We start from the raw sequence: 45,668 nt of genomic DNA, 5'->3' as shown, positions 1-45,668 counted from the left end.
GATTCCCTTCACCCGCTCCATCCCGATGGCTGACGCGCCCTTCGAATGACAGGCATCAGCAAGCTTCAACGATCGCCCAGTTGACCCGAATCAAGGCAGCGGGCAGGCATTGGTATATGGTTGACCTGTGGCCTGCTCAAGGGTTTTATGCTCGGACCTGTTAACGGTACCTTGAGCCCTGAGCAGGGACCGGCCGGTGGCGAAGCAACGATTCTTCACTGACCGGCCAAATGCAAGCCTTATGTGGAAACAGCCATGTCTGCTCGCCAGCTTATCGCAGCGTTTCTGAGCATTCTGCTACTGGCAGGCGGCCCATCCGTGGGTGCCTTTGCCGGGCAGAATAATCATGGCGGTGCTGTGGCAGTGGACGCCACCGGTTGCGGTGACCTGGCCCACACGGGCACGGATTCCGACAGGGCCGCAGCGGATTGCAACGAGCCGAAGCAGTCGCACTGCCGCGCCGGCGTTACTCATTGCTCCTTTGCCCCGGTCTACGGCCTGGTGTCCGGGCCGCTTCTGCCCCCGGCTGATCTCTCTGGCCAGGCCACTGTCCCCCAGGCCCGGAAGGCCTACCAGAACCCCGTCCCGGAAGTGCTGACACCCCCACCCGATCTCCTTTCCTGAACCTTTGCTGTGTCAACGCTGAGGCATTGAGCCTCACAGTCAGATTGTTCACCAGGTCAGCAACCCTGTCTCAACAGTTATCGATCTTGGGTTGCCTGCCTGAAAGGAGATCCCGATGAAAAACATGAAACTCACACTCGCAGGCGCTGCGGTGATTCTCGCCGCGGCAATCGGCAGTGTCGCCGTTTATGCCCACCAGTCCGAACACGGTGGCATGGGCATGATGGGCGACCATAGGGGCAAGATGGAAGGTATGGAGGAGATGATGAAGATGATGTCTTCCATGTCCGGGGAGGAGCATGCCGCGATGCATGAAGCCTGTCTGAAAATGATGGATGGCGGCGAACAAACCGGCCATTCCGACCACCATGACGGTTCAGCCGCTCAGTAAGCCGGGCCACCGGCACCTGTTGTCCGACGGTGCCGGCTGTTACTCTTTTTTTGAAGGAAATGTCCATGAAAACTCAAGTTACCCTGGGCCTGATGGCCCTTGTTATCGGCACCACCGCGATCGGCTTCAAACTGCAGGCGGCGGAGTCCGCCGGTGAGCGGGCCGCCTCCGCTCAGGCGGAGCGCGTCATCACCGTTCACAAGAGTGCCAGCTGTTCGTGCTGCGCAGGCTGGATCGAGCACCTTGAGGAAAACGGCTTCGATGTAAAGGTGGAGGACACCGACAACATCAACAAGGTCAAGATCGAGCATCAGGTACCCCGGGAGCTGTCTTCCTGCCACACCGCCATTATTGACGGTGCGGTGATAGAGGGTCATGTACCGGCGACTGACATTGTTGCGTATGTGGACTCACAGTCCCGCCCCTTCGGCGAGCGGACCATCGGTATCGCGGTTCCCGGTATGCCTCATGGTGTTCCCGGCATGGAGACCGGTCGCCATGATGACTATGACGTGATGGCCTTCGCCGCCGGCGGACGCGCGGAAAGCGTCAAACGTTACGAGTACTGATGATGCCGGACCTGGCAACCTGGGGCATCATGGCCGCCTTTATGGGCGGCCTGGTGTCCTTCTTTTCCCCGTGTACGCTGCCCCTGGTCCCTGGTTACCTGTCTGTGGTAACCGGCGGGGCGGTCAACGACAGCGTCAATCGCCTGAAGGCGTTCTGGCTGAGCCTTTGCTTTGTGCTGGGATTCAGCCTGGTGTTCGTGGCCCTCGGGGCGAGTGCGAGTCTGGTGGGCCAGTGGCTGATGGGTTACCGGCAGGAGGCCAACCTGGTTGCCGGCGTGCTCATTGTGCTGATGGGGTTGTTCATGCTGGGCTGGTGGAGTATGCCGGCCCTGCAACGGGACTGGCGCCTGGGGCAGGCCCTGGAAGGGGGACGCCCGACGGCGTCGTTCCTGCTGGGCGTGGCGTTTGCCATCGGCTGGACACCCTGTATCGGCCCGATCCTGGGGGCCATTCTGGCGCTCAGCTCCACTCACGCCAATGCGGAAGCGGGCATGTTGTATCTGGCGGTCTATTCGCTGGGGCTGGCGGTGCCATTTCTGGTCACCGCCCTGTCGATTGAGCATTTTCGTAAGCGTGTGCGCTGGCTGAGCCGCTGGAGCCGGCATCTGCGGATGCTTGCCGGTGTGGTGCTGGTTATCATGGGCGTGATGGTAGTCACCGGCCAGATGACGCGCTTTGCGTCCTGGATGCTGTCAGCATTCCCCGTGCTTGGGCAGCTGGGGTAAGGTATACCTCGGCCCTGGTGTTCCCGGTCGGGATGGTTCCGCCACCGGGCGATCACAATGGGCAAGGGAGCAAGCGATGATCCAGTACGTTACCGAGTCCACCGTCACCTGTCCGCTGTGTGGCCATCAGCAGATTGAAGACATGCCCACCGACGCGTGCCAGTATTTTTACGAGTGCAAGGGCTGTAAGACGCTGCTGAAGCCCAAACCCGGGGATTGTTGCATCTTCTGCTCGTACGGTTCCGTGCCCTGTCCACCCGTGCAGTCGGACGGGCAATGCTGTAGCTGATGGCGGAGCGTCTGCTGCGGTGGCCTTTCACAGCAGTGGCACAGTGACCCCGCCAACCAGCCATACCAGCGCGATCACTACCAGAACCCGCAATACCTTATCCGTCAACGAGGGCCCGCCGTGATCATGGTCATGGTGGTCATGTGACTGTTGCTTCTGGCCCTGACGCCAGAACCAGAGCAGCACCGCTGTGGTGGCCAGAAAGAGAATGTTCAGTATGGTCTGGTAGTTCCACTTGAAAAACTCCCGCTCACCCATCGAGGTCTGGCCGCTGAAGTCCGGCAACAGGCCCAGCAGGGCCAGGCTGTAGTGCATCACCAGTGACACACTCACGATGCCGACCAGCATCAGTGCGAGGATGTAGAGCGCCATCTTCCAGCCATAATAGGAGGCGTTGATTCTGAGCACCGGCAGCACCACCAGATCAGAAAAGATAAAGGCCATGACGCCCGCGAAACTCACGCCCTGGGCAAACAGGACAGCGGCCAGCGGGATATTGCCCATGGAGCCGATGAAGGTGAAGAAGGCAGCGAGCGGTCCCACCAGGGTCTGCGACAGCACGGCGAGGAAACCGGGGTTGGCGGCGTTCTCGCCCCCGGCGCCGATGAACAGGGCTTCAAAGAAACTCTGGGGCACCATGGCGGATATGATGCCGGCCACGGTGAAGCCGATCAGTACGTCTTTCCAGACCATCTGCCACTCCATCACATAGGTCTGTCCGATCTGCTGCCACCCCGCCTTGCTGGTGACTTTTTCCTTCCAGCTTTTGGCGTGGCCGTCATGGTCCCCGTCGCCATCATCCATTTTCCGGCGTGCCTGCGCTTCCAGCCGACGTGGCCGGGTAATGCGTACCAGCAGCCAGGTCACCAGAATCAGCAGGATGCCACCCACATACTCACCGACCACAAACTGCCAGCCCAGGAAAACGGCGATTACCATGCCCAGTTCGATGACCAGGTTCGTCGAGGCCAGCATGAACGCCAGGGAAGGCGCCAGGCCGGCGCCTTTGTTGAAAATTGCCCGGGTAGTGGCGAGGGCCGAGAAACTGCAGGAGCTGGAGATAAAACCGAAAAAGGTGCCCAGGGCGATACTGCGAGGCCCATCCTCGCCCATGGCCTGCTGCATTTTCCGCCGGGTAACCAGAACCTGGATCAGGCTGCTGATGATGTAACCCAGGATGAACGCCCAGAGGGCCATCCAGAAAAAACCCAGGCTTGTTGTTGCGGCTTCGTTCCACAGGGTCAGAAAATTACTCAATTCGTTGCTCCTGTCCGGTCGGGATTTCAAACAGAATCAACTACCACCTTAGCGTACTAGTGTGCCGTTGACAGACTGACGCCGCGACCAGCCTGTCAGAACAAGCCCGCCGACGATCATCGGTAGCGTAAGCAGCTGCCCCATGGTCATCCAGTCAAAGGCGACGAAGCCCAACTGCGGGTCCGGCAGGCGAACAAATTCAACGGCAAAACGGAAAGCCCCGTAGAGTACCAGGAACAGTCCGGATGCGGCCCCCGTCTGCCGGGGTTGACTGGTGAACCACCACAGCACGACAAATAACACCACGCCCTCCAGTGCGAACTGATACAGCGCTGACGGGTGCCGGGGTTCCGGCCCCATATGCGGAAAGGCCATGGCCCAGGGCAGGTCGCTGATCCGCCCCGGCAGTTCGTGGTTGATAAAATTGCCCAGGCGTCCTGCCCCTAGGCCGATGGGAACCAGCGGGGCAATAAAGTCCGTGAGCCGGAGAAATGGCAGGCCCTGTTTGCGGGCAAACACCAGGGCCGCAACCAGTACGCCGGCCAGTCCCCCATGGAAGCTCATGCCGCCGTCCCAGATTCTGAAAGCCCAGAGCGGATCGGCCGCCAGCTTGTCCAGCCCATAGAAAACCACGTAGCCGAGTCGTCCACCGAGTATGACGCCTACGGCCCCGTAAAAAACCAGCGTTTCGATGGCGTCGGCGCCCAACCCGACCCGATGCGCCCGAACACGGCCCAGCCACCAGGCGGCAAGAAAACCAACAAGGTACATCAGGCCGTACCAGTGAATCTGCAGCGGGCCCAGCGAGATGGCTACCGGGTCGATTTGTGGGTACTCAAGCATTCAGGGTTACCGCCTTAAGTCTCGAAATGATCAGCAATGCACCGCTTTCCGGGGTGACGGTTCCATCCGGACCAGCAGGGTGGTTCATCCAGTCCCCTGAGCGGCGGCCAGGAAGGGCACCCCCCTGTTCATCACTGGCCCTGGTCGTCCTTCTGCCGGCCATGCTGGTGTCCACCATGGCCGTGTTTGCCGTGCATGAAAACATGCATTAGCGGACAGGCCAGCAGAATCAGCCAGGGCAGCGCTTCGACCATGTGAACCCTGTGTTCGCCCCACAGAAGCACCAGCGCGATGGCGCCAAGGACAGACAGGGTAATCCAGTATCGCCGGTTAAAGGCCATGGCTACTTTCCTCCCAGGTTGGCTCAGGCTGCGCTCTTTCTGCTGTCTTTCTCGTACCGTCGCCTTAACAGCATGGAGTTGCCGATCACCGACAGCGAGCTGGCGGTCATGGCCACCACACCGATCATCGGGTGCAACAGGCCGGCAGCGGCGATGGGAATGGCAGCGGCGTTGTAGCCACTGGCCCAGAGCAGGTTCTCGACGATTTTCCGGAAGGTGGCACGGGACAGCAGCATGGCGTCCACCACGCCGGAGAGTTCGCCCCGCACCAGGGTGACGTCCGCCGCCTCGATGGCGACGTCGGCACCGGCGCCGATGGCAATGCCCACGTTGGCCTGCTTCAGTGCCGGCGCGTCGTTAATGCCGTCACCCACCATGGCCACGTGGTTGCCATACTTCTCCTGCAGCTCGCGGATGGCATCCACCTTGCCCTCCGGCAGTACCCCGGCCCGGACCTCGTCGATGCCCACTTCCCGGGCTACAGCGTTGGCGGCGCGTTCGTTGTCGCCGGTAATCATCACCACACGGAGCCCCTGCTCATGCATGGCCCGGATCGCGGCCACGGACTCTTCCTTGAGTGTGTCGGCAACGGCCACGATGCCACAGGCCTGGCCGTCGCGAGCGACGATCACGGCGGTTCTTCCTCTGCTCTCCAGGTTCTGAAGGTCCTCGTCCAGGGCGTCGAGCCCCTGTACGCCGTTCTCTTCAAGCAGCCGCCGGTTGCCGATCAGCACCGTTTGTCCCGCTACCGTACCGGACACGCCCCGGGCCCCCGTGGACTGGAAACCGGACACTTCGCCGGGCTTCACGCCACGTTCCCGGGCGCCATCGACAATGGCCCGGGCAATGGGGTGTTCAGAGGCATTCTCCACCGCTGCGGCGAGTTCCAGCAGCTCCGTCTCCGATACCCCGGATGCGGCCACGGTTTCGGTGAGCTTCGGCTCCCCGCGGGTGATGGTGCCGGTCTTGTCCAGCACCATCACCCTGATGTCCTTGAAGGTCTGGATGGCCTCACCGGAGCGGATCAGGATGCCCCGTTCCGCACCGACGCCCGAGCCCACCATCAGGGCGGTTGGCGTGGCCAGGCCCAGGGCGCAGGGGCAGGCGATAACCAGTACGGCTATGGCGGCCAGGATCGACAGCACCGGCGTAGCCGCTGTTGGATCCACCCACGGCAGGAACGTCGCGCCCCATTCGAGAATGGGGCGGAGCGTGTCCGCGGCGAGCAGCCAGGCCACCAGGCTGCCCAGGGCAATGATGAGCACAAGGGGAACGAAGCGCCCCGTCATGCGATCGGCAAATTCCTGGATGGGCACCCGGGAGCCCTGGGCCTCGTCGATCAGCTTCACCACCTGGGCGAGGAAGGTATCGCCACCCACCCGGGTGGCCCTGACCCGCAGGCGGCCTTCCTTGTTGATGGTGGCACCGATCACGGTGTCACCGGCGCCCTTGTATACCGGAATCGACTCGCCGGTGGCGATGGATTCGTCCAGATGACTTTCGCCATCCACCACTTCACCGTCGGTGGGTACCTTGTCGCCCGGTCGGATGATCATGATGTCGCCGGGACTCAGCTCCTTCACCGGAATCTCCACCTCATCGCCATCCCGTTCCACACGGGCGGTCTTGGCCCCCAGGTTGATCAGCCGGCGGATGGCCTCGGATGCCTTGCCCTTGGCTTTCGCCTCCAGGTAGCGGCCCACCAGGTGGAAAGTCATGATGGTGGCCGCCATTTCAATAAAGGAGGTCATCGGGTAGACAAAGCCCACCAGACCAATGACATAGGGGGGCAGGCTGCCCATGGAAATCAGCACGTCCATGTTGAAGGTGCCGTTCTTCAGGGAGCGCCAGGAGGCCTTGTGGGTGGCCGCACCGCCGAACAGGAACACCACCGGGAAGGCCAGTACGGCAATGATAGCCAGGTATCCCGGCACCGGCTGCCAGAACATGTGGGGTATCATCAGCAACATGATCAGCGTGGTGGGTATGGCGGCGATCCAGAGCCTGCGCCGGGCCTGGCTGAGATAGGCTTCCTCGATGGCCGCATCATCCCCGCTGTCGTCGTCCTCTCCGGTGATGGCGGCGACGTCGTAGCCGGCGCCCTCGACAGCCTTCCTCAGGGCGGATTCTGTCGGGCCATCGCTGGCGGTCACCACTGTCACCGAATGACTGGCGACGTTGGTATGGATATCCATCACCCCCGGCTGCCGCTCAAGGGTGGCGCGAATGATGCCCGCGCAGTGGTCGGAGCCCATGCCCGGCACCGAGATCCGGTAAGTCCGGCCGCCTTGCGCCCTGGCCGAAGCCACATCGTAGCCGGCGCCTTCCACGGCTTTCCTGAGGGTATCGGTATCCGGCCCATCAGGCCCCACAGTGACGGTGACGCGGTGGGCGGCCACGTTAGTGGAGACCTCATCGGTTCCATCCAGGCGCCGGAGCGTTTTTGAGACGATACCGGCACAGTGGTCGGATCCCATGCCCGGCACAATCAGCTCTACGGTTCTTGATGCGCCCGGGTTCGGGCTGACACGGTTTTCCATTACGCATCCCCGCTTTTATTGCGGTCGTTTGGCCAGTCCGCAAAGGCAATAAAGTAGAGCAGGACCAGGTTGACCACGGGAATCAGCACCAGGATGCCCATCCAGCCCGGGTAACCTACGCGCTGGCAGATCCGCCAGACCGGCACCACGACCACAATGGCCATCACCAGCATCCACAGCCAGTGGCCTGCCCACATGGTGTTGCCGAACATGTCGTTATGCATCATGGATGTTTCCTCCGGTACGGGTCTTCGTTCTGATGGTGTTGAGCATGTGGTTCGTCATCCGTCGCGCGTCTGTTCAGGGCCGATTTTTTCAGGAAGATCTGCTCGCCAATGGCGATGATCATCATTGCAACAACCGCTACCCCGATCACAAAGGGGTCGGTGTTCAGTTTGACCCAGACGAAGCCGCCGAGAGCGAGCAGATCCAGCACGATGGCGATTGCCGGAACCCAGGCGTTGGCACTGATGTCCTTGCGCAGGTATCGCAGTACTCCCCAGTGGATGGCGATATCCATGATCAGGTAGAACACGATGCCCAGCGCGGCAATGCGGGACAGATCGAAAAAGGCGGTAAGAAGCAGGCCCAGTACGACGGTGTAGACCAGTGTGTGTTTCTGGATACTGCCCGGCATGCCGAAATGGCGATGGGGTACCAGCTTCATCTCGGAGAGCATCGCCAGCATCCGCGAGACAGCAAAGATACTGGCCAGTATCCCGCCGGCAGTGGCCATCATGGCAATTGCCACCGTGAACCACAGGCCATAGTCACCCAGCGCCGGTCGCGCCGCAGCGGCAAGGGAATAGTCCTGCGTCTCGATGATTTCACTCAGCGACAGGTTGCTCGCAACGGCAAAACCGACCAGGGTATAGATCACCACGCAGGCGGCGATGGAGATGACGATAGCCCGGCCAACGTTGCGATGTGGGGCCTTTATTTCCGAGCCACTGTTGGTGATGGTGGTAAAGCCCTTGAAGGCCAGTATCCCGAGGGCGGTTGCACCAAGGAAATTGCCAATCGTTCCGGCCTCGCCAGGGTTTGAAAAGTCAACGGCAATGTTGTCCGCGAGCCACACACCGACGAGGCCGAAGATCAGGATACCCCCGATTTTCAGAATTCCGATGACCGAAGCCACGCCCTGAATCAGGCTGTTGCTCAACAGGTTGACCACGAAGGCCGCCAGGATCAGCGCCACGCCGAGAACGGGCACCATGCGGCCGCTCTCGTCGCCGCCGAACAACTGCATGGTGTAGGAGCCGAACGTGCGGGCCAGGAAACTCTGGGCGATCACCATGGAGAAGTACATCAGCAAGGCATTGAATGCCGTCGGCAACCGGTTGCCGTAAGCCTTGTGCAGGTACATACCTATGCCACCGGCGGATGGCCAGGCATTGGAAATCCTGATGTAGGAGTAGGCGCTGAAGCTGACGATGACGGCGGCAGCCAGAAATGCCAACGGGAAAAGCGTGCCGGTCATCTGTGCCATCTGGCCGGTCAGCGCAAAGATACCGGCGCCGATCATGACGCCGGTGCCCAGCATCACGGTTCCCGGTAGCGACAGGCTGCCTTCCTGATAGCGTGTTGCTCTGTCGTCTTCGCGGCTCATGTCAGGCCCCTGCTATTTCTTCATGGGCGGGATTTTCGAGCAGCAGAAAGGCTCATGCTTCGCGTTTGCCCGGACATTGTCATCGGTAAACCGATACCACGCGAGCTTCCGTCGGGCCCACCAGCCGGTCTCGAGTCGGCCACCGCTGGTGTCAATGAGTTCCAGCAGAGCGTCTGTGGACCAATGGGAGCCATCGAAGGTGACCAGGAGCTGGTTGCCCGCTTTACGCTCGGCAAAATCCACGCATGGGTGATGATTAAGTTCGTGGACAAGGTCGTTCCACTGACTGTCGGTCAGACCCTTGACGGTCAGTTTCCGGCGGAGCAGAAACTGCACCTGGCTTGTCGGTTTGTGAGCTTTCATTGAAATTCACCTTTTAATCTGCTGGCTTGGGCGCCATCACAGCATTCCAGGCTGAATTGCGACTGAATAAAGTGCGGATTCTTCAGGTGAACTGATTCACATCAAATAATCAGGCCCTGTGGGGTGTTGCGGTCGGGCGATTCCCACAGGGGTATATGCCACTTCCGGTCACAGGGCCAGGAAAGCGTCCCTGAATCCTGGCCAGGCCATACTGAAGCCGGGCGCGCTGCTGACTCAGCGGGAGCGCCCCTGTCCGCGATCCATGTGGTCCAGCATCTGTTCCATCATCAGCTGCATCTGATCCATGCGGTTCTCCATCAGCTCCATGCGCTGGTCCATGTCCATGTCGGCGCTGCCGGCTTGTTGTTGCCGGGGCTTGCGGGACTGCTTGTTGCCCTGGCTGTCGTCCATGCCCTGGCGGTTCCCCATCATGCCCTGACCTTGCCCCATCATGCCCTGGCCCATCATGCCACCGCGCATCATGTCCATATGCCGGCGCATGTGATCCATATGCTGGTCCCTCAGCCGTTCACGGTCGTCGCCCGGGGCCGCGTTGTGCATCCGTTGCCTCAGTTCCTGCATCTGCGACATGTTTTCATGCATCTGCTGCATTTGTTCCTGGTTCATCATCCCGCCCCTGGGCATCTGCTGGGAATTCCCCTGGGCAAAGGCCAGCGCGGGGGCAGAAACGAGCATTGAGCATGCGATCAAGCGGATAAATCTGTTCATGAGAGCCTCCTTGGAGTCTGCGCCAAACTGCATCATCCTCAGTAAAGACCATGAAACTGAATCCAGGCTGAAAACCGGCATAATCCGTCAGCCGATTGCACCCTCATTGACCAGGGTCAAACGACGCCAGTCAGAACATCAATCGGGCCCCCACGACGGCGAACCATTCTTCGGTACCGCCGCCGGAGTCTCTGGACAGGTCGGCCGTGTCACCGTATTTGCGTTCGTGGACGATACCGACATAGGGTGAGAAGGCCCGGTCAATCAGGTCATAACTCAGCCGCAGGCCGGTTTCGGTGGAAGTGAGGCCTTTGCCAACACCAATCTCCCGGTCTTCCGAGAACGCCACATCTGCCTCAAACGTCGCCGAAACGATCCAGTAGTTGGTGAGTAGCAGTTCGTATTCCGCCTCAAAGTCAGCCGAGGCGTCACCTTTGTCACTGACGTACAGGTTGGTGTCCACCTCAAACCAGTAAGGTGCCAGGCCGGTGAGTCCCACCACGCCATAGACCCGGTCCGGTCCTTCCGGTGTGTCCACACGGATACCCGCTTTGGCATCCCAGAAGTCGGAGATTGGCGTCTGTGCCACGAACTGGTTTTCCAGGGTTTCCCAGGCATTGTGGGCTTCTTCCCACTCGCCTTCGAACAGCCAGCGGAACTTCAGCTCATCAGTACCATAGAAGGCATCGCCTTCAACGACCGCCAGTTCGTCATCCGAGTCACTGTAGCGGTACTCCAGCTTTTCAGCAGACACACCCCAGAAGGTTTTTGCGGTCTGGGTTTTCTTGGCGGGATCCTCCTGGGCATGGGCCGGAGCGGCCAGCACTGTGGCACCCAGCGCCACCCCCCAAAGGGATACAGTCAACCGGTTCATGATTCGCCTCCCCGATCTTTATTAATGCTGTCTTCGGCCCTGGTATCGTCCGGACCACCCTCAACCACGATCTTGCGGAACATGCCCGCGGCCGCGTGGTAGGAAAGGTGGCAGTGGAAGGCCCACTCACCGGGGGCATCCACTTCGGTTTCCATATACACGGTGGTGGCCGGGGCCACGCTGATCACGTGCTTGAGGGGATTCCACTTGCCCTCGCCCACGTCGAGAATCGACCACATGCCGTGCAGGTGCATGGGGTGGGTCATCATGGTCTCGTTCACAAACTTGAAGCGCACCCGCTCGCCATACTGCAACACGATGGGGTCCGCATCTTCATACTTGACGCCGTTAATGCTCCATTCGTAGCGTTCCATATTGCCGGTCAGGCGAAGTTCTATCTCGCGGGTGGGCTCACGGTCCTCGTAGAGAGGCTTCTGTGCTTTCAGGTCTGAATAGGAGAGAAACTTGCCGCCGTTGCTGGCGGCCGGGACAAGCCCGCTGCCTCTCGCATAGAAGGGGTCTTCGGGCAGTGAGCTGCTTTCACTGTGATCCATGGAACCATGGCCCATGGCGCTGTGGTCCATGCTGCCCGTGTCGTCCTCACCCATGTTGCCCTCCATGTCACCCTGATCCATACCACCATGATCCATATGCCCGGCCATATCCGCCATGGTCAGCCGGGGTGCATCACGCAGTTGGGGAACTTCCGCCGTCATGCCCTCCTCCGGGGCCAGGGTACCCCGGGCAAAGCCGGATCGGCCCATGGACTCGGCGAAAATGGTGTAGGCTTTCTCGTCCCTGACGTGGACGATCACATCGTAGGTTTCGGCCACGCCGATGCGGAATTCATCCACGTTCACCGGCTGTACGTTGTTGCCGTCGGCCTGTACCACGGTCATTTCCAGCCCGGGGATACGCACATCGAAGTAGGTCATGGCGGAGGAGTTGATAAAACGCAGGCGGATGCGCTCACCCGGCTTGAACAGGCCGGTCCAGTTCTGCTCCGGGCCCTTGCCGTTGATCAGCCCGGTGAAGCCCTGCACGTCCTCGATATCCGCTTTCATCATGCGCATATCGCCCCACATCATGCGGTCCTTCAGGGTTGCCATAAAACCCTGCTCACCGGATTCGGCGAAGAAGTCCCCCACGGTCTGCTGCTGGCGGTTGTAGTAGTCAGCCGACATCTTCAGGTTGCGCATGATGCGGTCGCCGGAGTGAGGATGTTTGTCGGTGAGCTGGACAACGTATTCCCGGTCGTAGCGGAAGGGCTCACGGCCCTCCGGCTCGATCACGATCGCGCCATAGGCGCCGTTGGGCTCCTGGAAGCCGGAGTGACTGTGGAACCAGTAGGTACCGGCCTGGGTAATCGGAAACTGGTAGGTGAAGGTCTTACCCGGCTCGATGCCCGGAAAACTGATGCCCGGCACACCGTCCTGTTCAAAAGGCAGGATCAGCCCGTGCCAGTGGATGGAGGTCATCTCGTCGAGGTTGTTGGTCACGTTGATGGTGACCTCTTCTCCCTCCCTGAATCGCAAAACCGGACCGGGTGAGGCTCCGTTGTAACCGATCCCTTCCTTGACGAAATCGCCGGTATCAATCTGTACCCGGTCGACCGAGATATCATATTCGCCGGCACTTGCGGACGAAAAGGCGAAGGCAGTCAGGATGGTGGTGAGACAATATTTCTTCATGGATTGACCTGCTTTATTCGAATTCGATGTCGCCATACATGCCCGCCTGATAGTGCCCCGGTACGTTGCAGGCATACTCAAGGTCGGCGGCTTCGGTAAAAGCCCAGACAAGTTCTCTGGTCTCACCCGGCTCCATAAGCACGCTGTTGGGATCACTGTGCTCCATGGTCTGGCCATTGCCCATGTCCATTTTCATCATCTCGTGGTCGATGTGGTCGCCCTTGATCACGCCGTGTTCCACCATCATTTCCATCTCTTCCTGATGAGCGTCGTGCATATCCGCTGTGGCGATTCTGAACTCGTGCACCAGGTCGCCCTTGTTCTTGACAATAAACCGCACGGTTTCCCCCGCTTTTACGTCGATGGACTCCGGCTCGTAATAGTTGTCGTACATCTCAATCGTCACCGTACGGTCCGCGTCGGCGGCCCTGCCGGGCTCGCCGGTGGCGGCGCCCTGCTGGTGGCTGTGGGTACCGCTGGCAAAAGCGGTGATTGATATGGAAATGGCTGTGGCTGCGGCCATGAGGGGTATCGGGTTCATCCCGTCGGTCTCCTTGAAGGTTCCTGCAAAAAAGGCTGGTGTTCCGGCCTGAACATTGATCAATATCCAGAAGCGGCTGCTACCATCGCCCATTAACCTGAATCCTTGCTGAAAACCGGGGATTGATTTTCGTTCATGCTGAATTCAGGGTCCCGGGCGACACTGATGAGATGCGACCATCGAAAGGACATGCACAATGCGACTACTGCTGGTGGAAGATGACAGGCTGCTGGCCGACGGCCTTGCCAGCCAGCTGGAAAAAGCCGGGTTCAGCGTGGACATCGCCCGTACCGCCCGGGAGGCCCGTATGCTGGGGGACCGGGAGGACTACCGGGTGGGTGTGCTGGACCTCGGGCTGCCCGATGGCAGCGGGCTGGATGTGTTACGCAGATGGCGGGCTAACCATATCAACTTCCCGGTGCTGATCCTCACCGCCAGGGGCGACTGGCAGGACAAGGTCAACGGCCTGAAGGCGGGCGCCGACGATTATCTTGCCAAGCCCTTTCAGACGGAGGAGCTTGTTGCCCGGCTACACGCCATTGTGCGACGCGGCGAAGGGCGGGTGCTGTCCTCGGTCAGGGCCGGCGGCTTCGAGCTGGACGAGAACCGCCAGACACTCAGGGTGGAAGGCGGCGGCGAATACAGCCTGACCGGCACCGAGTTCCGCCTGCTGCGCTGTCTCATGAGCCGGCCTGGTCAGGTGTTCTCCAAGGAACAGCTCATGGAGCAGCTTTACAACCTGAATGACAACCCGAGTGACAATGTTATCGAGGCCTATGTGCGCCGGCTCAGAAAACTGCTGGGCGCCGACGCCATCAAGACCCGGCGTGGTCAGGGATACCTGTTCGATGACACTCCCTAGCTGGCCCGCCTCGGTCAGGGGCATGTTGCTGATCCTGCTGTTGCCGGTGGGTATCGGCCTGATGGCGCTGGCATGGTTCATACACGGGGTTCTGCTGGAACGGATGTCCCGGGATTTCGTGGAAAGCCGCCTGGAGGATGAGGTGGCCTTTCTGGAGCACCAGATCCGTGAGTCGGATGGGCAGGTCGATACGCTGCGTACCGGGGATTATTTCCAGGAGGTGTTTCACCACGCCTTTGCCATCGCCGCGCTGTCTCAGCAGACGGTTTCTCCGGAACCCTGGGCGCCTCTGCTGGAGCCGCTGCTGGCCGAAGACGGCGAGGGCGCCGTAAGTGTACGCGATGCCGGCGTCAGCGGTGCCCCTTCCGACATACTGGCCTATCGTCGGTCGTTTACCGTCGATGGTGTGCCTGTCACTGTCATCGTCGCCGAGGACATGGAGGCATTGCAGAACAGTCAGGCGGAGCTGCACGCCTGGACGGCGGCAGTATCGGTGCTGTTGATCCTGTTGCTGGTGGCAGGCATCTGGCTGGCGATCACCCTTGCCCTGCGCCCGGTTCTCTCGCTGCAGGCAGCGCTGAGGAAGCTCCAGGCCGGGGAAACCTCGCGTATCAACGTCCGCAGTCCCGAGGAATTCCGTCCTCTGGTCCGCCAGCTCAATCAGCTGCTTGACTCCCTGGACCATCGCCTGGAGCGGTCCCGGGATGCCCTGGCGAATCTGTCCCACAGCGTCAAGACGCCGATTGCGGCGATCCGGCAGGTGCTGGAGGACACCCGCCGGCCGCTGGACGATGAACTGAGGCGTGAAATGGCCACCCGCCTGGTTGATATCGACCGGCAACTGGAGGCGGAGATGCGCCGCAGCCGCTTTGCCGGGCCCCAGGTGGGAAAAAGCGCCTTCCCGGTAAAACAGGCTCGGGACCTGTTGTGGATGCTGGGCCGACTGTATCCACAGAAATCGTTCGAGCTGGCCACAGAGCTGAGGCATGAGCATCGCTGGCCCATCGAGGAGCAGGACCTCAATGAAATACTCGGCAACCTGCTCGACAACGCCGGCAAGTGGTCATCCCGGTGCGTGGAGCTGTCCCTGGTGGAGAGCCGCCAACAGATGCAGATCATTGTCAGTGACGACGGCCCCGGTGTTGCGGACGATGTCATAGGCCAGCTGGGCCAGCGTGGCGTAAGGCTGGACGAACAGACCCCCGGCCATGGCCTGGGGCTGGCGATCGTGCTCGACATCGTGCGGCGCTACCATGGTGAGACCCGCTTCCTGCCTGGCTCCAGAGGGGGGCTGGAAGTGCGTGTCACCATCCCCAGCCCGGTCTTCAATGCAGCTTCAGCCTTGGCTGCATGGCCCGGCTGACCCGGTCCATGGCCCAGATGATGGCGGTTCGCACTGGACCATGGAGGGCATTCTGATGCATCCGGTACAGCGAAGCGTAGAACAGCCGGGCCACTTTCCCTTCCACATACATGGAACGGCCCGACAGGTTGCCCATCAGGTTGCCCACGGTGGTATAGCGGCTGAAGTTAATCAGTGAGCCGTGGTCGTGGTAGACAAAGGGTACCGGCTCGCCCCCTTCCAGACGGTGCCGCAGAGTCCTGAACAGGGTGTCGGCCTGCTGATGGGCTGCCTGGGCCCGGGGCGGCACCGGCCGGTCCGAGCCCGGTTGCGGGCAGGCGGCGCAGTCGCCGAAGGCAAAGATGTCCGGGTCGGTGACGGACTGCAGCGTCTGCTTTACGGCGACCTGATTGCTCCGTGTGGTCTCCACATCCAGCTGGCGCAGCCATTCCGGCGCCTTGATGCCGGCGGCCCAGATGGTCATTTCTGACGGGACTTCGCTGCCGTCCTTCATCACCACTGCCTTTTCCCGCACTTCGGCCACCGGCTGACCTGTGAGCACCTGCACATCCTGTCGCTGCAGCTCCCGGGTGGCAGCCAGGGAAAGCCGGGCGGGTAACGCGGGCAGGATACGGTCCGCAGCCTCGATGACCGACACCCGGATATCACCGGGGCTGAGGTGGTTCATGCCATAGACCGGCAGCTCCCGGGACGCCAGGCGCAGCTCTGCCGCCAGCTCCACACCGGTGGCCCCGGCACCGATGATGGTGATGGGCAGCTGGTGGTCATGGCCCTCCTTCGCATAGTGATTCTTGCGCAGAAAGGCGTTGAGCATCAGGTTGTGGAAGCGCCGGGCCTGGGGCAGGCTGTCCAGGAACAGGCAGTGTTCCTGGGCGCCGGGTGTGCCGAAGTCGTTGGCGGTACTGCCTACGGCCAGCACCAGGGTGTCGTAGTGGATGCGCCGTTCGGGCACCACTTCTTTGCCTTCGTTGTCGAGGAAAGGCGCAATGACGATCTGGTGTTGCTGACGGTCCAGGCCGGTCATACGACCGAGCTGGAACTCGTAGTGGTGTTTGCGGGCGTGGGCCCGGTAATTGATCTCGTTGGCACTGGCATCCAGGGAGCCCGATGCCACTTCATGGAGCAGGGGCTTCCAGACATGGGTCAGCCCGGCGTCCACCAGGGTGATACGGGCCCTGCCCTTGCGCCCGAGCTTGTTGCCCAGCCGGGTGACCAGTTCCAGGCCACCGGCGCCGCCACCGACCACAACGATATGATGTGCGTTTCCCATTGATTGTACTTCCTGTAAATGAACACAGGCAGGGGCCCTGACCGGCAGGACCACTGGCTCTGTTCACTGGGGAGGGTCCGGTGAGCCGGGCGGAAGGTCGCCCGGCCAGGTCCGGTCTGTTGTTGTTATGGCAGGTCGGTGACGGCACCAGTGGAGGCGGAGCTCACGGTGCGCGCATACTTGGCGAGCACGCCCCGGGTGACCCTGGGTGCGGGGGGCTGCCAGGCCTGGCGGCGCCGCTCCATTTCTTCGTCGGAAATGGCCAGTTCAATGGTGTTGCTGACCGCGTCGATAGTGATTGTATCACCGTTTTCAACCAGTGCGATGGGGCCACCCTCGGCGGCTTCCGGGGTGATATGGCCGACCACGAAGCCATGACTGCCGCCGGAGAAACGGCCGTCGGTGATCAGTGCCACATCACTGCCCAGGCCACGGCCCATGATGGCGGAGGTGGGGCTGAGCATTTCCCGCATGCCGGGGCCGCCCTTGGGCCCTTCGTAGCGGATGACCAGTACATCGCCCGCTACCACAGAGCCGTCGAGGATGCGCTCCTGGGCCTCTTCCTCCGAGTGGAAGACCCTCGCCTTGCCGGTGAAGTGGGTGCCTTCCTTGCCGGTAATCTTGGCGACCGAGCCGGTGGGGGCCAGGTTGCCGAACAGGATCCGTAGGTGGCTGTCTGCCTTGATGGGGTTGTCGAAGGCGTGGATGATGTCCTGGCCTTCCGGATAGGGCTCCACATTGGCAAGGTTACCGGCCAGGGTGTTGCCGGTCACTGTCAGGCAGTCGCCGTGCAGCAGGCCCCGGTCCAGCAGCATCTTCATCAGCGGCTGTATGCCGCCAATGGCCACCAGTTCTGACATCATGTAGTGACCGGACGGCCTCAGGTCCGCCAGTACCGGTACCTTCTTCCCGATCTGCACGAAATCGTCCAGGCTCAGCTCAACCCCAATGGTGCTGGCCATGCCCAGCAGGTGCAGCACCGCATTGGTGGACCCGCCCAGGGCGATGACGACCGTAATGGCGTTCTCGAACGCCTTGCGGGTCATGATGTCGGAGGGCTTGATGTCTTCCTCCAGCAGCTTCAGGACCGCGGCCCCGGCGGCTTCGCAATCCGCCAGCTTGGTATCTGAAACCGCATTCTGGGCCGAGCTGCCCGGCAGGCTCATGCCCATGGCCTCGATGGCAGAGGCCATGGTGTTGGCGGTGTACATGCCACCGCAGGAGCCGGGGCCCGGAATGGCGGTTTCCTCGATCTGCTTTACCTCGATCAGGTCCATATTGCCCTGAGCATGGGCGCCTACGGCCTCGAACACGGAGATGATATCGGTATGATTCTCCCCGGGCTGGATCGTGCCGCCGTAGACGAACACCGAAGGCCGGTTCAGCCGGGCGAGGCCCATGAGGCAGCCGGGCATGTTCTTGTCGCAGCCGCCGATGGCCACCAGGCCGTCAAAGCCCTCACAGCCGGCAACGGTTTCGATGGAGTCTGCGATGACTTCCCGGGACACGAGGGAATACTTCATGCCCTCGGTACCGTTGGCGATGCCGTCAGAAACCGTGATGGTATTGAAAATCAGGCTCTTGCCGCCGGCATTGTCGGCGCCTTTGGCCGCTTCCCGTGCCAGTCCGTCGATGTGCATGTTGCAGGGGGTAAGGTTGCTCCAGGTGGAGGCGATGCCTACCTGGGGCTTGCGGAAGTCGTCGTCGGTAAAGCCCACCGCCCGCAGCATGGCCCGGCTGGCGGACTTGCCCAGGCCATCGACCACCGGGGCGGAATGGCGACGTCGCTTGTCGTCGGTCATGGTCTCTCTCCTGAAACGTTGTGTCCCAAGAGGTTAGTGCGTGGTGGGGTGCTGCGTAAAGGCGCCCAGGGCGGTAATAATGTCTTCGGTAAGGTTTTTTATGCTGTCTGTGTCAATGTCCCGCTGGGCCAGTGACCGCAGCCCCATGATCTGGGCCTGTACCAGTCGGGCGAACCGGTGGCTGTCCACGCCCGGTTTCAGCTCACCTTGCACCCGGGCCTGCTCGAACAGTTCGGCAAGGTGATCTTCGACATCCTGCAGGCGCTGGTTCACCAGCGTTCGCAGTTCAGGCTGATCAGCAGTGACTTCAAGGAGGGTCTTCACAACCAGGCAGGCTCTTGCGGGAGAGTCTGGGGCGGTAATCTGCTCCGTGAGAGACCTCAGATAAGCGAAGATGCCCGCCATGATGGTAGGCGACGCTTCCAGTGCTTCGGCCATGGAATGGGACATTCGCCCTGCATACACTGCCAGCGCTTCCCGGAACAGGCCGTCCTTGCTGCCAAAGGTGGCATACAGGCTGCCGGGCCGCATATCCAGCGCCTGCTCGATCTGTTTCATGGACGCGCCGCCGTAGCCCCGCTCCCAGAACAGTCTGACGGCATCATCCAGGGCTTTTTCCCGGTCATACTTGGCGATTCGTGGCATGGAACAACATCCACCGGTCAGAATTTGTGCGATTATAACTTGAATGATCGATCAAATACAGCTAGGGTAACTTTGAAATTGAGCAAATGTTCAAAAACGGAGGTCGTTATGACTGACTTTGCATTGCACGATATCGAGTCCGCCCCAAAAGATGCCAAACCCCTGCTGGAAGGGTCGAAAAAGAACATGGGCATGATTCCCAGCCTGCACGCGGTGATGGCGGAAGCCCCGGGCCTGCTTGAGGGCTACCAGACCCTCCATGGCCTGTTCACCAATACCAGCTTCAACGCCAACGAACAGACCGTGGTCTGGCAGGCGATTAACGTGGAGAATGAGTGCCACTATTGCGTACCGGCTCATACCGGCATCGCCAACATGATGAAAGTGCCGGAAGAGATCACCGAAGCCCTGCGTAACGAAACGCCTCTGCCCGATGACAAACTGGAAGCGCTGCGGAACTTCACCCTGGCGGTCGTCCGCAAGCGCGGTAACGTTACGAAGGACGATCTGCAGGCTTTCTATAATGCCGGCTACGGGCGACAGCAGGTTCTGGAAGTGATCCTTGGTGTGGCCCAGAAGACTATGAGCAACTACGTCAACCACATTGCCGAGACGCCTATCGACGAGCCGTTCAAAAAGTTTGAGTGGAAGAAAAATTCCTGATGTTGCTGTAATTCTGGCGTTCCCTGAACGTCCAACAAATGAGGAGTGATCCTCGATTGTTGACTCAGGGTTGCAAGCCCACTGACTCAGGGTACTAAACCCCTTCGGGCGCGTTGCGGTATAGTGACGCGCCTTTTTTTGTTTTGATCCCGGAGCGGTACCCCTGTTGAAACCCCTGCAACGTCAGAACCTGTTGATCCGATTACTGGCCATTGCCGGGCTGGCCGTATTGCTGGCGGGGATCTGGTTCGTGCTGCAGGCGCTGGGGGCGCCGGCTTCCCTGTCACCGTCGGATCTGTCTGCCTGGTTGCAGGGCGAAGGTCACTGGGGGCCGATATTGCTGATATTGCTGATGGTCCTCGCCGTGGTGGTGGGGCCCATTCCCACCTTGCCGGTCAGCGCTGCCTCGGGACTGGCCTTCGGCATGCTTCAGGGCACATTAATTGCAGTGACCGGTGCCGCCCTCGGAGCCATGGTGGCCTTCTGGGCCAGTCGTATCCTCGCCAGAGATTACTTCCGGCGAAAATTGTCGGACCACCCGGTGTTTGCTTCTGATGCCCCGCAGCGGTCCCTCTTCTGGGGCATTCTTTTCACGCGGCTGGTGCCATTATTCTCGTTTGCGCTGATCAGCTATGCCGCCGGACTCACTTCCGTCACAGCCTTACGATTCCTGGTGGCGTCTGTCGTTGGCATGATGCCCATGACCTTTGTGTTCGCCGGACTGGGCCACACCCTGGAGGTTCATCCGGTATGGACCGTTGGGGCGGCGGGCATGGTGTTGCTTCTGATGGCCCTGACACCCTGGTGGTGGCGCCGACGCGGGCATTCCGGCGAATTCCGGTGACCTGCCACAGGGGCAGCTGATCTGGACAAGTCCGCCACGCAACTGCTAAAACCGGGGAGTATTTGTGACAGCCAACAGGAGCAAACCATGAAGGTTCAGTTTAATGGCATTACCGAGGGCCAGCCGGTCCCGGAGAAGTTTGCGTTTGGTGTGTACAGCGAGGAGGACCATATGAGTTTCGGTCCCAACCGCAACCCGGAAGTTACCTGGCAGGACGCGCCTGAAGGCACAAAGAGCTTTGCCGTGGTGATGTTTGATTCCGACGTGCCCAGCGTGGCGGACGACGTCAACCAGGAAGGCAAGACGGTCTCGAAAGACATTCCCCGGGTGGATTTCTTCCACTGGCTGCTGGTGGATATTCCGGCAACCACCAGCTGTATTCCCGAAGGTGAGGACAGCGATGGCGTCAGCCCCAAGGGCAAGCAGCCGGGCCCTGGTCCGATTGGCATTCGCGGGGTCAACAACTTTACCCAGTTCCTGGCCGGTAACCCGGATATGGCCGGCACCTATGGTGGCTACGATGGTCCCTGCCCGCCCTGGAACGACGAGCTGGTGCACCACTACCATTACGAGGTGTATGCCCTGGACGTGGAAACCCTGGGTCTGGACGGTGAGTTTGACGGTGAGGCCGTCCGCAAGGCGATGGAAGGGCACGTGCTGGCCAGCGAGCGGGTTACGGCCACTTACACACTGAATCCGGATCTTCGCTGATTTGTTTGTCCCTTCTGTAACAACCATTCTCTCCCTGTGTCTGTGAGTGAGTATCTACTCACAGCGACAGGGGAGACGTAACCATGACAGGTAGTACTCGTTCGTCCCGCGTCATTCTGTTTGACGTCATTGAAACCTTGTTTTCTCTGGCCCCGTTGAAGAAGCGTTTTACGAACAATGGTGCTACTGAAGCAGATGCTGACCTGTTTTTCGCGCAACTGCTGAGGGATGCCTTTGCGCTGTCGTCTGCCGGTGTGTTCCGGCCGTTTCCCGAGATTGCGGGAGGAACCCTGACGGTACTGCTGGAAAGCCGGAAGCATGGCAACGTTGATGCCGCAGTGAAGGATATTCTGTCGGTCTTCGGCGAGCTGCCTGCACACCCGGATGTGAAGCCGGCCCTGGAGGCCGTGGCCCGGTCCGGTGCCCGGGCTGTTCTGCTAACCAATGGTTCCCGGGCCAACACCGAAAAGCTGGTGGCCCGTGCCGGCCTGTCCGACCTGGTTGATGATGTGATTTCAATAGAAGATTTCCAGATCTGGAAGCCCCGGGCGGAAGTTTACCTCGAGGCCTGTCGCCGCTGCGGCACAGGTCCGGAAGACACCACGTTGATTGCCGCCCATGCCTGGGATGTCCATGGTGCCATGGAAGCCGGGCTGGACGGTGTCTGGGTAAAGAGGCAGGAGCGTGTCTATCACAACTTGATGGGTCAGCCTGAGGGGCTGGCGAATAGCCTTCCTCAGGCAGTCAGCATGGCATTGGACAGCTCCCTGTAACATAGCCACAACATAGCGTAACAAGCGGCGGCTCCCGGTGTCTGAGATGAAAATGTCTCAGGGGAGACCCGCCATGAACATCCCTCACTTTTGTAAGCTGTCGGCCATCGTTCTGGGGCTATGTCTGCCCCTGCTGGCGGTTGCCCAGCAGAAGAACGGTTTCGATCTCGGTAACGCACTGGTTAAGCCGGACACCATCCTCCACGGGGGCCCTCCAAGGGATGGCATACCGGCCCTGAACGATCCAGCCTTTACCTCTCCTTCTGATGATCTGCCATGGCGGCCAGATGACCTGGTGATGACCCTGGATCTGGACGGACAGTCCTATGCCTATCCGGTGGGCATTATGAACTGGCATGAGATCGTCAACCACGAGGTTGGCGGTCGCCCGGTGCTGGTTACCTTCTGCCCACTGTGCGGCACCGGGATGATTTTTGATCCGGTGGTCGATGGCGCAACCCTGACCTTTGGCGTCTCCGGTCTGCTGCATAACAGTGACCTGCTGATGTATGACCACCAGACCCTGTCACTGTGGTCCCAGATCCCGGGGAAGGCGATTGCCGGGCCCATGGCAGGCAAAGTGCTTGACCGTGTCAGGGGCCGGCATGAGCTCTGGGGTAAATGGCTGCAGCGGGATGCCGGTGAGCGGAAGGTGCTGTCCACCGATACCGGTTATCAGCGGGATTATCTGCGCTCGCCCTACGGTGACTATGACCATTCCGACCGCCTGTATTTTCCGGTTTCGGAGGAAAGCCGGCGTTACCATCCGAAAACCTGGGTGATTGGCCTTGAAGTAGACGGCGAGGCGAGGGTCTGGCCCTTCCCGGAACTGGAGAATGCCGGCACGCCGGTGCAGGACGACATCGGGGGGCAGACGGTCACCATCCATTATGACCGGGATGTGCCCACCGCCTGGGCGGTTGACGAATCCGGCAACGAACTCGCGGTCACCCGGGCGTTCTGGTTTGCCTGGTATACCTTCCATCCGCAAACCACCATTTTCCGGGCGGGTGAAGACAACTGACAGGCTGGTCCTTTCCACCGGGCTGATTGAGGGGGGGCGTCTTGCAGGTTAAGCCGACGATGGACCATCGGCTATGGTCGGGTCTTGCCAATCGATGGGGCGAAAAGGCACTCTCAGGCTGAGGTCAGTGCCTTTCTGAGGAGTTGAGCGCCTGATCCACCGCCTGATCCAGTCGCTGTGCGTAGTCTTCATTGATACGATAATCCGAGTGACCTTTCATCAGCCGAACACTTTCTCGCAGGTTGCCGATGAAGGAGCGGCAGTCCTTGCACATCAGCATATGCATTTTCACCGAGAGGCTGTCAGCGGTGCTGAGTTTCCCATCGATATAATCACTGCTAATTCTGGCCAGATCTCGACACATCAGCATTCGCCGGTCTCCTGGAAGTCTTCCACCATCAGATAAATTTTCTGGCGGGCACGGTGAACCAGTACCCTGAGATTAGACGCACTGATGTCCAGTATATTACAAACGTCTTCGGCTTTATGCTGATGAGCTTCGTAAAGCATCACGGCCGAACGCTGTTGTTCCGGCAGCGCTGAAAGGTGTTTGTCGAGGCAATCGCTTAATGCATCGTTCTCCATGAGCGATTCGGCATGCTCTTCGAACCGCAGTTTCGGCGGGGTGGCCCAACGACCTCCCGATTCGAAGCGGCTGGCAATCCCCGGTTCCAGTTCTTCACCGAACTCACTGGAAACTTCCCGGTTGGCGGTACGAAGACGGTTTTTGCAGCGGTTGGCAACGATCCGGTGAAGCCAGGTTTTCAGCCCGGAGCGACCTTCGAATTTCTTGACGGCGTCTACCACATTGACCCAGGTTTCCTGGACAACATCTTCGGCGCTGGAGTGATCTACGTAATAACGGGCAACAGCCAGCATGCCCGGCGAATACTCCCTGACGGCCTGGTGAAAAGCCTTCTGATCTCCTGCCTGAAGGGCGGTGACCAGGAGGTTTTCGTCAGTGATGCTTTTGGTTGGCAGTTCCATAATGCGTCTCCGTCCCTTGTTGCGGTCAGGTTATACCAGTCTTTGAGACGGCCTTGTCCCTTGCTGGTTCCCGCTTATTTGAGCAATTGTTCAAATTCTAGCACAATGTGATTCTGATTTCGGAAATGTAAAAAGGCCCCAGTCCGAAGAATGGGGCCCTGAGCAGCCTCGATGATTTCTGTCAGATGATGGGCCTGCCTTCATCGTCATAGGTATTGGAAATGTCGATACCCTTCGGGGCTTCCTTTTCCGATGTGTCAGCGTCTTTTTCGTGCTTCCTTTCAGCGTTACCGTTAGAGCTTTCCCCGGCCAGTTGCTGCTCCTTGAGTTGCTGTTCAAGGACTTCTTCCATCCACTTCTGCTGGGCGTGGCCCATGGATGCGGTTGCGGTCAGTACCAGGGCTGTTGCGATAACGGCCAGTTTTCTGAGTGTGTTTGCGGTGTTCATGATGCTTTCTCCTTTCCGACTCTTGATGAGTTCGGGTAATAGACACCTGGAAAGGCGGGGTTGTTACTTTTCTGACGGTGGGATAATTTGTTGAACTTGTTCAGAAAAACACGTCATCAACTGGTGTAACGAACGCCCGGCTGACGTGTCCATAAACGACGTGCACCCGGGAATGGTCGCCATCAACAACAAGACGAGCTGGAACAATGTTCAACTGGATTTCCAGGGCCCTCGCCCGCTACCTGTCCAAGCCTGTGGCAGACTTTTCCGTCAGTACCTCAACCTGGGAAGCGCTTGTGGCGACCATCCGGCCTGGAGACGTGTTGCTGGTGGAGGGTAATACGCGGGTCAGTGTGGCTATCAAATACCTGACCCAGTCCACCTGGTCGCATGCTGCACTTTATCTGGGAGACGCTGCCGGCCTGGGACGCAACGAAAGCGGCGAGCCCAATACCCTGGTGGAAGCGGATCTCGAGGCCGGTATCCGGGCCATTCCCCTGGCCTTCTATCGGCATAGCCATACCCGAATCTGTCGTCCGGTGGATCTGGAGCTCGACGATGTCGAAGCTTTGACGAGGTACTCGCTCGAACGTCTTGGTCATCAGTATGACCTGAAGAATATTGTGGACCTTGCCCGCTACCTGTTGCCAACGCCGCCGGTACCCGTCCGGTACCGGCGGAGAATGCTGGCATTGGGTAGTGGTGACCCTACCCGGGCGATCTGTTCATCCTTTATTGCCCAGGCCTTCCAGCGCATCCGGTACCCCATTCTGCCGGAGGTGATTGCCATGGCTTCGGACGACCCGCGGTGCCGGGAGTGTGAACGGGAGCTGTACCGGATTCGTCATCACTCGCTTTTCGTGCCAAGGGACTTCGATGCCTCGCCCTATTTCGAGATCATAAAGCCCACCATTGCACAGGGGTTCGATTACCGGGCGCTTGAGTGGTCGAGGCCCTGATGTGGCCATATGGAGGGCACAGTCAAACGGCGGCGAACAAAAAGGGGTGAGACGAATCCCACCCCGGGGCTGGTCATAGTGTTCTGATGAAGAGAATGGCCAGGCGGCCATCAGCGGTTCCGGAATTTCTCCTGCTCCCCTCGCATGTATTCGGTCAGGGCCGCGAGTTCATCGGAATCCCATGCCAGCGGCTCCGCTGCCATGGGGGCGACCATGCAGATCTGGACCATCTCATCCAGATGTACCTCTTCCATGCCGAAATCGTTCTGCCCCATAGCGACATAATGGGGGTATTCGTTTTCGAAGGTGTCGTTATAGCCCGCTCCATCGGTGTGGCAGGTAGCGCAGGACAGGCCGTTGGAGGAGAGGGAGGTGTCATTGAACAGCGTCTTGCCTTTCCCGGCCAGCTCGGCGGCACCGACATCGTTGGGCTGGTAGCCCGTCGGTCGCCGCACAGCCTGCTTCATGGCTTCTGAGGTGCCTTCGGACTCTCCCTCAGCTTCGCCTTCTGCTTCTCCCTCGCCTTCTCCTTCAGCCTCACCTTCTGCTTCTCCCTCGGCTTCGCCTTCAGCCTTACCTTCAGCTTCACCTTTGGCCTCGCCCTCGGCTTCACCCTGGGCCGCCTCAGCGGATGGAATAAGCTCCAGGCCACGGTCGGACATGGCGTTCACTCCGGCCATGGCCACGACGGTCATGACCGGCACCGACACCATCAGATTGCGAGATAACTTGTGCAGGAGTGCCCTGCGATCGTTTTGTTCAGACATTGGATGACTCTCCCATAGCTCTTGATTGATGGTCTGCCGGGGTTATGCCCCTGTCAGTCATGTGTCTACCCGGTTATGCGCTCCGTGCCATTGTTGTTTCCTGCCGCCGCTGGTGTCGCAGCGTCGAAGGGTGAACCCCGAAATCCTCCGGCACGCTGATGCCGGCCTGCTCCGCGAGCATGGCGATAATCGCCATGTGGTGAATGGTGTGGCTGGCCAGAAAGACGAGCTCCCGGCCAACGGTGGTATCCATCACTACCCGTTCTTCATCGCTCAGATGAGCCATTGGCAGGCGGGTACTCGCCGGTGTCCTGGCCAGCTGCTCCAGAGAGCCGGCGACAGCGAGCAGTCGCTTTCTGGCGGCGTGATGGTCCTGCTCAAGGTCTTCCTCGCGCTGTCGGTTTTCATAGTTCAGGGGAGCGATGGACGACAGGCTCACGACTCCGAGAAACGACAGATAATGATCGATGATGTGTCTGACGTGCTTGCCGATGATGTGTTGCCGGTGGGCGCCGAAGGCCTGCCGGTAGTACTTCCCCGGTAATACCGCGAGAAGATCCGCAAGCTCGCGGATAGCATGGTCATTCTCGGCGACAGGGCCGGCCACCGTGGCGGGCCTGGTCTCTGGATTGTGCATGGTTGTCACCCGTCTTCGCTGGGTCGATCCGTTCCTGACGGCCGGTAATGAACACCGGGTCGTGCCCGACGCCAGGGACTACCGGGTATGAATCCCGGCCCTGGCAGGGGCACGGCCTGTGTTCGGCTAAGGAGCACAGGATCAGCCTTCGGCTTCACCTTCACCTTCACCTTCACTTTCACCTTCGCCTTCGCCTTCTCCCTCACCTTCACCTTTGGCTTCGCCTTCACCGGAGGCCAGCATAAGGTACTGACTGTCGGCGTTTTCAGCGGTCGTGGTGTCGGCTGCTGCCGTAGTGCTGAAAGCAGAGGCGCCGACAACCACAGCCAGCATTGGGCCGGTGTAGGTGATGCCACGGGCAAGTTTTCTCAACAGGTGTCTTTTCTGAATATCTTCGGACATGGTATTTCCCTCGTATCCGTTGGTTCTCGATACCGGGCTTCAGCGCCCGGATCCTCTGATACCGGGTGACTCAAGACTCAGAGTCGTGGTGCCACCCGGGCCGCTGGCCGACATACTGCGGGGCCAGCAAACGCGCCTGATCGTGCTTTTCAACCCGCACTCAGGCCGCGACGGAACGGCAATGATTCGTCGCCCCATTCCTTCAACGACAGTCTGTCTGTGACGGCGTCGAGTTCATTCACGTCAATCAGGTACCGGTCCACTGTTTCGAGCCAGGTGGAAAGCCGCGAGAAACTGTCGCCATCCAGCGGGCGGGCGTGCGGCCCGAAGCAACCGGCAATCAGGTAACGCAGGGCTTGGGTCACCGGGACCGGTCGCAGTTCGCCTTCTCCGGACGGCACTTCCCCCGGTATCAGCAGCGTATTGATCCGGTGAGTCCGGCCGGCCATGCCTTCGGAGGATGGCTGTAGCAGCACCTCATGACCGGTCGTCAGGGTATGACGGCAAAGGGATATGGCAGCGAGGTCGGTGTGGCCATGTTTATCCGGCATCCGGGCGGGAAGACCCAGGCCCGATGGCGAAGCCTCCGGGCTCAAGGGTATTCTCAGGCCCCGGCCGAACCTGCCATTGAGCTGCGCCGCCAGGGCCAGTGCAGGATCATCGCCGAGTTCAGGGTTACCATTGGCAATCAGGATGGCGTTGTCGGCATCCCCTGGCAGGTAGAGCACACCCGCGTCCACAATAATGTCACCGTCCCTTGCGGCATGGCTGGCAAGGCAGTCCAGAATGGCGGGTGCCACCCGTGACAGGGCAACCCGGGTTTTTTCGACCCTGCCATCCAGCACCAGCGTATAGCCGGGGATATCACGCACAATCTCCAGCCTTGAAGCAGACGCCTCCGGGGCGGGTACCTCAAGGGGCGCGAGCAGTTGGCGAATCCGATTGACCACCAGGGAGCTGTCAGTGGACAGGGTCACCCTGAAGTCACCACACCGAAGTACACAGCTGAACGGTTTACTCAATGGCGGCGCCGGGCTCTCAGGCTCCGGCCTGTTGCCGACCGGGTCGCCGTTGCCGACTTCCTGAGCCAGGAAATGGCCGTTTGCCCAGTCCGCCAGAGTGCTCCATACATCCTGGCGAATGGCCCAAGCATCAGGCCCGGTCGCGGCATTCTGCCGCGCGGACTGGGTCAGGGCGTCGGCAATGTCGTCGGGACCGATGCCATCTGTGGCCATCAGCCAGATCAGCGAGGCGGTCTCGTTCAGCTCATTGAGATGACCGCAGCGGGTATCGTAGAGGTAGACGCAATCCTCGCTGATCCGGTCCTCCGCGCAATGGCGTTGCACCGTGGGCTGGGCCAGGTCAGTCCCGGCAAGGCCCCGGGACACCAGCCAGTCTTCCAGACGGGGAAAGGTGTACAGTGGAAGGTAGGCCTCGGGATCCCTGGAAGGCAGCAGCCGCCTGAAGTTACCAGCCCGTGCCAGTTCATCCTCTGTTTCAGCGATAATCTGTTGTTCACGTGAGTCACTGCTGTCGACATCGGCTTTGCCGTTGAGGCCCACCAGGCTGACCAGATCGGCCACCAGCGCGCCCTTGACTCTTTTCTCGATATCACCACCGCTCTCCGGCCCGGCACAGACTTCCAGCGACGGGCTGAGGTTGCATTCCAGCACCCAGGGTTTCAGGTCGCTGTCCACCAGGCAGTCAATGCCCAGCATTTCGTAACAGCCCCGGGTGTCGGCGCCAATAGCCCGGGAACGCTCGCGCATGGCTTCGAGGGCAGACAGGCAGGTCAGGGCCACCATGTCCTCAATCCTGTCGAACAGGGCCTCATCGTCGTGCCCCCGTTCACGTAGCCAGGCCCGGTAGCGGTCCAGGTCGACAAACTCCACGGGTACGTCTGCCTCCAGGTTGAGTGCATTGATATCCGGGTTGGTGAGGTAGCTGTATGGGTTGTCAGCGTTCGCCTCGTCGTAGGGAGCAGAAGCGAGCTTGGCGAAGCCCTGGCGATACAGGTACACCCTGAGGGGAGTTACCGAGGTGATGGCGACATACAGCCGCAGTACGTATTTACGACCGCGCATGGTATGAGGGCTCTCCAGGAATTCCTGCACCATCCAGGAGGCGTCCATGGGCACGCTGGCCGGGTCCTTCACCAGCTGAATACCCTTGCCGCGGGCCGCATTCTTGGGCTTGAGGATCCAGCGACGGCCAGGGTCATCGTGGGCGGCCTGCTGGAAATCGTGGTAGTCATCGGGCATGACGTAGACCCGGGGGAAGAACTGCAACCGGTCGGTCAGCACGCCCGAACCCTGGTCCTGAATGCCAGCCCTTTCCCTGAGCGTCGACAGGCTCTGATACAGGCGGCTCTTGACGGTGAGGGCGTTATTTCCGGGAATATGGTTTATTGTTCGGTCCGTTCCCACATCCCGGAAGTACTCCGGGTCCGGCATGCCGGTGTACCAGCAGGTATCCCACTGTTCCGGGCTGTCCGCCGGCTGCCAGTGGTCTTTATCAAGCGATGCTTCGAAAAAACGATCCTGCTCGTAGCTTCGGTTGCCACCCATCCAGTACCTTCTGGTCATGGTGCCGCTCCCTTGCATGTGCTCGTTGTCGTTATTGGTTACCTTGCAGACACACGGAAGAACGGGTTGTTACAGAAAAATCCCTGATCGGGCACAGACGATTTCCCCGCCTTATACTGGAAGGGTCGGGGCCTGGAATGGCGAGGCCCCTACCTGTCTTCCGGAACGGCGACCAGAGTGGGGTAGCGATGAAACCCGAGATGTATGACCACTGGTACGACAGTGACCGGGGGCGCTGGATTGGCGATACCGAGCTGGCCCTGATCCGCAGGCATCTGGGCTTTCGGCCCGGCGACCGGATTCTGGATGTGGGCTGCGGCACGGGCTGGTTCACCCGCCGACTGGCCCGTTTACCCGGGGCCGAGGTGACGGGCGTGGACATTGATCAGCCCGCCCTGGAGTTTGCGCGCTCCCGGGATTCCCGGAGCTGCTATGTCCCGGGCGATGCCCGCTGCCTGCCGTTTGAGGCGGAGAGCTTCGAGCGGGTGGTTTCCATCGCCGCCTTGTGCTTTGTGCCGGAATGGCACGACGGAATCAGGGAAATCGTCAGGGTCGCCCGTGACAGCTTCGTGATCGGCCTGCTCAATCGCCACAGCCTGCTTTGGTACAGAAAGGGTCGCAGCGGTAGCGACCCGGGGGCCTATCGTGGGGCCTACTGGCACCGTGCCGGGGAGCTGACCGCAGTTCTGTCGGACCTGCCTGTTACCAATATCCGGGTACGGAGTGCAATCTGGTTCCCCGGCGGCTCACCCGGGGCCCGGGTGGCAGAGCGCCTGATACCCGGGCGTTTTCCGTTCGGCAGTTTCCTGCTGGTTGCGGGGGACAAGGCGCCGCGATAGCGCCTATGACTTGCCGGCGCCCACCGGCCCCGATACCGGAGCCGTGCGTGTGTTCATCCGCAGCCAGATAATGGCAAGAATCACCAGTGCGATGGGTGCCAGCATCATCAGGTTAAGTGCCTCCCAGCCCAGGTGGTGCAGCAGTGAACCCGACATCAGCGAGCCGATGGCCACCAGCGCAAAGATGGCCAGGTCATTGACCCCCTGTACCTTGCCCCGCTCGGCCTCCGAGTGGACGGTGGAAAGCAGGGTACTGCCGCCGACGAACAGAAAGTTCCAGCCGACACCCAGCAGTACCAGCGCAAACCAGAAATGGGCCAGGCTCGCTCCCAGCGTCGCGATCACCACGGTGCCCACCAGCAACAGGCAGCCAGCCAGCAGAATACGACCGACGCCGAACCGGGCAATCAGGCTGCCGGTGAAAAACGAAGGCACGTACATACCCAGCACATGCCACTGCATGATCATGGCCACCTGTGCCATATCAAAGCCTCGACCCCGCATGGCCAGTGGGGTGGCGGTCATCACCAGGATCATGACGGCGTAGCCGATGGCACCGGCAATAACGGCCACCTGGAACCTGGGCTGCACGGCGATAGCGGCCATGGGGCGGGTGGTTTCGCCGGGCCGGGGCTCACCCGCCGGGGGAACCTTCAACTGACTCAGCAGACCCATGGCAAGCAGGGCCAGGATGGCGATGACCAGATAGGGACCACCGGAGGGCACGGCGTCAATCAGCCCGGTTGCCATGCTGGCATTCCAGGGGCCGAGAAACGCGGCGGCCACACCGCCGGCCAGCACGAACGAAATGGCGCGGCTACGGAAGGCGGGGCTGGCAACGTCCACCGCCGCGAAGCGGTAATACATGGCAAAGCCCTGGTAGAGCCCTAACAGGACACTGCCAAGGCAGAACAGCCAGAAGGATTCGACGGCGATGGCTGCGAAGCTCAGCAGGCCACCGGCAGCGCCGCCAATGCTGGTACCGGTCATGAACCCGCGACGACGACCGACCCGCTTCATGTACAGGGAGGCCGGCAGGGTGGATACCACGGTGCCCAGCATCATAATGGCGATCGGCAGTGTCGCCAGCCCGGGGTCGGGGCTCAGCTGCTGGCCGACTACCCCACTGAGTGTCATCACCGTGATGGCAGCCACCATGAACAGGGTCTGGCTGATCACCAGGATGCCGACATTGCGTTTTTCGAGATGCCAGGGATCCATTTGATGGGTTCTCCATGAGTGAGCCGTGTGTGCATGAGGTAATACAGGGCAAACCTTGTTCTTGCAAACATTCTAACAATCGTTAGAATAAAATAATGAATTGATCTGTCAAGCATGACTCAGGTACAGATCTCCCCGGAAGATTTGGAGATGAAGCAGCGATGACCACCAGACAAGATCTTCTCGACACCCTGGCCCAGGTTGGCAAAGCCCTGGGACACGGCCACCGGCTGGCGCTGCTGGAGCGCCTGGCCCAGGGGGAAGCCCCGGTGGAAACCCTGGCCACCACGGCTGACCTCACTGTTGGCAACGCCTCTGCCCATCTCCAGCACCTGCGCCGGGCAGGCCTGGTGACGGCAAGCCGTTCCGGCAAGCAGATGATCTATCGCCTGACGGATCAACGGGTGGTGACTCTGCTCAGTCTGATGCGGGAGGTGGCGGAAACCAATCTGGCGGAAATGGAGCGCCTGGTGAGTCGGCTGTTTGCGGATGACAACGCGGACGGTGCCCTGGAGACAGTCTCCATGGACGAACTGGTGTCGGGCCTGAAGCGCGGATCCGTGGCGTTGCTGGATGTGCGCCCGGAGGATGAGTTCCGGGCCGGCCACCTGCCCGAGGCCATGAACATTCCCCTTGATCAGCTGGAGACCATGCTGGCAGAGCTGCCCCGGGACCGTGAGATTGTGGCCTATTGCCGGGGCCCCTATTGCGTGCTCTCCCACGAGGCGGTCCGGAAACTGCGGGCGCTGGGCTATCAGGTCCGGCGTTTTGACGAGGGCTTTCCCGAGTGGAAGGCCGCCGGGTTGCCGGTTCAATAAGGTGGACGCTGCGATGACCGAATCCCTGCTTGCCAACGAACCCTGGATCCGGGGTGGTTTTTTCCTGTTTGTGCTGTTTGCCATTGCGTTGTGGGAAGTGTCGGCCCAACGCCGTCCCCAGGAAATCGGTCGTCTGACGCGATGGCCCGCCAACCTGATGATCGTGGTGCTGGATACCCTTGCAGTGCGGGTGCTGTTTCCGGTGGCTGCCGTCGGTGCAGCGCTTATGGCATCGGAGAATGGCTGGGGCCTGCTCAACCTGCTGGCGCTGCCTGGCTGGTTGTCGGTGATGCTGGCGGTGCTGGTGCTGGATGCGGCCATCTACTTTCAGCACCGGGTGTTTCACGCGGTGCCCTGGCTGTGGCGCCTGCACCGGATGCACCATGCGGACCTGGAGTTCGATGTCACCACCGCACTGCGTTTTCATCCGGTGGAGATCGTGCTGTCGATGGTGATCAAGATGGTGGTGGTCGTGCTGCTGGGTGCCCCGGTGTTGGCCGTGGTGATCTTCGAGGTTCTGCTCAATGCCACAGCCATGTTCAACCACGGCAATGTCCGCCTGCCTCTCTGGCTCGACAGGTGGTTGCGGCTCATCGTGGTCACACCGGACATGCATCGGGTCCATCATTCGGTCATCCGCCGGGAAACGGACAGCAACTTCGGCTTCAACCTGCCCTGGTGGGACCGGCTGTTCGGCACCTACCGGGATCAGCCTGAGAAGGGCCACCTGGATATGACCATCGGTATTGAGGACTTTCGTACCCGGCGGGACCTGCGGCTGGATCAGATGCTGATCCAGCCGCTGAGACACAGTGTATTGTCCAGTGGTAGCAAGGTGATGCCAGACTGACCGGTTGATACTGTAGAGTCGGAAGGTAAAAGCCCTGCTATTACAATCCGGTCTCTCACAGGAGTTTGCCATGAAAAACAGTGTGTCAGGTGTTAGAGCGCCGAACCTTGTCGACGCACTAGCTGGCGGCTGGGTGGCTGATTCAGCCAGCCTTGGACTGCACTGGCTCTACGACAGTCAGCGAATTCTGGAGGTGGGCGGTGCGTCTCCCGAGTTCCTGCCGCCGAAAGCCGAATATTTCCGGGGCGGCTTTGGCTACTTCGCCCATGGAGGGAAAGAGGCTGGTGATATCAGCCATTATGGTGCTGCCACGGGTGTACTCACCGACAGCCTGTTGGCCAATGGAGGGCGCCTGGATATTCGCGACTACCAGCGTCGTTTCCGGGCTTTCTTCGGCCCCGGTGGCCAGTGGCAGGGATATATCGACAACCCCACCCGGGTGACGTTGAACAACCTGGATACCATTGAACGGAAGGCAATTGAACAGGCCCGGGCCACCACGACGGTCAGTCTCACGGATCAGCAAAGGCGGATACTGGTTCAGAAAGTGTTGCCCTACACGAGCCGCCTTAGTGGTGACCAACTGGCGGAACCCGTTCGCAAGGCCATCGATCTTACCTATCATGAGGCCGGGGTTCAGGAAGCGGGTGTTCACCTGGCCCAAACCATCGACCGTTACCTGTTGCGGGAAAGCGGCGCTGACGACATGCAGTTGCCGGCTGTCTCCAAGCTACCACCGCTGGTGGCCTGTTATTGCGGTCATGATGACCTTCTGGAGAAGACAGAAGCGGCCGTGCGGGTGACCAACCACAACGACGAGGCCGTTGCTTGGGCCAGGTGCACCGCAAGGCTTCTGGAGGCTGTTTTTCAGGGCAAGCCCATGTCAGTGGCGCTGGACGCAGCGGCCTCTGAAGCTCCGCATCCGGACCCCCTCCATAAGGCGCGCTCTGGTGATTCACTGGATCCTGCAGGTGCCGGTAACACTTTCGGCCGCACCTGCTATCTGAATGAGGCAATGCCCGTGATCTTCCATATCCTGGCGCACGCCGACAGCTTTACCGAGGCCGTGCGCGCCAACATTCACTGTGGCGGTGACTCTTGCGGCCGGGCGTGGATCATTGGCCCAGCGATGGCGGCGATACACGGCGCCGGCGGGGAGCGGGGAATCCCGCTGAGCTGGCTGGCCCGGGTGACCGATGCCCCTGCTATCCTTGCTGATACTGAAGCGCTGATGACGTCCTTGTCCTGAGGGCGATTACTCCCGGGTTGACGGACACGGCGCTCCACAGGGCGCACAGGCGGACGCGTCGCGCTGATTCAGGGTGGTCTGCACATTGCCCTGCCCGGAATTGAAGGCAAACGTCGGACTGCGCAGGTGGTCCGCCAGGATCAGCGCCAGGATAATGCCCAGAGCGACCAGGATACGGGTACGGTTGTAGGCGCGTTCCATGGTTCAGTTCCCCCGTATCAGTTTGGCAGCCGGAACCAGGGCCGCAGTCGGATGCCGATCAATGACCCGGCAAAGGCGCAGGCGAACCAGATCCAGGCGTGCAGGCTGGCAGAGGCAATGCCGGAGAACAGGGCGCCGATATTGCAGCCGAAGCCCAGTCGGGCACCGTAGCCCAGTAACAGGCCGCCTACGACAGCAGCAAGGAACTGGCGGCCTTCTGGCCGGTTGCGACTGGCCTCGTTGAAGCGGTTGGCCAGGCCGGCTGCCAGCATGGCACCGAGCAGCAGGCCGATGTTCATCACCGAGGGGATGTTGGTGAGCACGGAATCCCTCAGGGCCATGGCCGGGTAATCCCAGGTCCAGAACTCGAACTGGGACATGTTAACGCCAACCACTTCCAGGGCCTTGGCACCCCATACGTTGAAGGCGAAGGTAATACTCCAGGGGGCGCCGCCGATGGCCAGGGTGAGGGCATTGCCGGCAGCGAGGATCAGGATTGCCCAGGTGAACGGCCAGCGGCCTGTGATCAGGGTTCTCAGGGGACCATGGGACTGTCCTTTCCAGAGCAACTCATCACGCTCTACTGAGCCGTGGGCCTTGCGTTCGATGCGGTTGACCCACCAGGCGATCAGGCCCAGGCCGATAAACTGCACGAGGATGGCCCCGCTGACTCCGAAGGTATTGACCAGGGGCACCGGATCAAAGCCGGGCTGGTCCAGCCACCAGGGCAGGTGGATGGAACCGAGCACCGCACCGGCGATAAAGAAGATCAGCGTCACGACCATGCGGATGTTGCCGGCACCCACTGTGAACAGCGTGCCGGAGCCACAGCCGCCACCCAGCTGCATGCCAATACCAAAGATAAAGGAGCCAACCACCAGTGAGGTGCCCACGGGCGCTACCGCGCCGACCAGTCCGGCCTGCCCGCTGTAAAGCATGGGTACCATGATCAGTGAGGACACGGCGAATAACAGCAACTGGGCGCGCATGCCGGCCCCGCGCTTTTTCACTACGAGGTTGCGCCAGCCGGCGGTGAAACCGAAGGCGCCGTGGAACAGGGCCATCCCCAGTACGGTGCCAATGGCAAACAGGGCCACCATGAACGGCGCGGTTTCCAGCCAGATCAGCAGGCCCAGCAGGGCAAAGCCGGCGATGGCCGTGGCGACGATAAAGCGGTCAATCTGCCAGCCCGGCTGAACGCCGGGCTGGAGAACAGCGGAATTCGACATCAGTGGTTACTCAGTTGAACAGATCAAGAAGTTTGCTCAGGCCCTTTTTGGCGACCTGCATGGGGCGGTCGCTGTCCTGGGACCACTCGGCCATGGAGCCATCGTACATGGCGACTTCGTCAAAGCCGGCCAGTTCGCTCAGTACAAACCAGTCAGTGGCGGCCCAGTGTCCGGTATTGCAGAAGGCAATCGTGCGGGCCCGGGGATCCAGCTCGGCCAGGTTGACCTGCTCCGATACCACGGACTCGTTCAGGTAGAACACCTGGTCCTGCTCATTGATAAATGATTGGTGGGGCAGGTTGTTGGCGCCGGGGATGGTTCCCGGCGCCCTGGCCGCCGGTGACTGGTTCTCGCCCCGGAAGTAGTCTTCCGGCCGGGCATCTACAAGCTGGGCCTGGCTGTCACGGGCAGCATCGACCTCTTCCAGGGTGGCCAGCAGCTCTTCCTGCAGCTCTGCGTTGAACTGGGTAACATCGCGGCGTTCGCCCTGGCCCTCAGCAATGTCTTGGCCCGCAGCCTTCCAGCCGGCGAAGCCGCCGTTGAGGATGGTGACGTCATCGTGGCCCAGTACCTTGAAGGTCCAGTAGACCCGGGCTGCACTGCCGAAGTCGGTGGGTCCGGTGCCTGCGGGTGCTATGACTACGGTATCGTCGTTACCGATGCCCAGGCTGCTGATCAGACGCTCCAGGGAACGGACCGGTGGCAGAACGCCGGTAACGCCGTCACGATTCTCACGCCAGCCATCGCCGGTGTAGCTGCTGTAAACGGCGCCGGGGATATGGCCCTGTTCGAAGGTACTGCGGTCGCCGCCGTTATCGATACCGGAGCGGACATCCAGGACCACCAGGTTATCCCGGTCCAGATTGGCAGCCAGCCAGTCTGCGTCCACCAGGGCCGGCAGGGTATCATCGGCCGCCATGGCCAGCGAGCTGAAGAGCATTAAGAGAACAGAGGCGATACGGAACATGGGGCTTCTCCTGCAGGGAATTCCGGGCGATCTATTATGAATTTCAGGTAACGGAATTAACAGGCTCCCCGCTATTCCGATTTTGCATATGTAAATTTCCAAAAATTCCCATGGCGGACAGGCGGTCACCAAACTGACAGCTAACTGTCACCGGGCTTTCATTGAACACCGGCAGCCTTGAGCCATAACCAGACAAGCAACAGGGCGGGCCATGCCACATTACCGGAGTGTTTTTATTTCCGATGTGCATCTGGGTACGGCGGATTGTCAGGCGGAGTACCTGCTGGACTTTCTGGAAAAGGTTCATTGCGACACCCTTTACCTGGTCGGGGATATTGTCGACCTGATTGCCATGCAGCGGCGGGTGCATCTGTCACCGGCCCACGGGGCGGTGATCCAGAAGCTTCTTTCGATCGCTGCCGGCGATACCCGGGTGGTCTATGTGCCGGGCAACCATGATGAATTTCTGCGACGTTTTTGCGGTCAGACGGTGGCCGGCGTCGAATTGCACCATAAGGTGGTGCACACCACGGCAGACGGCCGGCGGTTCATGGTGTGTCATGGCGACCAGTTCGACCAGGTGGTGCGCTGCAGCCCGCTGATGCTGCTGGTGGGCGACCGGGCTCACGGACTTTTGCTGCGACTGAACCGCTGGTTCAATGCCTGGCGCCGCCTGCAGGGCAAGCCCTACTGGTCGCTGGCGGCGTGGATCAAGGGCCGCATCGGTTCGGCACGAACCTTTATCCGCAGGTTCGAGCTGGCGGCCCTGACCGCGGCGGAGAAAGGCCACTACGATGGCTTTATCTGTGGCCATATTCACTCGGCGGGCTTCCTGCGCAGTGCAGAGGGTCTCTACTGCAACGATGGCGACTGGGTGGAGCATTGCACAGCGCTGGTGGAACAGGGTGATGGGCAGTTGCAGTTGCTGCACTGGTCGGAGCAGCCATCCATCATTGCTACCGAGCCGGACGCCCCCGCGCCGGAAGTCAGCGGTGATCGGCGCCCGGTAATCGATATCCTGCCGGCGGCCTTCCTGGAGCAGGTGAACCGTATATAACCGGCCCCGGTTACTTTGTGCGCGGGCTTCTGGTATGCTTCGCGCCCCTTATTTGTCAGCCTTGCTGATATTCATCAACCAGACACTACGCTGCCCATTGTGACGATCACTCCGCCCTAGCGCTCAATCTCCTTCCCGGTCTGTTTCGACATGCTGCATCGCCACACCTCCGGCCCGGCCGGCAGGTAACGGGTGCCTTTGTCACATAAGTGCTGTCTGCCAGTGCCTGATGAATCTGCAATCCATGGAATTCCGTTGTTATGGTGAAAACCCTTAAAGCCAACTGGCTCTCCAACATTCGTGGCGACCTGCTCGCCGGTATCGTCGTGGCCCTGGCCCTGATTCCGGAAGCCATCGCCTTCTCCATCATCGCCGGCGTGGACCCCAAGGTGGGTTTGTACGCTTCCTTCTGTATTGCCGTGGTCATTGCCTTTGTCGGCGGCCGCCCCGGCATGATCTCAGCCGCCACCGGGGCCATGGCCCTGCTGATGGTCACCCTGGTCAAGGAACATGGCCTGGAATACCTGCTGGCGGCCACGCTGCTCACCGGGTTGCTGCAGATCGTCGCCGGGTACCTGAAACTGGGCGGGCTGATGCGATTTGTTTCCCGCTCGGTGGTGACCGGCTTCGTCAATGCCCTGGCGATTCTCATCTTCATGGCCCAGTTACCGGAGCTGACCAATGTGACCTGGCACGTCTACGCCATGACCGCCGCCGGCCTGGGCATTATCTACCTGTTCCCGTACCTGCCCGCCGTGGGCAAACTGATTCCGTCGCCATTGGTGTGCATCGTGGTACTGACCGGTGTGGCCATGTGGTTCGGTCTGGACATCCGCACGGTGGGTGACATGGGTGAACTGCCGGATACCCTGCCGGTATTCCTGTGGCCGGACGTGCCCCTGAACCTGGAGACCCTGATGATCATCCTGCCCTATTCCGTCGGCCTGGCTGTGGTAGGCCTGCTGGAGTCCATGATGACGGCGACCATTGTGGATGACCTGACCGACACCACGTCCGACCGTAACCGGGAGTGCAAGGGCCAGGGCATTGCCAACATCGGCTCAGGCCTGCTCGGCGGTATGGCCGGCTGCGCGATGATTGGCCAGTCCATCATCAACATCAAATCCGGCGGTCGTACCCGGCTCTCCACATTAACGGCTGGCGTATTCCTGCTGATCATGGTGATGGTGCTGGACCAGTGGCTGGTGCAGATTCCCATGGCAGCGCTGGTGGCGGTGATGATCATGGTGTCCATCGGTACCTTCAGCTGGGGCTCCATCAAGAACCTCAAGGAGCATCCGCTGTCTACCAATATTGTGATGGTGGTGACGGTGGTCGTGGTGGTGGCCACCCACAACCTGGCGTTCGGTGTACTGGCTGGTGTGCTGCTGGCAGCACTGTTCTTTGCCAACAAGGTGGGCCACTACATGGCCGTTACCTCGGCGTATAACGAAGACAGGGCAACCCGCACTTACCGGGTGGTGGGTCAGGTTTTCTTCAGTTCGTCCGAAAAATTCACCGAATCCTTTGACTTCAAGGAAGCGCTGGATAAGGTGGTGATTGATCTGAGCCGCGCCCACTTCTGGGACATTACGGCGGTAGCCGCCTTGGACAAGGCGGTGATCAAGTTCCGCCGGGAAGGGGCCGAGGTCGAGGTGATCGGCCTGAACGAGGCCAGCGCCACCATCGTTGACCGTTTCGGGGTACACGACAAGCCGGACGCCGTTGACCAGCTGATGGGGCACTGACATGAACGAGAACACACAGATCGACAGCAATCGTGGTCACAACAACCATAACGACAACGAAGGCGAGAACACCATGCTACGAGTAGTTGCCTGTATCGACGGCTCCCGGGCTGCCCCGGCGGTGTGCGATTACGCAGCCTGGGCCAGCCAGCATATGGCGGTCCCGGTCACCCTGTTGCATGTGCTGGACGAGGAACGCTACCCGGTAGCGCCGGACCTGGCGGGAAATATCGGCCTGGGCAGCCGCGAGCACCTGCTGGAAGAATTGGCGGACCTGGACGCCCGGCGCAGCAAGCTGGCGCTGGAGCACGGTCATCACATGCTGGATGACGCCGAACGTCGCATGAAGGAAGCCGGGGTGGAGGACGTAATCAAACGTCAGCGCCATGGCGACCTGACTGAGTCCCTGCTGGCCCTGGAAAACCAGACCCGCCTGCTGGTCATGGGCCTGCATGGCGAAAGCAGTTCCGACCGGGACGTGCATATTGGCAGCCAGCTGGAAACCGTGATCCGCAGCCTGCACCGGCCGATCCTGCTTGTGCCGGACGAATTCACCGCGCCAAAGAGTGCCATGCTGGCGTTCGACGGCAGCAAGACCGCCTTCCGCAGTGTGGAGTTGCTGGCCGGCAGCCCGGTGTTCCGGGGCATGCCGCTGCATGTTGTGATGGTGGGTGCCGACACCGCGGATCGCCGTGAACAGCTGAAGAAGGCCGAATCCATGTTGTCCGGCCTGGGCGTGGAGATCCAGCTGGCCATCCGTGCCGGTGATGTGGAACCAACCCTGCACGCCTACCAGGAAGAGCATGATATCGACATGCTCGTGATGGGTGCGTACGGCCACTCCCGCATTCGTCAGTTCCTCGTGGGCAGTACCACCACGACCATGCTGAAGACCGCCGAAAAGCCCCTGGTCATCCTGCGCTGAAGGCGCTGTCCCTGGTGGCGGCGACGTCGCCAGGGTGCTCTTCTGTCCCGCTTTGTACAGAAATTAATCTTTAAAACAAGACTGTTTCGCTTGCTTATAAAGTGAAATAATTCCCATCTGCTGTTGTACCTCTCTCCGCGGTCACGCCCCGGCCGGTGGCTGGCTTTCACGGAGGTTCGTTCCGGTTTTGTCAGGGATTACTTGCTATGCGCACGTTTCGCCGTTTCCTCATTGTCATCGTGTTTCTGGGCGTGGCGCTCGGGGGCATCTTCGGTTACAAGTTCTATCAATTCGGGCAGATGAAGGAGCAGATGTCCCAGCCGCAGCCGCCGGTGGAAATCGCTGCGGTATCAGCCACGCTGGAGCGCTGGACGCCTTCTACCAAATCCGTGGGTAGCGTCGAGGCGGTCAACGGCATCGAGGTAGCCAACGAGGTGCCCGGTGTTATCCGGGAAATTGCTTTTGATTCCGGGGATATGGTCGAGGAGGGCGACGTCCTGATACGTCTGGATTCCGCGATTGATGAAGCTGCGCTGCGCACCCGCCGTGCCGAAGCCCAGCTGGCCCAGCAGGAGTTCAAACGGGTGGAGAACCTGTTGCCGCGCCGGGCCGTGTCCCAGTCCCAGTTCGATGAAGCCAAGGCCAACTACGATGCTGCCCGGGCCCGGGTCAACGAAGCGGAAGCCCAGTTGAGCAAGAAGGTGGTGCGTGCACCGTTCGATGGCAAGCTCGGCCTGCGCCTGGTGGATCAGGGGGAATATATCGCCACCGGCACGCCCATTGTCGAGATCAATATGCTCGACCCCATTTACCTGGACTACACGCTCTCCGAGCGAAACCTTCCGCAGGTAGAACAGGGGTACGAGGTCGAAGCCACCGTCGCCGCTGTGCCGGACGAAACATTCACCGGTGAAGTCAGCGCGATTAACACCTCGGTCAATCCGGAAACCCGCACGGTCCGCATCCGGGCGACCCTGGCCAACCCTGATGGCAAATTGCGCCCCGGCATGTTCGCCACCGTGATGACCCGTCAGCCGGAGGAGCGGGAGGTCATCACCGTTCCGCGAACCGCCGTGTCCTACAACACCTATGGGGATTTTGTGTTCCTGGTACAGGAAAACGACGAGGGTGAACTCTCGGTCACCCGCCGTACGGTCTCCACCGGTAATGCCAACGACGGTCGGGTTGCCGTGCTGGAAGGGCTCGAAGAGGGTGACCGGGTGGTAGCCAAGGGTCTGCAGCGGTTAAGGGCCGGGCAGCGGGTCACCATCCAGCAGGATGCGGAAAGCGAAGGCTCACCTGCGGCGGAGGCGTCCGAGTAATGCGTTTCACCGACGTCTTTGTCCACCGTCCGGTACTGGCGACGGTGGTCAGCCTCCTGATCCTGCTGCTGGGTGCCCGCGCAGCCATGGAAATGGAGATCCGCGAATATCCGAAACTCGAGAGCACCACGGTTACCGTTACCACTGCCTACCCGGGCGCCAGCTCTGATCTGGTGAAGGGCTTTATTACCACGCCCCTGCAGCAGGCTATCGCCGAGGCCAGTGGGATTGATTACCTGACGTCCACCAGCTCACAGGGCACCTCCACCATCAATGCCAAGATGGAGCTGAACTACGACGCCAACGACGCGCTGGCGGAAATTCAGGCCAAGGTGGCCAGTCAGCGCAACGTGCTGCCCGAAGACGCCCAGGACCCGGTTATCACCTCCGAGACCGGCGACTCCACCGCCCTGATGTACATCGCGTTCTACAGCGATGAACTGGACGTACCGCAGATTACCGATTACCTGACCCGTGTGGTCCAGCCCAAGCTGCAGGCACTGTCTGGTGTGGGCAAGGCAGAGCTGCTTGGTCGCACCTTTGCGCTGCGCGCCTGGCTTGACCCGGAGCGGCTTGCGGCCGTGGACATGACCCCGGACGAAGTGGTGAGCGTTTTGCTGCGCAACAACTACCAGGCTGCTGTGGGCAATACCGAAGGCAAGTACACAAAGATCAGCCTGACCAGCGACACGGATGTGTCCGACCTGGAACAGTTCCAGGACCTGGTGGTCAAGGAAGCCGAAGGGTCGATCATCCGGCTGCGGGACATTGCCCGGGTCGAGCTGGGCTCCCAGAGCTACGACAACCTGGCGCTCTACAAGGGTCAGCCCGCCACCTATGTGGCCATCGAGATGTCACCGGGTGCCAACCCCCTGACGGTGGCCGGGCTGGTGAAGGATGAGCTGCCTGAAATAGAACAGCAGTTACCATCGGGGCTGGATGTGAGGCTGGCCTACGACGCCTCCGAATTCATCGACGACTCGATCAACGAAGTCATCGCGACCCTGCTGGAGGCCATGGTCATTGTATTGGTGGTGGTCTTCCTCTGCCTCGGCTCACTGCGGGCGGCGGTGGTGCCGTCGGTGGCGGTGCCACTGTCACTGATTGGCGGCGCGTTCATCATGCTGACCATGGGCTTTTCCCTGAACCTGCTTACCCTGCTGTCGATGGTGCTGGCCATCGGGCTGGTGGTGGATGACGCCATTATCATGGTGGAAAATGTCCACCGTCATATTGAACAGGGTGAGTCAAAGTTTGATGCGGCCATCAACGGGGCGCGGGAAATGGCGGTGCCCATCATCGCCATGACCACCACGCTGGTGGCGGTGTACGCGCCGATCGGTTTCATGGGCGGGTTGACCGGCTCACTTTTTATTGAGTTTGCCTTCACCCTGGCCGGTACCGTGGTGATCTCCGGGATCGTTGCCCTGACCCTGTCCCCCGTGCTTTCCGGCAAGATCCTGAAACCCCATGGCAACCCGGGGCGTTTCGAGCGGGTGGTGGAGCGTACCTTCAATGGCCTGGCGAACCTTTACAAACGCGCCCTGACCTCTCTCATGCAGACGTTGTCGGTTGTCGTCTTCTTTGCGGTCATCGTGTTTGCCTCCATCTTCTTCATGTTCATGCTGAGTCAGAACGAACTGGCCCCAACGGAAGACCAGGGCATACTGTTCTATCAGGGCAAGGGCCCCCAGACGGCCACGCTTGAGTATCTTCGGGATGAAGGCGGGGAAGTCCAGCAGCGGATGAGCACGGTGGATGGCTACAAGGAGGATTTCATGATCCTCGGCATCACCGGCCCGAACGAGGTATTCGGTGGTTTCAAGCTGGCCCCGTGGAGCGAGCGGGATATTTCTCAGTTCGACGTCCAACCGTTGCTCAACGCCGAGCTGAACAAGGTTACGGGACTGGAAACCGCTGTCTTCGCGCCACCGGCGCTGCCAGGTTCTGATGGCCTGCCGTTCCAGTTCGTAATTACCTCCGGTGGCGATTACGAGCAGTTGGTTGCTACCGCCAATGAGCTGCAAGGCAAGGCCATGGAAAGCGGGAACTTCATGTTCCTGCAGAAGTCCATAGACTTCGACAAGCCGGTGACCCGGGTCCAGGTGGACCGGGACCGGGTGGCGGACCTGGGGCTGTCCATGCAGGACGTGGGCCAGGCCATGTCCAGTATGCTGGGCGGAGGTTACATCAACCGCTTCAGCATGGAAGGTCGTTCGTACCAGGTGATTCCGCAGGTGGAGCAGTCGTTCCGGCTCAGCGCGGAAGCCCTCAACGACTACTACATCCGTGCAGACACCGGGGAACTGGTGCCCCTCGGCAGCGTTGTCAGCTTCGAGAGCGACGTAGAGCCGTCCCAGCGTACCCAGTTCAACCAGCTCAACTCTGTTACCTTGCAGGGCGTGCCCATGCCCGGCGTCGCCATGGGCGATGCCATGGCCTGGATGGAACAGGCTGCGGGCGAGCTTTTCCCGCAGGGCTTCGGCAGTGACTACATGGGGCAGACCCGTCAGCTGGACACCGAGGGCAGTGCCCTGATGGTAACTATGATGCTGTCGTTGCTGGTCATCTACCTGGTGCTGGCGGCACAGTTTGAAAGCTGGCGTGACCCGCTGATCATATTGGTGTCAGTGCCCCTGTCGGTGGCCGGCGCCATGGCGTTCATTGTACTGGGCTTTGCCACGGTTAATATCTATACCCAGGTGGGGCTGATCACCCTGATCGGGGTAGTGGCCAAGAACGGCATCCTGATCGTGGAGTTCGCCAACCAGTTGCAGGTGGAGCGAGGCCTGAGCAAACGGGAGGCAGTACTGGAAGCGGCGGCCATCCGCCTGCGACCGATCATCATGACGTCCCTGGCGCTGATCTTCGCCATGGTGCCGTTGCTGATCGCCGTCGGTCCGGGGGCCGAGAGCCGGTTTGCCATCGGTCTCACCATCAGTGCGGGCCTTGGCATTGGCACGCTGTTTACCATCTTTGTGCTACCGGCCTTCTACATACTGCTGGCCCGGGACCACAATGCGGGTGGGCATGATGATGAAGAAGTCACCGCCACTGCCTGATCAGGTTTTGGCATGACACAACGGAAAGGGGGCTATGGTCCCCTTTTTCGTA

The 45,668-nt window shown here is 60.6% G+C and carries 47 protein-coding genes; 22 read left to right on the top strand and 25 right to left on the bottom strand.

Features of this window, described 5'->3' with window-relative positions; all coding sequences use genetic code 11:
* Nucleotides 1-255: 255 nt before the first annotated feature.
* The 5 genes from ACESMZ_RS15255 (at nucleotide 256) to ACESMZ_RS15235 (ending at nucleotide 2,598) form a co-directional block, all read left to right on the top strand.
* Nucleotides 256-624: a hypothetical protein gene (locus ACESMZ_RS15255; protein WP_372972901.1), complete on the top strand. Its 369-nt coding sequence runs from the start codon at nucleotides 256-258 to the stop codon at nucleotides 622-624.
* 115 nt (nucleotides 625-739) lie between these two features.
* Nucleotides 740-1,015 (top strand): hypothetical protein, encoded by a 276-nt coding sequence (locus ACESMZ_RS15250; protein ID WP_372972900.1) that lies wholly within the window; start codon nucleotides 740-742, stop codon nucleotides 1,013-1,015.
* A gap of 65 nt (nucleotides 1,016-1,080) precedes the next feature.
* The gene (locus tag ACESMZ_RS15245) at nucleotides 1,081-1,584 is read left to right on the top strand and encodes a DUF411 domain-containing protein (RefSeq protein ID WP_372972899.1); all 504 of its coding nucleotides are present in this window, start codon (nucleotides 1,081-1,083) and stop codon (nucleotides 1,582-1,584) included.
* Between the two features lie 2 nt (nucleotides 1,585-1,586).
* Nucleotides 1,587-2,309 carry a cytochrome c biogenesis CcdA family protein gene (locus ACESMZ_RS15240; protein ID WP_372972902.1) on the top strand — a complete coding sequence of 241 codons (723 nt, stop codon included), beginning with the start codon at nucleotides 1,587-1,589 and terminating at the stop codon, nucleotides 2,307-2,309.
* 76 nt (nucleotides 2,310-2,385) lie between these two features.
* Nucleotides 2,386-2,598, top strand: coding sequence for a GDCCVxC domain-containing (seleno)protein (locus ACESMZ_RS15235; protein ID WP_372972898.1), 213 nt, complete (start codon nucleotides 2,386-2,388; stop codon nucleotides 2,596-2,598).
* Nucleotides 2,599-2,625: 27 nt separating this feature from the next.
* Here ACESMZ_RS15235 and ACESMZ_RS15230 read toward each other — a convergent pair whose 3' ends face one another.
* The 11 genes from ACESMZ_RS15230 to ACESMZ_RS15180 form a co-directional block, all read right to left on the bottom strand.
* Entirely contained in the window at nucleotides 2,626-3,855 is a 1,230-nt protein-coding gene (locus tag ACESMZ_RS15230; protein ID WP_372972897.1) for a permease, read from the bottom strand.
* Nucleotides 3,856-3,903: 48 nt separating this feature from the next.
* Complete coding sequence (gene lgt / locus ACESMZ_RS15225) at nucleotides 3,904-4,698, bottom strand: prolipoprotein diacylglyceryl transferase (RefSeq protein WP_372972896.1); 795 nt, start codon at nucleotides 4,696-4,698, stop codon at nucleotides 3,904-3,906.
* Nucleotides 4,699-4,829: 131 nt separating this feature from the next.
* Nucleotides 4,830-5,039 carry a DUF2933 domain-containing protein gene (locus tag ACESMZ_RS15220; RefSeq protein ID WP_372972895.1) on the bottom strand — a complete coding sequence of 70 codons (210 nt, stop codon included), beginning with the start codon at nucleotides 5,037-5,039 and terminating at the stop codon, nucleotides 4,830-4,832.
* A 23-nt stretch (nucleotides 5,040-5,062) separates the two neighbouring features.
* Entirely contained in the window at nucleotides 5,063-7,579 is a 2,517-nt protein-coding gene (locus ACESMZ_RS15215; RefSeq protein ID WP_372972894.1) for a heavy metal translocating P-type ATPase, read from the bottom strand.
* Nucleotides 7,579-7,806, bottom strand: coding sequence for a hypothetical protein (locus ACESMZ_RS15210; protein WP_372972893.1), 228 nt, complete (start codon nucleotides 7,804-7,806; stop codon nucleotides 7,579-7,581). Before ACESMZ_RS15210 ends, ACESMZ_RS15215 begins: the two co-directional genes overlap by 1 nt.
* Nucleotides 7,803-9,188 (bottom strand): APC family permease, encoded by a 1,386-nt coding sequence (locus ACESMZ_RS15205; RefSeq protein WP_372972892.1) that lies wholly within the window; start codon nucleotides 9,186-9,188, stop codon nucleotides 7,803-7,805. The genes ACESMZ_RS15210 and ACESMZ_RS15205 overlap by 4 nt, the downstream gene beginning before the upstream one ends.
* Before the next feature lie 12 nt (nucleotides 9,189-9,200).
* Nucleotides 9,201-9,551: a hypothetical protein gene (locus ACESMZ_RS15200; protein ID WP_372972891.1), complete on the bottom strand. Its 351-nt coding sequence runs from the start codon at nucleotides 9,549-9,551 to the stop codon at nucleotides 9,201-9,203.
* Nucleotides 9,552-9,785: 234 nt separating this feature from the next.
* Entirely contained in the window at nucleotides 9,786-10,280 is a 495-nt protein-coding gene (locus tag ACESMZ_RS15195; RefSeq protein WP_372972890.1) for a hypothetical protein, read from the bottom strand.
* A 130-nt stretch (nucleotides 10,281-10,410) separates the two neighbouring features.
* The gene (locus ACESMZ_RS15190) at nucleotides 10,411-11,154 is read right to left on the bottom strand and encodes a copper resistance protein B (protein WP_372972889.1); all 744 of its coding nucleotides are present in this window, start codon (nucleotides 11,152-11,154) and stop codon (nucleotides 10,411-10,413) included.
* On the bottom strand, nucleotides 11,151-12,845 hold the full coding sequence (locus ACESMZ_RS15185; RefSeq protein ID WP_372972888.1) for a copper resistance system multicopper oxidase: 1,695 nt from the start codon (nucleotides 12,843-12,845) through the stop codon (nucleotides 11,151-11,153). The genes ACESMZ_RS15190 and ACESMZ_RS15185 overlap by 4 nt, the downstream gene beginning before the upstream one ends.
* A 13-nt stretch (nucleotides 12,846-12,858) precedes the next feature.
* Nucleotides 12,859-13,386 (bottom strand): cupredoxin domain-containing protein, encoded by a 528-nt coding sequence (locus tag ACESMZ_RS15180; RefSeq protein ID WP_372972887.1) that lies wholly within the window; start codon nucleotides 13,384-13,386, stop codon nucleotides 12,859-12,861.
* Between the two features lie 196 nt (nucleotides 13,387-13,582).
* Between ACESMZ_RS15180 and ACESMZ_RS15175 the strand changes: the two genes are divergently transcribed.
* The gene (locus ACESMZ_RS15175) at nucleotides 13,583-14,248 is read left to right on the top strand and encodes a response regulator transcription factor (RefSeq protein ID WP_372972886.1); all 666 of its coding nucleotides are present in this window, start codon (nucleotides 13,583-13,585) and stop codon (nucleotides 14,246-14,248) included.
* Nucleotides 14,235-15,611: a sensor histidine kinase gene (locus tag ACESMZ_RS15170; protein WP_372972885.1), complete on the top strand. Its 1,377-nt coding sequence runs from the start codon at nucleotides 14,235-14,237 to the stop codon at nucleotides 15,609-15,611. Before ACESMZ_RS15175 ends, ACESMZ_RS15170 begins: the two co-directional genes overlap by 14 nt.
* Here ACESMZ_RS15170 and ACESMZ_RS15165 read toward each other — a convergent pair.
* The 3 genes from ACESMZ_RS15165 to ACESMZ_RS15155 all read right to left on the bottom strand — a co-directional run bounded on the left by ACESMZ_RS15165 (nucleotide 15,574) and on the right by ACESMZ_RS15155 (nucleotide 19,328).
* A complete protein-coding gene (locus ACESMZ_RS15165) occupies nucleotides 15,574-16,881 on the bottom strand; it encodes an NAD(P)/FAD-dependent oxidoreductase (protein WP_372972884.1) in 1,308 nt (435 codons plus the stop codon). The two genes, ACESMZ_RS15170 and ACESMZ_RS15165, sit on opposite strands and share 38 nt — an antisense overlap.
* A gap of 125 nt (nucleotides 16,882-17,006) precedes the next feature.
* Nucleotides 17,007-18,683, bottom strand: coding sequence for a dihydroxy-acid dehydratase (gene ilvD / locus ACESMZ_RS15160; RefSeq protein WP_372972883.1), 1,677 nt, complete (start codon nucleotides 18,681-18,683; stop codon nucleotides 17,007-17,009).
* A 33-nt stretch (nucleotides 18,684-18,716) separates the two neighbouring features.
* Entirely contained in the window at nucleotides 18,717-19,328 is a 612-nt protein-coding gene (locus ACESMZ_RS15155; protein ID WP_372958796.1) for a TetR/AcrR family transcriptional regulator, read from the bottom strand.
* Between the two features lie 108 nt (nucleotides 19,329-19,436).
* Between ACESMZ_RS15155 and ACESMZ_RS15150 the strand changes: the two genes are divergently transcribed.
* The 5 genes from ACESMZ_RS15150 (at nucleotide 19,437) to ACESMZ_RS15130 (ending at nucleotide 23,343) form a co-directional block, all read left to right on the top strand.
* A complete protein-coding gene (locus tag ACESMZ_RS15150) occupies nucleotides 19,437-19,991 on the top strand; it encodes a carboxymuconolactone decarboxylase family protein (protein WP_372958795.1) in 555 nt (184 codons plus the stop codon).
* A 166-nt stretch (nucleotides 19,992-20,157) separates the two neighbouring features.
* Nucleotides 20,158-20,835, top strand: coding sequence for a TVP38/TMEM64 family protein (locus ACESMZ_RS15145; protein ID WP_372958794.1), 678 nt, complete (start codon nucleotides 20,158-20,160; stop codon nucleotides 20,833-20,835).
* 87 nt (nucleotides 20,836-20,922) lie between these two features.
* On the top strand, nucleotides 20,923-21,546 hold the full coding sequence (locus tag ACESMZ_RS15140; RefSeq protein ID WP_372958793.1) for a YbhB/YbcL family Raf kinase inhibitor-like protein: 624 nt from the start codon (nucleotides 20,923-20,925) through the stop codon (nucleotides 21,544-21,546).
* An 83-nt stretch (nucleotides 21,547-21,629) separates the two neighbouring features.
* Nucleotides 21,630-22,319 (top strand): haloacid dehalogenase type II, encoded by a 690-nt coding sequence (locus tag ACESMZ_RS15135; RefSeq protein ID WP_372958792.1) that lies wholly within the window; start codon nucleotides 21,630-21,632, stop codon nucleotides 22,317-22,319.
* Between the two features lie 73 nt (nucleotides 22,320-22,392).
* Nucleotides 22,393-23,343: a DUF3179 domain-containing protein gene (locus ACESMZ_RS15130; RefSeq protein ID WP_372958791.1), complete on the top strand. Its 951-nt coding sequence runs from the start codon at nucleotides 22,393-22,395 to the stop codon at nucleotides 23,341-23,343.
* Between the two features lie 124 nt (nucleotides 23,344-23,467).
* On the opposite strand, the gene ACESMZ_RS15125 is transcribed toward ACESMZ_RS15130, so the two are convergent.
* From ACESMZ_RS15125 to ACESMZ_RS15115, 3 genes are all read right to left on the bottom strand, one after another.
* The gene (locus ACESMZ_RS15125; protein ID WP_372958790.1) at nucleotides 23,468-23,713 is read right to left on the bottom strand and encodes a zf-HC2 domain-containing protein; all 246 of its coding nucleotides are present in this window, start codon (nucleotides 23,711-23,713) and stop codon (nucleotides 23,468-23,470) included.
* On the bottom strand, nucleotides 23,707-24,330 hold the full coding sequence (locus ACESMZ_RS15120; RefSeq protein WP_372958789.1) for an RNA polymerase sigma factor: 624 nt from the start codon (nucleotides 24,328-24,330) through the stop codon (nucleotides 23,707-23,709). The genes ACESMZ_RS15125 and ACESMZ_RS15120 overlap by 7 nt, the downstream gene beginning before the upstream one ends.
* A gap of 181 nt (nucleotides 24,331-24,511) precedes the next feature.
* A complete protein-coding gene (locus ACESMZ_RS15115; protein ID WP_372958788.1) occupies nucleotides 24,512-24,778 on the bottom strand; it encodes a hypothetical protein in 267 nt (88 codons plus the stop codon).
* A gap of 206 nt (nucleotides 24,779-24,984) precedes the next feature.
* Here ACESMZ_RS15115 and ACESMZ_RS15110 point away from each other — a divergent pair, with 206 nt between their 5' ends.
* A complete protein-coding gene (locus ACESMZ_RS15110; RefSeq protein WP_372958787.1) occupies nucleotides 24,985-25,737 on the top strand; it encodes a YiiX/YebB-like N1pC/P60 family cysteine hydrolase in 753 nt (250 codons plus the stop codon).
* Between the two features lie 110 nt (nucleotides 25,738-25,847).
* Here ACESMZ_RS15110 and ACESMZ_RS15105 read toward each other — a convergent pair whose 3' ends face one another.
* The 4 genes from ACESMZ_RS15105 to ACESMZ_RS15090 form a co-directional block, all read right to left on the bottom strand.
* Nucleotides 25,848-26,504, bottom strand: coding sequence for a cytochrome c peroxidase (locus tag ACESMZ_RS15105; RefSeq protein ID WP_372972882.1), 657 nt, complete (start codon nucleotides 26,502-26,504; stop codon nucleotides 25,848-25,850).
* Between the two features lie 73 nt (nucleotides 26,505-26,577).
* Nucleotides 26,578-27,141, bottom strand: a complete 564-nt coding sequence (locus tag ACESMZ_RS15100) for a DinB family protein (RefSeq protein ID WP_372958004.1) — start codon at nucleotides 27,139-27,141, stop codon at nucleotides 26,578-26,580.
* A gap of 141 nt (nucleotides 27,142-27,282) precedes the next feature.
* Nucleotides 27,283-27,543 carry a hypothetical protein gene (locus ACESMZ_RS15095; protein WP_372972881.1) on the bottom strand — a complete coding sequence of 87 codons (261 nt, stop codon included), beginning with the start codon at nucleotides 27,541-27,543 and terminating at the stop codon, nucleotides 27,283-27,285.
* Between the two features lie 149 nt (nucleotides 27,544-27,692).
* Nucleotides 27,693-30,128 (bottom strand): amylase, encoded by a 2,436-nt coding sequence (locus ACESMZ_RS15090; protein WP_372958006.1) that lies wholly within the window; start codon nucleotides 30,126-30,128, stop codon nucleotides 27,693-27,695.
* Between the two features lie 188 nt (nucleotides 30,129-30,316).
* On the opposite strand from ACESMZ_RS15090, the gene ACESMZ_RS15085 reads away from it, so the two are divergent.
* The gene (locus ACESMZ_RS15085) at nucleotides 30,317-30,967 is read left to right on the top strand and encodes a class I SAM-dependent methyltransferase (protein ID WP_372958007.1); all 651 of its coding nucleotides are present in this window, start codon (nucleotides 30,317-30,319) and stop codon (nucleotides 30,965-30,967) included.
* Nucleotides 30,968-30,970: 3 nt separating this feature from the next.
* On the opposite strand, the gene ACESMZ_RS15080 is transcribed toward ACESMZ_RS15085, so the two are convergent.
* The gene (locus ACESMZ_RS15080) at nucleotides 30,971-32,188 is read right to left on the bottom strand and encodes an MFS transporter (protein WP_372958008.1); all 1,218 of its coding nucleotides are present in this window, start codon (nucleotides 32,186-32,188) and stop codon (nucleotides 30,971-30,973) included.
* 161 nt (nucleotides 32,189-32,349) lie between these two features.
* On the opposite strand from ACESMZ_RS15080, the gene ACESMZ_RS15075 reads away from it, so the two are divergent.
* From ACESMZ_RS15075 to ACESMZ_RS15065, 3 genes are all read left to right on the top strand, one after another.
* Entirely contained in the window at nucleotides 32,350-33,006 is a 657-nt protein-coding gene (locus ACESMZ_RS15075; RefSeq protein WP_372958009.1) for an ArsR/SmtB family transcription factor, read from the top strand.
* Between the two features lie 13 nt (nucleotides 33,007-33,019).
* Nucleotides 33,020-33,856 (top strand): sterol desaturase family protein, encoded by an 837-nt coding sequence (locus tag ACESMZ_RS15070; RefSeq protein WP_372972880.1) that lies wholly within the window; start codon nucleotides 33,020-33,022, stop codon nucleotides 33,854-33,856.
* 70 nt (nucleotides 33,857-33,926) lie between these two features.
* The gene (locus ACESMZ_RS15065; protein WP_372958011.1) at nucleotides 33,927-35,105 is read left to right on the top strand and encodes an ADP-ribosylglycohydrolase family protein; all 1,179 of its coding nucleotides are present in this window, start codon (nucleotides 33,927-33,929) and stop codon (nucleotides 35,103-35,105) included.
* Between the two features lie 6 nt (nucleotides 35,106-35,111).
* Here the strand turns inward: ACESMZ_RS15065 and ACESMZ_RS15060 are convergent, their stop codons facing one another.
* From ACESMZ_RS15060 to ACESMZ_RS15050, 3 genes are read right to left on the bottom strand one after another with little or no spacing between them, the layout of a single operon-like run.
* On the bottom strand, nucleotides 35,112-35,306 hold the full coding sequence (locus ACESMZ_RS15060) for a hypothetical protein (RefSeq protein ID WP_372958012.1): 195 nt from the start codon (nucleotides 35,304-35,306) through the stop codon (nucleotides 35,112-35,114).
* A gap of 17 nt (nucleotides 35,307-35,323) precedes the next feature.
* Complete coding sequence (locus ACESMZ_RS15055) at nucleotides 35,324-36,535, bottom strand: YeeE/YedE family protein (protein ID WP_372958013.1); 1,212 nt, start codon at nucleotides 36,533-36,535, stop codon at nucleotides 35,324-35,326.
* Nucleotides 36,536-36,545: 10 nt separating this feature from the next.
* Complete coding sequence (locus ACESMZ_RS15050; RefSeq protein ID WP_372958014.1) at nucleotides 36,546-37,502, bottom strand: sulfurtransferase; 957 nt, start codon at nucleotides 37,500-37,502, stop codon at nucleotides 36,546-36,548.
* Between the two features lie 211 nt (nucleotides 37,503-37,713).
* Here ACESMZ_RS15050 and ACESMZ_RS15045 point away from each other — a divergent pair, with 211 nt between their 5' ends.
* The 5 genes from ACESMZ_RS15045 to ACESMZ_RS15025 all read left to right on the top strand — a co-directional run bounded on the left by ACESMZ_RS15045 (nucleotide 37,714) and on the right by ACESMZ_RS15025 (nucleotide 45,616).
* Nucleotides 37,714-38,559, top strand: coding sequence for a UDP-2,3-diacylglucosamine diphosphatase (locus ACESMZ_RS15045; RefSeq protein ID WP_372958015.1), 846 nt, complete (start codon nucleotides 37,714-37,716; stop codon nucleotides 38,557-38,559).
* A 260-nt stretch (nucleotides 38,560-38,819) separates the two neighbouring features.
* Complete coding sequence (locus tag ACESMZ_RS15040) at nucleotides 38,820-40,307, top strand: SulP family inorganic anion transporter (protein WP_372958016.1); 1,488 nt, start codon at nucleotides 38,820-38,822, stop codon at nucleotides 40,305-40,307.
* Between the two features lie 73 nt (nucleotides 40,308-40,380).
* Nucleotides 40,381-41,232 carry a universal stress protein gene (locus tag ACESMZ_RS15035; protein ID WP_372958046.1) on the top strand — a complete coding sequence of 284 codons (852 nt, stop codon included), beginning with the start codon at nucleotides 40,381-40,383 and terminating at the stop codon, nucleotides 41,230-41,232.
* Between the two features lie 206 nt (nucleotides 41,233-41,438).
* Nucleotides 41,439-42,554 (top strand): efflux RND transporter periplasmic adaptor subunit, encoded by a 1,116-nt coding sequence (locus ACESMZ_RS15030; RefSeq protein WP_372958017.1) that lies wholly within the window; start codon nucleotides 41,439-41,441, stop codon nucleotides 42,552-42,554.
* Nucleotides 42,554-45,616 (top strand): efflux RND transporter permease subunit, encoded by a 3,063-nt coding sequence (locus ACESMZ_RS15025; RefSeq protein ID WP_372972879.1) that lies wholly within the window; start codon nucleotides 42,554-42,556, stop codon nucleotides 45,614-45,616. Before ACESMZ_RS15030 ends, ACESMZ_RS15025 begins: the two co-directional genes overlap by 1 nt.
* Nucleotides 45,617-45,668: the final 52 nt, after the last annotated feature.

Source organism: Marinobacter sp. (assembly GCF_041690615.1).
GTDB lineage: Bacteria > Pseudomonadota > Gammaproteobacteria > Pseudomonadales > Oleiphilaceae > Marinobacter.
The sequence above is the reverse complement of the archived record's forward strand: the minus strand, read 5'-3'. Positions and strand labels throughout refer to the sequence as shown.

What these genes read in the sequence shown, in the direction of transcription:
- ACESMZ_RS15095 (WP_372972881.1), bottom strand. Translation starts at nt 27,543, where the DNA reads ATGTCCGAAGATATTCAGAAAAGACACCTGTTGAGAAAACTTGCCCGT.
- ACESMZ_RS15025 (WP_372972879.1), top strand. Translation starts at nt 42,554, where the DNA reads ATGCGTTTCACCGACGTCTTTGTCCACCGTCCGGTACTGGCGACGGTG.
- ACESMZ_RS15040 (WP_372958016.1), top strand. Translation starts at nt 38,820, where the DNA reads ATGGTGAAAACCCTTAAAGCCAACTGGCTCTCCAACATTCGTGGCGAC.
- ACESMZ_RS15110 (WP_372958787.1), top strand. Translation starts at nt 24,985, where the DNA reads ATGTTCAACTGGATTTCCAGGGCCCTCGCCCGCTACCTGTCCAAGCCT.
- ACESMZ_RS15075 (WP_372958009.1), top strand. Translation starts at nt 32,350, where the DNA reads ATGACCACCAGACAAGATCTTCTCGACACCCTGGCCCAGGTTGGCAAA.
- lgt (WP_372972896.1), bottom strand. Translation starts at nt 4,698, where the DNA reads ATGCTTGAGTACCCACAAATCGACCCGGTAGCCATCTCGCTGGGCCCG.
- ACESMZ_RS15250 (WP_372972900.1), top strand. Translation starts at nt 740, where the DNA reads ATGAAAAACATGAAACTCACACTCGCAGGCGCTGCGGTGATTCTCGCC.
- ACESMZ_RS15060 (WP_372958012.1), bottom strand. Translation starts at nt 35,306, where the DNA reads ATGGAACGCGCCTACAACCGTACCCGTATCCTGGTCGCTCTGGGCATT.
- ACESMZ_RS15175 (WP_372972886.1), top strand. Translation starts at nt 13,583, where the DNA reads ATGCGACTACTGCTGGTGGAAGATGACAGGCTGCTGGCCGACGGCCTT.
- ACESMZ_RS15180 (WP_372972887.1), bottom strand. Translation starts at nt 13,386, where the DNA reads ATGAACCCGATACCCCTCATGGCCGCAGCCACAGCCATTTCCATATCA.
- ACESMZ_RS15085 (WP_372958007.1), top strand. Translation starts at nt 30,317, where the DNA reads ATGAAACCCGAGATGTATGACCACTGGTACGACAGTGACCGGGGGCGC.
- ACESMZ_RS15130 (WP_372958791.1), top strand. Translation starts at nt 22,393, where the DNA reads ATGAACATCCCTCACTTTTGTAAGCTGTCGGCCATCGTTCTGGGGCTA.
- ACESMZ_RS15030 (WP_372958017.1), top strand. Translation starts at nt 41,439, where the DNA reads ATGCGCACGTTTCGCCGTTTCCTCATTGTCATCGTGTTTCTGGGCGTG.
- ACESMZ_RS15045 (WP_372958015.1), top strand. Translation starts at nt 37,714, where the DNA reads ATGCCACATTACCGGAGTGTTTTTATTTCCGATGTGCATCTGGGTACG.
- ACESMZ_RS15050 (WP_372958014.1), bottom strand. Translation starts at nt 37,502, where the DNA reads ATGTTCCGTATCGCCTCTGTTCTCTTAATGCTCTTCAGCTCGCTGGCC.
- ACESMZ_RS15185 (WP_372972888.1), bottom strand. Translation starts at nt 12,845, where the DNA reads ATGAAGAAATATTGTCTCACCACCATCCTGACTGCCTTCGCCTTTTCG.
- ACESMZ_RS15065 (WP_372958011.1), top strand. Translation starts at nt 33,927, where the DNA reads ATGAAAAACAGTGTGTCAGGTGTTAGAGCGCCGAACCTTGTCGACGCA.
- ACESMZ_RS15125 (WP_372958790.1), bottom strand. Translation starts at nt 23,713, where the DNA reads ATGCTGATGTGTCGAGATCTGGCCAGAATTAGCAGTGATTATATCGAT.
- ACESMZ_RS15055 (WP_372958013.1), bottom strand. Translation starts at nt 36,535, where the DNA reads ATGTCGAATTCCGCTGTTCTCCAGCCCGGCGTTCAGCCGGGCTGGCAG.
- ACESMZ_RS15210 (WP_372972893.1), bottom strand. Translation starts at nt 7,806, where the DNA reads ATGATGCATAACGACATGTTCGGCAACACCATGTGGGCAGGCCACTGG.
- ACESMZ_RS15120 (WP_372958789.1), bottom strand. Translation starts at nt 24,330, where the DNA reads ATGGAACTGCCAACCAAAAGCATCACTGACGAAAACCTCCTGGTCACC.
- ACESMZ_RS15135 (WP_372958792.1), top strand. Translation starts at nt 21,630, where the DNA reads ATGACAGGTAGTACTCGTTCGTCCCGCGTCATTCTGTTTGACGTCATT.
- ACESMZ_RS15035 (WP_372958046.1), top strand. Translation starts at nt 40,381, where the DNA reads ATGCTACGAGTAGTTGCCTGTATCGACGGCTCCCGGGCTGCCCCGGCG.
- ACESMZ_RS15080 (WP_372958008.1), bottom strand. Translation starts at nt 32,188, where the DNA reads ATGGATCCCTGGCATCTCGAAAAACGCAATGTCGGCATCCTGGTGATC.
- ACESMZ_RS15150 (WP_372958795.1), top strand. Translation starts at nt 19,437, where the DNA reads ATGACTGACTTTGCATTGCACGATATCGAGTCCGCCCCAAAAGATGCC.
- ACESMZ_RS15155 (WP_372958796.1), bottom strand. Translation starts at nt 19,328, where the DNA reads ATGCCACGAATCGCCAAGTATGACCGGGAAAAAGCCCTGGATGATGCC.
- ACESMZ_RS15200 (WP_372972891.1), bottom strand. Translation starts at nt 9,551, where the DNA reads ATGAAAGCTCACAAACCGACAAGCCAGGTGCAGTTTCTGCTCCGCCGG.
- ACESMZ_RS15090 (WP_372958006.1), bottom strand. Translation starts at nt 30,128, where the DNA reads ATGACCAGAAGGTACTGGATGGGTGGCAACCGAAGCTACGAGCAGGAT.
- ACESMZ_RS15195 (WP_372972890.1), bottom strand. Translation starts at nt 10,280, where the DNA reads ATGAACAGATTTATCCGCTTGATCGCATGCTCAATGCTCGTTTCTGCC.
- ACESMZ_RS15100 (WP_372958004.1), bottom strand. Translation starts at nt 27,141, where the DNA reads ATGCACAATCCAGAGACCAGGCCCGCCACGGTGGCCGGCCCTGTCGCC.
- ACESMZ_RS15190 (WP_372972889.1), bottom strand. Translation starts at nt 11,154, where the DNA reads ATGAACCGGTTGACTGTATCCCTTTGGGGGGTGGCGCTGGGTGCCACA.
- ACESMZ_RS15165 (WP_372972884.1), bottom strand. Translation starts at nt 16,881, where the DNA reads ATGGGAAACGCACATCATATCGTTGTGGTCGGTGGCGGCGCCGGTGGC.
- ACESMZ_RS15105 (WP_372972882.1), bottom strand. Translation starts at nt 26,504, where the DNA reads ATGTCTGAACAAAACGATCGCAGGGCACTCCTGCACAAGTTATCTCGC.
- ACESMZ_RS15115 (WP_372958788.1), bottom strand. Translation starts at nt 24,778, where the DNA reads ATGAACACCGCAAACACACTCAGAAAACTGGCCGTTATCGCAACAGCC.
- ACESMZ_RS15240 (WP_372972902.1), top strand. Translation starts at nt 1,587, where the DNA reads ATGCCGGACCTGGCAACCTGGGGCATCATGGCCGCCTTTATGGGCGGC.
- ACESMZ_RS15070 (WP_372972880.1), top strand. Translation starts at nt 33,020, where the DNA reads ATGACCGAATCCCTGCTTGCCAACGAACCCTGGATCCGGGGTGGTTTT.
- ACESMZ_RS15235 (WP_372972898.1), top strand. Translation starts at nt 2,386, where the DNA reads ATGATCCAGTACGTTACCGAGTCCACCGTCACCTGTCCGCTGTGTGGC.
- ACESMZ_RS15215 (WP_372972894.1), bottom strand. Translation starts at nt 7,579, where the DNA reads ATGGAAAACCGTGTCAGCCCGAACCCGGGCGCATCAAGAACCGTAGAG.
- ACESMZ_RS15220 (WP_372972895.1), bottom strand. Translation starts at nt 5,039, where the DNA reads ATGGCCTTTAACCGGCGATACTGGATTACCCTGTCTGTCCTTGGCGCC.
- ACESMZ_RS15170 (WP_372972885.1), top strand. Translation starts at nt 14,235, where the DNA reads ATGACACTCCCTAGCTGGCCCGCCTCGGTCAGGGGCATGTTGCTGATC.
- ACESMZ_RS15245 (WP_372972899.1), top strand. Translation starts at nt 1,081, where the DNA reads ATGAAAACTCAAGTTACCCTGGGCCTGATGGCCCTTGTTATCGGCACC.
- ACESMZ_RS15140 (WP_372958793.1), top strand. Translation starts at nt 20,923, where the DNA reads ATGAAGGTTCAGTTTAATGGCATTACCGAGGGCCAGCCGGTCCCGGAG.
- ACESMZ_RS15255 (WP_372972901.1), top strand. Translation starts at nt 256, where the DNA reads ATGTCTGCTCGCCAGCTTATCGCAGCGTTTCTGAGCATTCTGCTACTG.
- ACESMZ_RS15205 (WP_372972892.1), bottom strand. Translation starts at nt 9,188, where the DNA reads ATGAGCCGCGAAGACGACAGAGCAACACGCTATCAGGAAGGCAGCCTG.
- ilvD (WP_372972883.1), bottom strand. Translation starts at nt 18,683, where the DNA reads ATGACCGACGACAAGCGACGTCGCCATTCCGCCCCGGTGGTCGATGGC.